Annotated in this window: 42 protein-coding genes (2 of these 42 cut by a window edge); 25 read left to right on the top strand and 17 right to left on the bottom strand. The window is 73.1% G+C overall.

The features are described 5' to 3' along the window. Positions 1-730, top strand: partial view of an esterase/lipase family protein gene (locus ABD385_RS21030; protein ID WP_344578356.1) — the 3' portion only. Its footprint begins 128 nt before the window's first position; 730 of the gene's 858 nt are visible here — the last part of the coding sequence; the start codon falls outside the window, past its left edge; its stop codon occupies positions 728-730. A 64-nt stretch (positions 731-794) separates the two neighbouring features. On the opposite strand, the gene ABD385_RS21025 is transcribed toward ABD385_RS21030, so the two are convergent. Then, positions 795-2,087 carry an APC family permease gene (locus tag ABD385_RS21025; protein WP_344578354.1) on the bottom strand — a complete coding sequence of 431 codons (1,293 nt, stop codon included), beginning with the start codon at positions 2,085-2,087 and terminating at the stop codon, positions 795-797. Positions 2,088-2,167: 80 nt separating this feature from the next. On the opposite strand from ABD385_RS21025, the gene ABD385_RS21020 reads away from it, so the two are divergent. Then, entirely contained in the window at positions 2,168-2,635 is a 468-nt protein-coding gene (locus ABD385_RS21020) for an Lrp/AsnC family transcriptional regulator (protein WP_344578352.1), read from the top strand. 71 nt (positions 2,636-2,706) lie between these two features. Here ABD385_RS21020 and ABD385_RS21015 read toward each other — a convergent pair whose 3' ends face one another. Beyond that, a complete protein-coding gene (locus ABD385_RS21015) occupies positions 2,707-3,702 on the bottom strand; it encodes a lytic polysaccharide monooxygenase auxiliary activity family 9 protein (protein WP_344578351.1) in 996 nt (331 codons plus the stop codon). Between the two features lie 629 nt (positions 3,703-4,331). Between ABD385_RS21015 and ABD385_RS21010 the strand changes: the two genes are divergently transcribed. Beyond that, positions 4,332-5,414, top strand: a complete 1,083-nt coding sequence (locus tag ABD385_RS21010) for a zinc-dependent alcohol dehydrogenase family protein (RefSeq protein WP_344578349.1) — start codon at positions 4,332-4,334, stop codon at positions 5,412-5,414. A 97-nt stretch (positions 5,415-5,511) separates the two neighbouring features. Here the strand turns inward: ABD385_RS21010 and ABD385_RS21005 are convergent, their stop codons facing one another. After that, the gene (locus ABD385_RS21005; RefSeq protein WP_344578346.1) at positions 5,512-8,013 is read right to left on the bottom strand and encodes a SpoIIE family protein phosphatase; all 2,502 of its coding nucleotides are present in this window, start codon (positions 8,011-8,013) and stop codon (positions 5,512-5,514) included. Positions 8,014-8,201: 188 nt separating this feature from the next. Between ABD385_RS21005 and ABD385_RS21000 the strand changes: the two genes are divergently transcribed. After that, positions 8,202-9,383 carry a methyltransferase domain-containing protein gene (locus tag ABD385_RS21000; RefSeq protein ID WP_344578344.1) on the top strand — a complete coding sequence of 394 codons (1,182 nt, stop codon included), beginning with the start codon at positions 8,202-8,204 and terminating at the stop codon, positions 9,381-9,383. 34 nt (positions 9,384-9,417) lie between these two features. On the opposite strand, the gene ABD385_RS20995 is transcribed toward ABD385_RS21000, so the two are convergent. After that, on the bottom strand, positions 9,418-10,347 hold the full coding sequence (locus tag ABD385_RS20995; protein WP_344578343.1) for a GNAT family N-acetyltransferase: 930 nt from the start codon (positions 10,345-10,347) through the stop codon (positions 9,418-9,420). A 271-nt stretch (positions 10,348-10,618) separates the two neighbouring features. Between ABD385_RS20995 and asnB the strand changes: the two genes are divergently transcribed. From asnB to ABD385_RS20970, 5 genes are all read left to right on the top strand, one after another. Then, a complete protein-coding gene (asnB, locus tag ABD385_RS20990; RefSeq protein ID WP_344578340.1) occupies positions 10,619-12,469 on the top strand; it encodes an asparagine synthase (glutamine-hydrolyzing) in 1,851 nt (616 codons plus the stop codon). A gap of 140 nt (positions 12,470-12,609) precedes the next feature. Continuing rightward, positions 12,610-12,999, top strand: a complete 390-nt coding sequence (locus ABD385_RS20985; protein ID WP_344578339.1) for a GntR family transcriptional regulator — start codon at positions 12,610-12,612, stop codon at positions 12,997-12,999. A 90-nt stretch (positions 13,000-13,089) separates the two neighbouring features. Then, positions 13,090-13,881 carry a dimethylargininase gene (gene ddaH, locus ABD385_RS20980; RefSeq protein WP_344578335.1) on the top strand — a complete coding sequence of 264 codons (792 nt, stop codon included), beginning with the start codon at positions 13,090-13,092 and terminating at the stop codon, positions 13,879-13,881. A 41-nt stretch (positions 13,882-13,922) separates the two neighbouring features. Then, positions 13,923-14,888 (top strand): pirin family protein, encoded by a 966-nt coding sequence (locus ABD385_RS20975; protein ID WP_344578334.1) that lies wholly within the window; start codon positions 13,923-13,925, stop codon positions 14,886-14,888. Positions 14,889-15,409: 521 nt separating this feature from the next. Beyond that, positions 15,410-16,117, top strand: a complete 708-nt coding sequence (locus tag ABD385_RS20970; protein ID WP_344578333.1) for a YoaK family protein — start codon at positions 15,410-15,412, stop codon at positions 16,115-16,117. Positions 16,118-16,188: 71 nt separating this feature from the next. Here ABD385_RS20970 and ABD385_RS20965 read toward each other — a convergent pair whose 3' ends face one another. Then, a complete protein-coding gene (locus ABD385_RS20965; protein WP_344578332.1) occupies positions 16,189-17,427 on the bottom strand; it encodes a S8 family peptidase in 1,239 nt (412 codons plus the stop codon). A gap of 313 nt (positions 17,428-17,740) precedes the next feature. Between ABD385_RS20965 and ABD385_RS20960 the strand changes: the two genes are divergently transcribed. Beyond that, on the top strand, positions 17,741-18,547 hold the full coding sequence (locus ABD385_RS20960) for an SGNH/GDSL hydrolase family protein (protein ID WP_344578331.1): 807 nt from the start codon (positions 17,741-17,743) through the stop codon (positions 18,545-18,547). 239 nt (positions 18,548-18,786) lie between these two features. Continuing rightward, complete coding sequence (locus ABD385_RS20955; RefSeq protein WP_344578324.1) at positions 18,787-19,050, top strand: hypothetical protein; 264 nt, start codon at positions 18,787-18,789, stop codon at positions 19,048-19,050. A gap of 156 nt (positions 19,051-19,206) precedes the next feature. Here the strand turns inward: ABD385_RS20955 and ABD385_RS20950 are convergent, their stop codons facing one another. Beyond that, positions 19,207-20,475: a type ISP restriction/modification enzyme gene (locus ABD385_RS20950; RefSeq protein WP_344578321.1), complete on the bottom strand. Its 1,269-nt coding sequence runs from the start codon at positions 20,473-20,475 to the stop codon at positions 19,207-19,209. Positions 20,476-20,637: 162 nt separating this feature from the next. Here ABD385_RS20950 and ABD385_RS20945 point away from each other — a divergent pair, with 162 nt between their 5' ends. Further along, entirely contained in the window at positions 20,638-22,023 is a 1,386-nt protein-coding gene (locus tag ABD385_RS20945) for an MFS transporter (protein WP_344578318.1), read from the top strand. Positions 22,024-22,063: 40 nt separating this feature from the next. Here the strand turns inward: ABD385_RS20945 and ABD385_RS20940 are convergent, their stop codons facing one another. Both ABD385_RS20940 and hmgA read right to left on the bottom strand, forming a co-directional pair. Beyond that, positions 22,064-22,813, bottom strand: coding sequence for a GntR family transcriptional regulator (locus ABD385_RS20940; protein ID WP_344578311.1), 750 nt, complete (start codon positions 22,811-22,813; stop codon positions 22,064-22,066). 34 nt (positions 22,814-22,847) lie between these two features. Continuing rightward, on the bottom strand, positions 22,848-24,197 hold the full coding sequence (hmgA, locus tag ABD385_RS20935) for a homogentisate 1,2-dioxygenase (protein ID WP_344578522.1): 1,350 nt from the start codon (positions 24,195-24,197) through the stop codon (positions 22,848-22,850). Positions 24,198-24,508: 311 nt separating this feature from the next. On the opposite strand from hmgA, the gene ABD385_RS20930 reads away from it, so the two are divergent. From ABD385_RS20930 to ABD385_RS20920, 3 genes are all read left to right on the top strand, one after another. Then, positions 24,509-25,153: a TetR/AcrR family transcriptional regulator gene (locus ABD385_RS20930; RefSeq protein ID WP_344578520.1), complete on the top strand. Its 645-nt coding sequence runs from the start codon at positions 24,509-24,511 to the stop codon at positions 25,151-25,153. 173 nt (positions 25,154-25,326) lie between these two features. Further along, positions 25,327-26,703, top strand: coding sequence for an aldehyde dehydrogenase family protein (locus ABD385_RS20925; RefSeq protein ID WP_425585447.1), 1,377 nt, complete (start codon positions 25,327-25,329; stop codon positions 26,701-26,703). A gap of 64 nt (positions 26,704-26,767) precedes the next feature. Then, a complete protein-coding gene (locus ABD385_RS20920) occupies positions 26,768-27,868 on the top strand; it encodes a Zn-dependent alcohol dehydrogenase (protein ID WP_344578307.1) in 1,101 nt (366 codons plus the stop codon). A gap of 34 nt (positions 27,869-27,902) precedes the next feature. Here the strand turns inward: ABD385_RS20920 and ABD385_RS20915 are convergent, their stop codons facing one another. Together ABD385_RS20915 and ABD385_RS20910 are read right to left on the bottom strand one after the other, a co-directional pair. Further along, positions 27,903-28,895, bottom strand: a complete 993-nt coding sequence (locus ABD385_RS20915; protein ID WP_344578304.1) for an urea transporter — start codon at positions 28,893-28,895, stop codon at positions 27,903-27,905. A 53-nt stretch (positions 28,896-28,948) separates the two neighbouring features. Then, positions 28,949-29,611, bottom strand: coding sequence for a TetR/AcrR family transcriptional regulator (locus tag ABD385_RS20910; RefSeq protein ID WP_344578301.1), 663 nt, complete (start codon positions 29,609-29,611; stop codon positions 28,949-28,951). Positions 29,612-29,699: 88 nt separating this feature from the next. On the opposite strand from ABD385_RS20910, the gene ABD385_RS20905 reads away from it, so the two are divergent. Next, the gene (locus tag ABD385_RS20905; protein WP_344578298.1) at positions 29,700-30,851 is read left to right on the top strand and encodes an acyl-CoA dehydrogenase family protein; all 1,152 of its coding nucleotides are present in this window, start codon (positions 29,700-29,702) and stop codon (positions 30,849-30,851) included. Positions 30,852-30,982: 131 nt separating this feature from the next. Then, positions 30,983-31,606, top strand: coding sequence for a TetR/AcrR family transcriptional regulator (locus ABD385_RS20900; RefSeq protein WP_344578294.1), 624 nt, complete (start codon positions 30,983-30,985; stop codon positions 31,604-31,606). Positions 31,607-31,634: 28 nt separating this feature from the next. Here the strand turns inward: ABD385_RS20900 and ABD385_RS20895 are convergent, their stop codons facing one another. Beyond that, a complete protein-coding gene (locus ABD385_RS20895; protein WP_344578292.1) occupies positions 31,635-32,096 on the bottom strand; it encodes a MaoC family dehydratase in 462 nt (153 codons plus the stop codon). Between the two features lie 124 nt (positions 32,097-32,220). Here ABD385_RS20895 and soxR point away from each other — a divergent pair, with 124 nt between their 5' ends. Next, a complete protein-coding gene (gene soxR, locus ABD385_RS20890) occupies positions 32,221-32,790 on the top strand; it encodes a redox-sensitive transcriptional activator SoxR (RefSeq protein WP_344578290.1) in 570 nt (189 codons plus the stop codon). Between the two features lie 39 nt (positions 32,791-32,829). Here the strand turns inward: soxR and ABD385_RS20885 are convergent, their stop codons facing one another. The 3 genes from ABD385_RS20885 to ABD385_RS20875 form a co-directional block, all read right to left on the bottom strand. Further along, positions 32,830-34,272 (bottom strand): amidase, encoded by a 1,443-nt coding sequence (locus ABD385_RS20885; protein WP_344578288.1) that lies wholly within the window; start codon positions 34,270-34,272, stop codon positions 32,830-32,832. A gap of 723 nt (positions 34,273-34,995) precedes the next feature. Next, positions 34,996-35,724, bottom strand: coding sequence for a 3-keto-5-aminohexanoate cleavage protein (locus ABD385_RS20880; RefSeq protein WP_344578519.1), 729 nt, complete (start codon positions 35,722-35,724; stop codon positions 34,996-34,998). Positions 35,725-35,804: 80 nt separating this feature from the next. Further along, on the bottom strand, positions 35,805-36,419 hold the full coding sequence (locus ABD385_RS20875) for a hypothetical protein (protein WP_344578287.1): 615 nt from the start codon (positions 36,417-36,419) through the stop codon (positions 35,805-35,807). Positions 36,420-36,668: 249 nt separating this feature from the next. On the opposite strand from ABD385_RS20875, the gene ABD385_RS20870 reads away from it, so the two are divergent. After that, positions 36,669-39,491: a penicillin acylase family protein gene (locus ABD385_RS20870; RefSeq protein WP_344578285.1), complete on the top strand. Its 2,823-nt coding sequence runs from the start codon at positions 36,669-36,671 to the stop codon at positions 39,489-39,491. 121 nt (positions 39,492-39,612) lie between these two features. Here the strand turns inward: ABD385_RS20870 and ABD385_RS20865 are convergent, their stop codons facing one another. After that, complete coding sequence (locus ABD385_RS20865; protein WP_344578283.1) at positions 39,613-40,188, bottom strand: hypothetical protein; 576 nt, start codon at positions 40,186-40,188, stop codon at positions 39,613-39,615. A 195-nt stretch (positions 40,189-40,383) separates the two neighbouring features. Here ABD385_RS20865 and ABD385_RS20860 point away from each other — a divergent pair, with 195 nt between their 5' ends. After that, positions 40,384-41,427 (top strand): LysR family transcriptional regulator, encoded by a 1,044-nt coding sequence (locus ABD385_RS20860; protein ID WP_344578280.1) that lies wholly within the window; start codon positions 40,384-40,386, stop codon positions 41,425-41,427. 19 nt (positions 41,428-41,446) lie between these two features. Here the strand turns inward: ABD385_RS20860 and ABD385_RS20855 are convergent, their stop codons facing one another. Continuing rightward, positions 41,447-42,778 (bottom strand): MFS transporter, encoded by a 1,332-nt coding sequence (locus ABD385_RS20855; RefSeq protein ID WP_425585444.1) that lies wholly within the window; start codon positions 42,776-42,778, stop codon positions 41,447-41,449. Positions 42,779-43,125: 347 nt separating this feature from the next. Between ABD385_RS20855 and ABD385_RS20850 the strand changes: the two genes are divergently transcribed. The 3 genes from ABD385_RS20850 (at position 43,126) to ABD385_RS20840 (ending at position 54,819) form a co-directional block, all read left to right on the top strand. Continuing rightward, positions 43,126-47,430 carry a LamG-like jellyroll fold domain-containing protein gene (locus ABD385_RS20850; RefSeq protein ID WP_344578278.1) on the top strand — a complete coding sequence of 1,435 codons (4,305 nt, stop codon included), beginning with the start codon at positions 43,126-43,128 and terminating at the stop codon, positions 47,428-47,430. Between the two features lie 115 nt (positions 47,431-47,545). Beyond that, a complete protein-coding gene (locus ABD385_RS20845; RefSeq protein WP_344578276.1) occupies positions 47,546-54,400 on the top strand; it encodes a polymorphic toxin-type HINT domain-containing protein in 6,855 nt (2,284 codons plus the stop codon). An 11-nt stretch (positions 54,401-54,411) separates the two neighbouring features. Then, entirely contained in the window at positions 54,412-54,819 is a 408-nt protein-coding gene (locus ABD385_RS20840; RefSeq protein WP_344578274.1) for a hypothetical protein, read from the top strand. A gap of 195 nt (positions 54,820-55,014) precedes the next feature. Here the strand turns inward: ABD385_RS20840 and ABD385_RS20835 are convergent, their stop codons facing one another. Next, complete coding sequence (locus ABD385_RS20835) at positions 55,015-56,289, bottom strand: exo-beta-N-acetylmuramidase NamZ family protein (protein ID WP_344578271.1); 1,275 nt, start codon at positions 56,287-56,289, stop codon at positions 55,015-55,017. A 192-nt stretch (positions 56,290-56,481) separates the two neighbouring features. On the opposite strand from ABD385_RS20835, the gene ABD385_RS20830 reads away from it, so the two are divergent. Continuing rightward, positions 56,482-57,255: an SDR family oxidoreductase gene (locus ABD385_RS20830; protein ID WP_344578268.1), complete on the top strand. Its 774-nt coding sequence runs from the start codon at positions 56,482-56,484 to the stop codon at positions 57,253-57,255. After that, a protein-coding gene (locus ABD385_RS20825) for a class I adenylate-forming enzyme family protein (RefSeq protein ID WP_344578266.1) crosses the window boundary here: on the top strand, positions 57,252-57,671 show its 5' portion. The gene runs 1,233 nt beyond the window's last position; the window shows 420 of its 1,653 coding nt (coding positions 1-420); its start codon is at positions 57,252-57,254; its stop codon lies off the right edge, out of view. Before ABD385_RS20830 ends, ABD385_RS20825 begins: the two co-directional genes overlap by 4 nt.

The following is a 57,671-nucleotide window of genomic DNA, read 5'->3' as shown; positions in this document are numbered from 1 at the left end:
GCCCTCCAGCGCCCACCCCCGTCCCGTCGTCCTCGTCCACGGCACCTTCGGCAACGCGGTCGACAACTGGCTCGGCCTCGCCCCCTACTTGGTCGCCCGCGGCTACTGCGTCTTCTCCCTGGACTACGGCCAACTGCCCGGCGTCCCGCTCTTCCACGGGCTCGGCCCGATCGACGCCTCGGCAGGCCAACTCGCCACGTACGTCGACCGGGTGCGGGCCGCGACCGGCGCGGGCAAGGTGGACCTCGTCGGGCACTCGCAGGGCGGCATGATGCCCCGGGTCTACCTGAAGTTCCACGGCGGCGCGGACAAGGTGCACACGCTGGTGGGGCTGGCCCCCGACAACCACGGCACCACCCTCGACGGCCTGACCAAGCTGCTGGACCTCTTCCCCGGCGCCAAGCAGTACCTCGACGAGTTCACCCCGGGCCTGACCGACCAGGTCACCGGGTCCGCCGTCCTGAACCGCCTCAACGCCGGCGGCGACACCCTCCCCGGCATCCACTACACCGTCATCGCCACCAAGTACGACGAGGTCGTGACGCCCTACACCTCGGGCTTCCTCAAGGGTTCCGACGTGCACAACGTCGTGCTCCAGGACCTGTGCGCCCTCGACCTCTCCGAGCACGTGGCCATCGGGACGGTCGACCGGATCGCCTTCCACGAGACCGCCAACGCGCTCGACCCGGCACACGCCACCCCGACCACCTGCGCCTCGGCCGCGAGTTGAGCGCCGGCCCGGCCCGCGGTCGGCGCGCGGGCCGGGCCGCGGGCCGGGTGTCTGCCCGGGCGGTTCAGTGGGGGCCCCGGCCCGTCCGGCGCAGCGTCAGGAAGGCGCCGGACGCGCCCGCCAGCACCACCGGGATCAGCAGCAGCCACCCGGAGAAGGCGAGCACCGCGGCCGTGAGCACGGAACTGGCCAGCCCGCCGTACCAGAGCGGGGTGCGCCGGGGCAGCAGCACCGACGCGGCGACCAGCCCCGCCAGCGTCACCGCGGCCAGGCAGGTGGCGGTGGCCCGCATCAGCAGGTCCAGGTCGACGGCGCCGATCCCGGCCGGCACCGCGAGCACCGCCGCCACCCCGCCCAGCACCGCCAGCGACCGGCGCGGCACCTCGCCCGGCGCGCCGCCCTTCGCCATCCAGCGGGGTGCGGCGCCGTCCCGGCCGAGCGCCGCGCCGAGCCGGGAGGCCCCGGCCAGATAGGAGTTGACCGCCCCGAAGGTCAGGAACAGCGCCGCCGCGGCCGCCACCGGGCGGGCGGCGGTGCCCACGCTCTGGGCGAGCAGCGCGGTCAGCGGGGTGTCGGTCTTTGCGGCGGCCGGACCCAGCGCCCCGACGGTGGTGACCGCCAGCCCCAGGTACAGCACGGTGATCACGGCGAGCGTGCGGCGGGTCACCCGCGGCAGGTCCCGGGCCGGATCGGCGAACTCGCCCGAGAGGTGGCTGGCCGCCTCCCAGCCGGCGAACGCGAAGAACAGCACCGACGCCGCCGACCCCACCGACGTCCACCCCCCGGGCAGGAACGGGGTGAAGTGGCCGGCGGACACCCGGGGCGCGGCGGCCAGCACCGTGCACAGCAGCACCGCCGCCAGCAGCCCGCCGAGCAGCAGTTGCACCCGGCCGGACATCCGCAGCCCGACCGCGTTGGAGACCAGCGCCCCCACCAGCACCGCCGCGCCGACCGCGGCCGCACCGGTCGGGCCCCAGCCGGCCGCGTCGGCCACGTACTTCCCGCCGATCCAGGCGGCCGAGACCACCCCCAGCGGCACCGCCCCGTAGAACCACCACCCGACCATCGCCGCGGCGCGCGGTCCGATCGCCCGATGGACGTACGTGGCGACGCCCCCGCCGTCGGGGAACCGCGCGCCCAGCGCCGCGAACGACGCGGCCACCGGGACGCACATGGCGAGCAGGACGACCCAGGCCAGCAGGGAGGCCGGACCGGCCGCGGCGGCGGCCAGCGACGGCAGCGTCAGCACGCCGGGCCCCAGCACGGCACCGGCGCACAGCGCGGTACCGCTGCCGATACCCAGCCGCCGTACATCCGGCCGTGGAGAAGCAGTAAGAGATGTTTCTTGTACGGACACAGCCGCAGACGCTAATAGGAACTTTGATCATAATGCGGTTGCGTCGAACTAAATTCGGTGTCGGTCGCGATCATGGGCGCATGGACGACATTGATTCGGCGATTGTCCGGGAACTCCAGCGCGATGCACGGCAGACCAACCGCGAACTGGCCGGCAAACTGAACATCGCCCCCTCGACCTGCCTGGAGCGGGTCCGTGCCCTGCGCGCCCGCGGGGTGATCACCGGCTACCGCGCGACGGTCGACCTGCGCGCCCTCAACCGCCCCGTGCAGGCGCTGCTGACGGTCCGGATCCGGCCGATGAACCGCGAGGTGATCGAGCGGTTCAAGGCGTTCTTGACCTCGCTGCCCGAGGTGCTCAACGTCTACGTCGTGGCGGGCGGCGACGACTTCCTGGTGCACGTCGCGGTCCCGGACGTGGACCGGCTGCACGCCCTGCTGATGGACCGGATCTTCAAGCGCCGGGAAGTCGTCGACTGTCGCAGTTCGGTGATCTACCAGCACGTCGCCAACGACGTCGTCGAGCCGCTGCCGCCCGAGCGGTCCTGAGGGGACGAAGGACGCACCCGGGCGCCCGCCGCGGACGGCCCGACCCGTGGCGGGCCGGGCCGGCGCGCTTCCTACCGGCGGACGGCCCGGCGGCGGGCCGTCGTGAACAGCACGGCGGCGCCCACCGCGAGCACCGCGGCGCCCCCGATCGCCAGCGCGGCGGTGCTGCCGTCGCCGCCCGTCTCGGCCAGGTGCCTGCCGTCGACCGGCTTCGCCGCACCGTCCGGGTGCGCACCGCCCGCCGCGGAACCGGCGTCCGCCGCGGGAGCCGGGCCGTCGGCCGGTGCCGCGCCGGACGGCTGCCGGTGGCCGTCGCCCATGGCGTGGTCGTGCCGGCCCATGTCCATCGAGGACTTGTCGGCGCCCGCCGCGATCTGACGGTCGGTCGGCGCGGACGCGCTCGGCGCCGGCGTCGACGGGCCGCCGCCGCCGTCCTTGCCGAAGACCACGTCGGAGCAGGTGTAGAAGGCTTCCGGGCTGTCCGAGCGCTGCCAGATGCTGTAGACGAGGTGCCGGCCGGACCGGGCGGGCACCGTGCCGTCGAAGACGTAACTGCCGTCGGTCAGCGTCGGGTCGGTGACCTTGGCGAACGGCTGCGCCTCCAGGTCCGACCACTTCAGCGGCTTCGTCGGGTCGTAGCCGTCCTTGGTGAGGTACAGCTCGAACGTGCCCTTGTGCGGGGCGGTCGCCTTGTAGTGGAAGGTGTGCTTGCCGGCCTTCATCGGGGTGGACGGCCAGTCGGCGCGCGGCAGGTCCAGCCCCTTGTACTCGTCGTTGCCGGCGCTGCACAGCTTCCCGTCCGGGATGCGCTCCTTCGACTTGCCGCCGGCGGCGCCGTCCCGTACGCCGTTCCAGTCGTACAGCGCCTGCGCGCCGCCGACCTGCACGGCGGCCTTGCAGGCGGCGGACTGCGGACTCTCGGGGCCCTCCGCGTAGCAGGCGGAGACCCGGCTGACCGGGTCCGACATCGACCCGTGCGCGGCGGCCGGGGTCGCGGTGAGCACGGTGAGCGCCACGGGGGCGAGGCCGAACAGGGCGATCCCGGCGGCCTTGCGGCGAACGGTCATCGTGGGGGTCTCCTTCATCGGGTGCGTCGGGTGCGTCGGGTGCGTCGGGTGCGTCGGGTGCGTCGGGTGCGTCGGGTGCGTCGGGTGCGGCCGCGCGGCACCGGCCGGCGCCCGGCGGGGGCTCGGTCGGGACGGGGGTGCCGCGCGGACGGGTGCACCGGCGGTGGGGGGTCGGTCCGTGGCCGGCACCGGTGCCGCCCCCCGGAGAACGGCACCGGCACGTCCACGAACCCGCCGTGCGCCACCGAAGCTAGCCGCCCTGAACAGCGGATTTGAGGCCCGAAGGGCGATCCGGCGGATCCTTATGGTCGCGTTAAGGAAGGGCTAAGCGGGAGCACAGGAAACGCCGCGCGGGGGCCGGCAGTTGAGGCGTCGGCGGGCCGTGGGCGTGGGGGGAAGTCCACCCTCCCAGGGCCCGGGGCGACCACGCCGGGCGAGGCGCCGCGCGGAGCGCCCGGCGCGGCGGCGCACGACATGACAGTGCCTGCGAACGAGCGCAAGCTGGGAGGAGTGCGGGGGCGCCCGGCGGGCGAGCCCTGCGCGCGGCGTCGGGCCCGCCGGAGGTTGCGACGTTCCACCCCGGAACGTCCCAACGAGTGCGCCGGGTGCGGGGAGACAAGGGGTCACTCATGCCGCGATCCATGCGCGCGCTCGTAGCCGGCGGGGTCGGCGAGCCGCTCGACGTCCTGCGGCTGGAGTCCCGGCCCGTTCCCACGGCAGCGGCCGGCCAGGTGCTGATCCGCGTGACGGCGGCCCCGATCCACGCCAGCGATCTGCACGTGCTGCGCGGTCGCTACGGCTTCACCCCCGAATTCCCCACCGTCGGGGGGCACATGGAGTGCGTGGGCCGCATCGAGGCCCTGGGACCGGACGTCGGAGGGTGGCAGGTCGGCCAGCGCGTGGTGGCCGTCGCCGTCCCGGCCGTCCCCGGGCCGCGGACGCCCGGGACCTGGCAGGAGTACCGCGTCGCCGAGGTGCACAGGCTCGTGGCGGTCCCCGACCGGCTGGACGACTCCCGCGCCTGTCAACTCGCCGTCAACCCGTTGACCGCGCTGCTCCTGGTCACCCGCGAACTCGACGCCCGGCCGGGGGAGTGGCTGGTGCAGACGGCGGCGGGCTCCACCGTCGGCCGGCTCGTCATCCAGCTGGCCAGGCACCTGGGCGTGCGCACGATCGACGTGGTGCGGCGGCGCGACGCCGTCGAGGAGATCACGGCGCTCGGTGGCGACGCGGTCGTGTGCACCGAGGACGAGGACCTGGTGCGGCGGGTGGCGGAGATCGCCGGACCGGCCGGCGTGCGCAAGGCCGTCGACTGCGTCGCGGGCCAGGTGGGTGCCCAGGTGTCCCGGGCACTGGCTCCGGGCGGCGAGGTCGTGGTCTACGGCGCGCTCGCCACCCACCGACAGACCGACCCGGCGGCGCTGACGATTCCGCTGCCGGTGCGCTCGCTCATCTACGAGACCAAAGTGGTCCGTGGCTTCTGGCTGAACCGCTGGTTCGGCACGACCTCGCCCACGGATGCGCTGCGCGCACTGTCCGAGGTCCGCGACCTCGTCGCCGACGAGGTGCTGAGCATCCCCCCGGGCCGGCCGTTCCCCCTCGAACGCTTCCCCGAGGCCCTCGCGTGCGCCGAGGCGCCCGCGCACGGCGCCAAACCGTTCCTCGTCCTCGACGACGGCCGGGACCGGAGCGGGGCGCGGGGCGACGCGTAGGACGCCGCCCCGCCCGTGCGACTCCCTGCCGGGCGCCCCGCCCGTGCGCCGGCCGACCGGTGCCCACCACCTCCACCGGTGCGCCGGGCGGTGCCGGTCACGGGCCCGCCGGGTCGTCGAAGGCGTCGACGAGCGCGTCGAGCGTCTTCGCGGCCGGGCTCTCGGTGACCGCGTCCAGGGGGAGTTCGGCCCAGATGAACTTGCCCTGCGGGGTGTAGCGGGTGCCCCACCGCCGGGCGTACCGGGCGATCAGGAACAGCCCGCGGCCGCCCTCGTCGGTGGTCCGGGCGTGCCGCAGGTGCGGTGCGGTGCTGCTGCCGTCGGACACCTCGCAGATCAACGCCTCCGCGCGGATCATCCGCAGCCCGATCGGGCCGGAGGCGTGCCGGATGGCGTTGGTGACCAGTTCGCTGACGATCAGTTCGGCGGAGAACTCCAGTTCCGCCAGGCCCCACCGGGCCAGCTGGTCGGCGGCGGACCGGCGGGCCGCGCCGACCGCCGAGGGGTCCGCTGCGACGTCCCAGGCGGCCAGCTGCTCCTGCGGCACGGCCCGGGTGCGGGCCAGCAGCAGGGCCACGTCGTCCACCGGCCGGGTGCCGGGCAGGCTGCTGACGACCCGTTCGCACAGCTCCTCCAGCGGGGCCTGGGGTTCGGCCAGCGCGGTCCGCAGCCGGGTGATCCCGCCGTCCAGGTCGAGTGCCTTCCCCAGGAGCAGCCCGTTGGTGTACAGCGCCAGCAAACTGCCTTCGGGCAGCGGCAGTTCGACGGATTCGAAGGGCATCCCGCCCAGCCCCAGCGGCGGCCCGGTGGGCAGCTCCAGCAGTTGGCAGCCGCCGGCGGGGCTGACCAACAGGGGCGTGGGGTGCCCGGCCCGGGCCAGGGTGCAGCTGCAGGCGACCGGGTCGTAGACCGCGTACAGGCAGGTCGCCCCGATCACCCCGTCGTCGCTGTGTGCGTCGTGCGCGACGCGGTTCACCATGTCGTCCAGGTGGGCCAGCACCTCCTCGGGGGCCAGGTCGAGGCCGGCCAGCGCCTGCACGGCGGCCCGCAGTCGGCCCATCGTGGCGGCGGCGTGCACCCCGTGCCCGACCACGTCGCCGACCACCAGCGCCACCCGCGCCCCGGACAGCGGGATCACGTCGAACCAGTCCCCGCCCACCCCGGACTGCGAATCGGCCGGCAGGTAGCGGTAGGCCGCGTCCACCGCGCTCTGCTCGGGCAGGTCGCGCGGCAGCAGGCTGCGTTGCAGGGTGAGCGCCGCGGAGTGCTCCCGGGTGTACCGGCGGGCGTTGTCGATCGAGATCGCCGCGCGGGTGACGAACTCCTCGGCCAGGACCAGGTCGTCGGGCTGGAACGGGCCGGTGGGCCGCCAGCGGGCGAAGGTGGCCGCGCCCAGGAAGCTCCCCCGGGCCCGCAGCGGCACCACCATCAGCGAGTGGAAGCCCAGTGCGCGCAGCCGCCCGGCCCGCACCGGGTCGTCGGCCGCCCAGTCGGCGCGGTCCAGGTCCAGTTCCGGCAGCAGCACCGACTCGCCCCCGGTCAGGCTCAGCACCACCGGCGCCGACGGCGGGTACGCGGTCCGCGCCCCGACCGCGATCACCGCCTCCGGGCACCCCGCCCGCACGGACTGCTGCCCGGCCCGGCGCACGCTGAGCAACGCGGCGGGCTCGACCGGGCCGGCCGCCGGCTCCTCGCCGGTGAGCATCGCGTCGAGCAGGTCGACGGTGACGAAGTCGGCGAGGTCCGGCACCGCGACGTCGGCCAGCTCCTGGGCGGTCTGCCAGACGTCCAGGGAGCCGCCGATCCGCTCGCCGGCGCGGTTGAGCAGCGCCATCCGCTGGCGGGCGCGGTAGCTCTCGGTGACGTCGAGGACCATGTAGCAGATGCCGAGGACCTGGCCGGACTCGTCCTCCAGGCGGAAGAAGGACGTGGAGTAGGCGTGTTCGTGCTGCGGGTCGGACTCCGGGCGTCCGAGGTACTCGTAGCCCATGGACGGCACGCCGGTCCGCAGCACCCGCCGCATCTCCGCCTCGACGGACTCCACCGCCAGGTACGGCAGGACGTCGCTCAGCCGCTTGCCCAGCCGCTCGGCGCGCGGGGTGCCGCCCATCCGTTCCAGGGCGTCGTTGAGCCAGACGTAGCGGAGTTCCGGGTCGAGCATGGCCACCCCGATCGGGGACAGCCGCAGGATCCCGTTCAGCAGCGAGCGGCTCGCCCCCGACCAGGGCGTCCACGCCACCTCGGCGGCCAGCACCAGCCGCGCGGCCGGGTCCGGGCCGGCCAGTACCGGCAGCACCCGCACGTCCAGGTCGAGCCGGTGTCCGGCGCGGTCGCGCACCGCGACCAGTCCGCTCCAGCCGCCCTCCGCCGCGAGCCGGTGCCGCCAGGCCCGCTCCCCGGGCACCGCCCGGGCGTCCGCCGCGGCGAACAGCTCCGCCAGCGGCCGACCCAGCGCCCGGGCCGACACGTGACCGAGCAACCGCTCGGCGCCCCCGGTCCAGCCCCGCACCACCCCCGCCCGATCGGCCAGCACCACGGCGGTCCGGGTGAGGTCGAAGGCACCGTCGCCAGGAAGGCGGCTGCTCGGGGAGGCGCTCATACAAGACCGATCCACTGCCGGCTCCACACCCTGCGAAGGCCCGGTCCACCGGGCCGCCACCGCGTACCACCAGCGCCTCCCACGGTACTCCGGGAACCCGCCGGGGCGCTTGTGCAGCCGGCCCCCGCACCGCCCGGTCGCCGCCGCCGGCGCGGCCCGTTGTCAGTGCCCGCTGGCACCCTCGGACCATGAGCGCCCCCACCCCCGCCGACCCGGCGCCACCGCCGCCCGTTCCGTCCGCCGCCTACTGGGAGGCCGCCGCCGCGACCTACGACACCGAGCCCGACCACGGCCTGCGGGACCCGGCCGTCCGTGCCGCCTGGGCCGCCCGGCTGCGCAGCTGGCTGCCCGCCGAACCCTCCGAGGTCCTCGACCTCGGGTGCGGCACCGGCAGCCTGGCCCTGCTCGCCGCCGAGCAGGGCCACCGGGTCACCGGGGTCGACCGCTCGCCGGCCATGCTCGCCCGCGCCCGGACGAAGCTCGCCGGCCGATCCGCCCGGTTCGTCGTCGGCGACGCCGGCCGACCCCCTTTCGGTCGGCGGCGGTTCGACGTGGTCCTGGTGCGGCACGTGCTGTGGGCGCTTTCGGACCCGGCGGCCGTCCTCCGGCGCTGGGCGGGGCTGCTGGCCCCCGGCGGCCGCCTGGTGCTCGTCGAGGGCCGCTGGGGCGAGTCCGCCCCCGTGGGCCTCTCCGTCGCCGAACTCACCGCGCTGACCGGCCCGTTGGCGGCCCGCACCGAGCTCGACCCGCTGTCCGCCGACCCGACGCTGTGGGGCCGGGAGGTGCGCGACGAGCGGTACGCGATGGTCGTGCGGGTGGCGGCGGGGCGGGCCGCGCCCCGGCCGCGCCACACCGAAATCGTCGACGTCCACCTGGTGCTCCGCCGCGGCGACGAGGTGCTGTTGGCCCGCCGCGCGGGGACCGGCTACGCGGACGGCCTGCTCAACTGTCCCTCCGGGCACGCCGAGGACGGCGAGGACGTCCGCGCCGCGCTCCTGCGCGAGGCCGCGGAGGAGCTGGGGCTGCGCCTGGCGCCAGAGGACGTGCGGGTGGCGCTGGTGATGCAGCACTGCGCGCCGCCGCCCGCGCGGCCCCGGATCGGCTGGTTCTTCGAGGCGGCGTACGGGGCGGGCGGCGAACCGCACAACCGCGAACCGGACAAGTGCGCGGGGCTGGCGTGGTACCCGCTCGACGCCCTGCCGGACGACATGGTCGCCTACTGCCGCGCCGGGTTGGAGGGGCTGCGCGCGGGCCACCGCTTCCTGCTCCACTGGCACCGGCCCGGCGACGCCGTCGCCCACGACCCGGCCGGCCCGGGCCGCGCGGTCGCCCTGGACGGCGGGGGCGGCGGGGGCGGCGCCGCGCCGTGAGGGCCGCCCCCGCCCGGTGCGTTTCCGCCCCGGCTCACCCCCGCCCCCACTCCCGCACGTGCCGCACCTCTCCGCCGCACCGCCGGTAGCCGAACGCGCGGTTGATGGCCAGCATGGCGGCGTTGGTGACGTCGTTGCCGGTGAGGGCCTCGGTGCAGCCGGCGTCCCGGGCGCGGCGCAGGGCGTCGGTCGTGGCGAGCCTGGCCAGGCCCCGGCCGCGGAAGGCGCGGCGGCAGCCGGTCATGAGGGTCGCGTAGCGGCCCCGGTCGTCGGTGGCGGCCACGGTGTACGCGGCGACCGCGCCGTCGACGGTGACCACCGTGGTCAGGCCCAGGTCGACGTCGGGATGCTCCCAGGTGGTGCGCAGCCAGTCCGGGTAGCTGACGGCGTCGGCGGCGACGTCGGCCGGTTGGTCCGCGGCGGCCTCCGCGTCCGCCGCGTACACGGGGCGCGGATCGGCCCCGAAGTCCGCGCCGGTGCACAGGCCGACGCCCGGCGGGAGGGCGGCGGGCAGCGGCGGGAGCGCGGCCTGCGCGAGGGCGAGCCGGAGGAAGTCGGCGCGGCGGGTGGGGCGGTAGCCGTGCCGCGCGGCGAAGGCCAGCGAACGGGGTTCGTCCACGGTCCGGGCGTGGCCGCGGCGCATGCCGAGCGCGCTCAGGTGCGCCTCGCCGGCGGCCAGCAGCGCGCTGCCCGCGCCGCGCCCCCGGTGGTCGGGGTGGACGAGGGCGGTGACCAGTCCCTGCCCCGGCAGGCCGGCCTGGTGCAGCAGCCCGGCGTTGAGCTGGCCGACCACCCGGCCGTCGCGTACGGCGACCAGCGCGCGCAGCCGTTGCGCAGGGGGCGCCGCGGCGACCTGCCAGGCGACGCCCTGCGGGGTCGCGAGCAGGAACGGCACGGCGGCCCGGCGCAGGTCGGCGACGGCCTTGGCGTCGGCGGGGCGGAAGTCGCGCACGGTGAGCGTCATGGTCGCGCACGGTACGCCGGTGCGGCCCGCTGCACCGCGCCATTTTCCGGGCCGCGACGGCGGGTCGGGGCGGGCCCGCCGGCTGCCCCGACCGGGCGTCGCACGGGTGCCGGGCCGGCGCCGGTCCGGTGAACGGTGGCGGCGTGGCTCATTCCGGACGGTCGCCCCGACGTATAGGTGGCCACTGCAACTACCCGGGCGTACGGTGATCGCGCAGGCCGCCGCCGGGAACGCGCGCGGCCCGGCGTACCCCGAAGGAGGAGCCGCCAGCATGTGCGGAATCACCGGATGGATCTCCTACGACAACGACCTCACCACCCAACGCCCCACCCTTGAGGCGATGACCCGGACCATGGCCTGCCGCGGCCCCGACGCCGGCGGCATATGGCTCGGCCCGCACGCCGCGTTGGGGCACCGCCGGCTCGCCGTCATCGACATCGACGGCGGCAAGCAACCGATGAGCGTCGCACACGACGGCCGCACCCTGATCGTCACGACCTACAGCGGCGAGGTCTACAACTACCGGGAACTGCGCGCCGAGTTGACGCAACTGGGCCACGCCTTCCGGACGAACAGCGACACCGAGGTCGTGCTGCACGCCTACCTGGAGTGGGGCGAGGCGTTCGTCGAGCGCCTCAACGGCATGTACGCCTTCGCGCTCTGGGACCCGCGCACCGAGCACCTCCTGCTGGTCCGCGACCGGATGGGCATCAAGCCGCTCTTCTACTACCCGACCCGCGACGGCGTCCTCTTCGGCTCGGAGCCCAAGGCGGTGCACGCCCACCCGGACGTCCGCCCGGCCGTCGACGCCGAGGGCCTCGCCGAACTGATCACCTTCACCAAGACGCCCGGCCACGCCGTCTACAAGGGCCTGCACGAGGTCCGCCCCGGGCACGTGGTCCGCGTCGACCGCAACGGCGTCCACGTCAGCCGCTACTGGGCCCTCGAAGCCCGCGAGCACACCGACGACCTGGACACCACCGTCGCCCGCGTCCGGGAGCTGCTCGACGACATCGTCGCCCGCCAGCTGATCGCCGACGTGCCGCTGTGCACCCTGCTCTCCGGCGGCCTGGACTCCTCCGCGATCACCGCGCTCTCCGCCAAGGCGCTGGCCGCCCAGGGCAGCGGCCCGGTCCGCTCGTTCGCCGTCGACTTCACCGGCTACACCGAGAACTTCACCCCCGACGACCTGCGCGGCACCCCCGACGGCCCGTACGCGCACGCCCTGGCCGAACACGTCGGCTCCGACCACCACGACATCGTGCTGGACACCGCCGCCCTGATGGACCCCGGCCACCGCGCCGCGGTGCTGGCCGCCCGCGACCTGCCCAACGGGTTCGGCGACGGCGACACCTCGCTCTACCTGCTGTTCAAGGCGGTCCGCGAGCAGTCCACGGTCGCCCTGTCCGGCGAGTCGGCGGACGAGGTCTTCGGCGGCTACCGCTGGTTCCACGACCCGGAGTCGGTCTACGCCGACACCTTCCCCTGGGTCGCCGCCGGCCTGTCCGGCCGGTTCTCCGGCGGCAACTCGGTCCGCGAGGCGCTCCTGGACCGCGCCCTGCTCAAGCGGCTGGACCTGCCCGGCTACGAGCAGCAGCGCTACCGCGAGGCGCTCGCCGAAGTCCCCTACCTGGACGGCGACACCGGCCACCAGCGCCGGATGCGCGAGGTCAGCTACCTGCACCTGACCCGCTTCGTGCAGATCCTCCTGGACCGCAAGGACCGCGCCAGCATGGCCGTCGGCCTGGAGGTCCGGGTGCCGTTCTGCGACCACCGCCTGGTCGACTACGTCTTCAACACCCCGTGGGCGATGAAGACGTTCGACGGCCGGGAGAAGTCGCTGCTGCGCGCCGCCACCCGCGACGTGCTGCCCGACCTGGTCGCCGACCGCGTCAAGAGCCCCTACCCGAGCACCCAGGATCCGGGCTACAACGAGGCGCTGCGCAGCGAGCTCAAGGAGCTGGCCGCGGACCGCGACGCCCCCGTCCGCCCGCTGCTGGACTCCGAGGTGCTCGCCGCGGCCACCGCCGCCGGCGCCGACCACGACGTCCGCCCCGCTGCCGAACTCGTCCTTGGCATGGACGCCTGGCTGCGCACCACCGGAACCACCCTGGAGCTGTAGGCCGCCGCGGCCCCCTCTCCGGGCACGGTGGCCGCTCCTGACGCACAATGGATGCGACAAAACCGCGCACCCCGCGCCGGCGGACGCGCGCACCCCGCGCACCCGCCGCCCGCGTCACCACCAGCACCAGGAGCGCCACCGTGTCCCCGCAGTCCCTGACGATCACCATCGACCCGGCGGCGGCCGAGGCCCCGTTCGAACAGGTCCGCACGCAGATCGCCGACCAGGCCCGCACCGGCACCCTGCCGGTCGGCCACAAACTCCCCACCGTCCGCGGCCTCGCCGAGGACCTGGGCCTGGCCGCCAACACCGTCGCCAAGGCGTACCGGGCCCTGGAGACCGACGGGGTGATCGAGACCCGCGGCCGCAACGGCAGCTTCGTCGCCGCGGCCGGCGACGCCGCCGACAAGGAGGCCGCCGCGGCCGCCGCGGCCTACGCCCACCGCGCCCAGCGGCTCGGCCTGGACCGCACCGCCGCGCTCGCCGCCGTCACCGACGCACTGCGCGCCACCTACGACAGCGGAGCCTGAGGAAGCCCGCGGCACCGCGCACCAACCGGCCCGCGACCGGGGCCCACCCGGCAGCCCGGTCCGTGCCCCGCCCCAGCACCGGAGGAGACCATGCCCAGCCGGCTCGCCCTCGTCCGACGCCCCGGCCCCCGCCTCGCCGAGGGCCTGGTCACCCACCTCGACCGGCAACCCGTGGACCCCGCGCTGGCCCTGCACCAGTGGGAGACCTACGTCCAGGTGCTGCGCGACCACGGCTGGCGGACCACCGAGGTGGCGCCCGCCGACGACTGCCCCGACGCGGTCTTCGTCGAGGACACCATGGTCGTCTTCCGCAACGTCGCCCTGCTCGCCCGCTCCGGCGCCGAGTCCCGCCGCCCCGAGCTCCCGGCCGCCCGCGAGGCCGCCGCGGCGCTGGGCTGCTCCCTCAACGCCGTCCGCGCCCCCGGCACGCTCGACGGCGGCGATGTCCTCAAGGTCGGGGACACCGTGTACGTCGGCCGCGGCTGCCGCACCAACGCCGAGGGCGTGCGCCAACTGCGCGCCGCCTTCGAGCCGCTGGGCGCCCGGGTGGTCGCGGTGCCGCACCGGCGGGTGCTGCACCTGAAGTCGGCGGTCACCGCCCTGCCCGACGGCACCGTCATCGGCTACCTGCCGTTCGTCGAGGACCCCTCGGTCTTCCCGCAGTTCCGGCCGGTCCTGGAGGAGGCGGGCGCGCACGTGGTCCTCCTGGGCGGCGACGCGCTCCTGATGGCCGCCTCCGCACCCCGCACCGCCCGGCTGTTCACCCGGCTCGGCTACCGCCCGGTGCCGGTCGACATCAGCGAGTTCGAGAAGCGCGAGGGCTGCGTCACCTGTCTGTCGGTGCGCCTGCGCGACCTGGTGGAGGATCCGGGACGGAGGTGACGCGACGTCACCCCGACGACGGGCCGGGGCATCCTTGCCCCATGAGCAACCTCGACCTCCGCCCCACCCCCACCCGCTGCGGCGGCAACCGCCACACCGGCCCGGTCCGCGAACTCCAGCCCGGCAAGCAGGTCCCGCTCGGCGAGAGCACCCTGGTCCGCCGCCTCCTGCCCAACCTGGGCCGCCGCATGGTCGGCGCCTGGTGCTTCGTGGACCACTACGGCCCCGACGACATCGCGGACGAGCCCGGCATGCAGGTCCCGCCGCACCCGCACATCGGCCTCCAGACCGTCAGCTGGCTGCGCGCAGGCGAGGTCCTGCACCGGGACAGCCTGGGCTCCCTCCAGACGGTGCGCCCCGGCGAACTGGGCCTGATGACCGCGGGCCGCGCCATCGCCCACTCCGAGGAGTCGCCGCGCCACCACCCCGACGTCCTGCACGGCGCCCAGCTCTGGGTGGCGCTGCCCGACGCGCACCGGGCCACCGCCCCCGCCTTCGAGCACCACGCGGACCTGCCCGTCGTCACCGGCGGCGGCGGGCTGCGCGCCACCGTCTTCATGGGCGAACTGGCCGGTGCGGCCTCGCCGGGCACCACCTACACCCCCCTGGTCGGCGCCGACCTCGCCCTCGCCGCCGGCACCGACGCCCGGCTGCCCCTCGACCCGGACTTCGAGTACGCCGCACTGACCATCGCGGGCGCCCCCGAGGTCGACGGCGTCCCGCTGACGCCCGGTTCGCTGCTCTACCTCGGGTGCGGCCGCACCGACCTCCCGGTGCGCGCCGCCGAAGCCGGCGACCTGCTGCTCCTCGGCGGCGAACCCTTCGAGGAGGAGATCGTCATGTGGTGGAACTTCGTCGGGCGCACCGGCGACGAGATCGCCGCCGCCCGTGCGGCGTGGAACGCCGGCGGCGAGGGCTTCGGCACCGTCCGCGGCTACGCCGGTGACCGGCTGCTCGCCCCGGAACTCCCGCCGGTCCCGCTCAAGCCGCGCGGCCGGGCCCGCTGACCCGGCCGGGCACCGGCGGCCCGGACGCCCTGTAACGCCGTTACTGACGCCACGTCCCGAGGTCGTGTCCCCAGAGATCGCGCCGCGGCCGCGGGCACGTTGGGGGCGTGCCCCGAGGGCGTGCCGCGTGCCCGGGGAGCGGGCCGGGCCCCGAGCGGTCCGTGGACGGTCGGCGTGCGGTCCGTGCGCCGCGGACGCGCCCTGTCCGCGCCGGTCGGGGCCTGCCTAGGGTGGTCCGCCGTGCGACGTCGTGGTGGGGAACGTCAGGGGCGTGCCGGGCCGGAGCGGGCGGCCGACGGGCGCCCGCAGGGGCACCGGGGGACGGCCTTCGGGGTGGCGGTGGTGGTCGGGGTGGCGGCGTTGGCGCTGCTGTTGGTGATGTGCGGGGCGGGCGGCGCGCACGGGGTGCCGCCGCCCCGGCCGGGGCGCCCACTGACGGCGCAATGGCCCGGCGTCGCCCCCACCGGTGCGGAGACTGGCCGGACGCCGACCCGAGGTGCCCGGTGGAAGGAGCCGCATCCGTGGAGCCGCCGACCGGAGCCGCCCTGACGGTGGTCATGGTGTGCCTGACCGTGGTGACCGGAGTGCTCGACGCCGCCAGCTTCCTGACCCTCGGTCACGTCTTCACCGCCACCCAGACCGGCAACCTGCTCTTCCTCGGCTTCGGCATCGCCCGACAGGGCGGGCTGCCGGTGGCCGCCACGGTGATCTCGCTGGGCGCGTTCCTGGCCGGGGCGGTGGCCGGGGCGCGGGTGGAGTCCGCCCTGGCCCGGCGCCGGCGCCCGTGGTTCCCGGTCGCCCTGCTTCTTGAGGCGGCGCTGCTGGTCGGTGCGGCGGTGGCCAGTTGGGGCACCGGTGCGGCCCGGGGGCTGACGGACGAGCAGCGCTACCTGGCCATCGCCCTGATGGCGGCGGCGATGGGCATGCGCAACGTCACCGCGCTGCGGGTGGGCGCCGCGGACCTCAGCACGACGGTGGAGACCCGCGCGATGACGGCCCTGGTGAGCGGCTCGGTGTTGGGCGGCGATCGTCGGCTGGGCTACGGCAGCCACGCCGTGCCCCGCCGGCTGACGTCGGTGGGCGCGATGCTGCTGGGCGGGCTGCTGGGGGCGTGGCTGATCGGGCTGGGCACCCGCACCTCGCTGGTGGTGCTGCTGGCGGCGGTGACCGTGGCGGCCACCGCCCTCCTCGTCCCGGGGCTCGCGCACGGGCGCAGCGCCGACGGCTGACCGGTCAGCCGTCGACGCTGCGCCCCTTGGGACGGGGCGCGCGCAGGGCACCCCGCGCGCGCCGCGGTGCCTTACGGGACGAGCTTCAGCAGCTTGTTGGGCGAGCCGCTGCCGGGGCCGGTCACGACCCCGGAGGTGGCGCCGTTCACCAGGGCCGTGGCGACCTGGGCCGGCGTGGCCGTCGGGTGCCCGGCGAGGTAGACCGCGGCGGCGCCCGCGACGTGCGGGGTGGCCATCGAGGTCCCGGAGATGGTGTTGGTGGCGGTGTCGCTGGTGTTCCAGGCGCTGGTGATGCTGCTGCCGGGCGCGAACAGGTCGACCCGGGAGCCGTAGTTGGAGTACGAGGCGCGGGCGTCGGTCGAGGTCGTCGCGCCGACGGTGAGGGCCTCGGGGACCCGCGCGGGGGAGTAGTTCTGCGCGTTGTCCCCCGAATTGCCGGCGGCGACCGCGTAGGTCACGCCGCTCTTGATGGAGTTCTGCACCGCGGCGTCCAGCGCGGCGTCCGGGCCGCCGCCGAGCGACACGTTCGCCGCCGACGGGCCCTTGTGGTTCTTGGTGACCCAGTCGATGCCGGCGACGACCTGGGCGGTGGTGCCGGAGCCGGAGTTGTTCAGCACCCGCACGGCGACGATCTTCGCCTTCTTGGCCACGCCGTACGAGGTGCCGGCGATGTTGGCCGCGACGTGGGTGCCGTGGCCGTTGCCGTCCTGCGCGACGTTGTCGTTGTCGATCGCGTCGTAGCCGTTCGACGCCCGGCCGCCGAACTCCTGGTGGGAGATCCGGACGCCGGTGTCGATGACGTACACGGTGGCGCCGGCGCCACCGGTGGCGGGGTAGGCGTACTTCTTGTCCAGCGGCAGCTTCGCCTGGTCGATCCGGTCCAGCCCCCAGGACGGCGGGTTGTCCTGGGTGTCCAGGGCGTGCACGGTGCGGTCCTGGTAGACGCGGTCGACGGCGGGGTCGGCCGCCAGCCGTCTGGCCTGGGCCTCGGACAGGGTGACGGCGTAGCCGTTGAGCGCGGCGGTGTAGGTGCGCTGGACGGTGCCGCCGTAGGCGGATATCACGCCGCGGCCGTCCGCCGAGGCGGCCTTCAGGCCCGCGGTCGGCTTGAGCGTGACGAGGTAGCTGCCGTGCACGGCGTCCGCGGCGCCGGCGCCGACGACGGTGCCCTGGGCGGGCGCCGCCTGGGCGGGCAGCACCAGGGCGCCGAGCGTGGCGGCGGCCGTGGCGGTGGTGACCGCCGCGGCGATCCGGAGGGTGCGGGAGCGCCGGCGGTCGGCGCGGGGGGTGGTGGAACGCATCACTGCCATCGCGAGGGAGTCCTCCTCATCGGTGGCGCGCCGTGGTGCGCGCGCAGGTGGGGCGTACGGGGTCGTACGCAATCGGTCGATCTGGGAAAGTCCGTGACCGACCGTCAAAAGGTTCGATGAGTCGCACCCAGGTATCAAGAGTCCCAACGGGATGTCATATGCACGTCATGGAAAGGCAATGGCGCCGCAGTGATGAACCTGACACATCGGCAGATTGTTCGTGAACTCTGTACGACTTTTGGCATGGACACTGCCGGCGACGCGGGACTCTTGGTACGACGGATCACGCAGAGATCCTGCTATGGGAGGTTCCATGAGAGTGTCCCGTTTCGCGGCATTGACATCCGCCTTCTTCGTTGCTTCGTCGCTCGCGCTGACCGGCGCCGGCGCGGCCGAGGCAGCCCAACTCACCGCCACCGGGGGCTATGTGGCCCTCGGTGACTCCTACTCGGCCGGCGTCGGCTCCGGCAGCTACGACAGCGGCAGCGGCGCGTGCAAGCGCAGCACCAAGGCCTACCCGGCCCTCTGGGCGGCCGCGCACTCCCCCTCGTCGTTCTCGTTCGCCGCATGTTCGGGAGCCCGAACGGGTGATGTCGTCAGCGGCCAGCTTGGGGCGCTCGGCTCCGCCACGAGCCTGGTCAGCATCACCATCGGCGGCAACGACGCCGGATTCGCCGACACCATGACGACCTGTGCCCTCCAGGGCGAGAGCGCCTGCCTCGCCCGGATCGACCAGGCCCGCGCCTACATCAAGAACACCCTCCCCGGCAAGCTCGACACCGTGTACGCGGCCATCACCAACAAGGCCCCGTCCGCCCACGTCGTCGCCCTGGGGTACCCGCACTTCTACAAGCTCAACGGCGTCTGCGTCGGCGGCCTCACCGAGAAGTCCCGGACCGCCGTCAACGCCGCGGCCGACGACATCAACGGCGTCATCGCCAAGCGGGCCGCCGACCACGGCTTCGCCTTCGCCGATGTCAACTCGACCTTCGCCGGCCACGAGCTGTGCTCCGGCAGCCCGTGGTTGCACAGCGTGACCTATCCCGTCGACGAGTCCTACCACCCCACCGCCGCCGGCCAAGCCGGCGGCTACCTCCCGGTGTTCGGCTCCGCTGCGTGACCTTCCGTGCACAGGGCGCGGAGGAGGGGCTCCCCGCCTCCGCGCCACGCCCCGTCGGGCACCCCGTGCGCTCCCTCAACTCGCCCTGGCACGCGTGCTGTACGTGACATTCCGTATGGTGTTCGTCAACGTCAAGGCATGGCAGGTGAATCCGTTGACCGGTCTGCACGCGTGTCCTCCAAGAGAGATAGGGTTACCCTGCCCGTTGGCCGGGTGCCCTCGTACGGGTGGGGAGAGTCATGGAACAGATAACAATGCGCAGCAGGGCGAGAGTCCCTGCCATCACGTGCGGGAGCAGCGCGACCAGTGCGCGGCTCGACCGCCATCTCGCGGTGCTCGGCGGTCCCGCCATCCCGCAGCGTGAGGCGGAGGGCGCCACGTCACTGATGCAGGAGCTCACCGCGCGTGACCACACGCGCACGGTCAAGAGCCGCGGCCACCGCGTGTCGCTGTTCGCGCCGTTGCGCAGGTTGCGCCGTTCGCTCTTCGGCGGCCACGGCTGAGCCGCCCCTGAAGCGGCACCACCGGCTCAGGCGACCCACCGTCCCGGCCCGGCGCAACGCCGCCGCCCGGTGCCTGTTTCTCACCACCCGTCACCCCATGGCGGGTGGTTCTTTGTGTACCCGCGCGCGGGCGGGGCCGCGCGGCGCGGCGACGGCTCACCACAGGGCGAACTGACCCTCCGGCCCTTCCTCTTGGTGGTCCAGCACGGACGCCGGCCGGGTCGTCGCGGCCGGCACCGGCAGCACCCCGGCGGCCCGCAGCTCCGCCACCCCGAACCGCGGCCCCGCCGCCACCGCCCGCCCCAACTCGGCCACCCGCGGCGCCAGTTCGCCCCACAGCGCCAGGACGGTGACCAGCTCCAGCAGCTCCGAGGTCCACTCCTGCGGCCAGGCGGCGGGGCGCAGCGCCGCCAGGGAACCGGGCTCGGGGGGCTCGCCGCCCGCGGTCGCACTCCCAGTGCGTTGCGCGAACCACTGCTCCAGCACCCGTACGCCCCCGGCGTGGAACTCCCAGGCACCCGCCGGCACCGGTGAGATCCGGCCGTCGCCCAGCAGCAGCGCCTCGTCGTCGGGGTCGTAGTCGAGGGTCCGCGGCAGCCCGCGGGTCGGCAGGGCGGCCCGTACGTAGGGCCGCCGGCCGCCCGGGAGCCGTGGCCGCCCGGCCGACCCGTCGGCGCCGCCGTGGTGCGCGCCCCAGGTGCCCAGCCAGAGCAGCCGGGTGCCGAGCGCCACCCCGCGGTCCCAGAGGTCCGGGTCGGCGGTGAGCGGCACCGCGGTGCCGTCGGGGGAGTGCGCGGCGGTGGCGGTGATCCAGGCGAGCAGGTCGGTCGGCCGCACCGGGCGGTCCAGGCGGTGGGCGAGGAGCGCGACCAGACCGGGGGCGAGGTTGGGCTCGACGCCGCCGGGCCGGCGGTAGAGCGGGTGGATCCGGCCGGGCCGCCCGGCGGGGGAACGGCCGTCCGGCAGGAGCGCCGAGCAGACCACGGCGGGGCCCGCGGCCTGCGGGACGTGCCCCAACTCCACCAGGAACAGCTGGTGTTCGTCGGCCACCCGCCACAGCTCCGGGCGGGCCGCGTCGAGCAGGCGGTGGTCGGGCAGCAGCCACTGCCGGTCGAACGGGCCGTGCAGGATCCGCACCGGCTCCGGGCAGCGGCCGACCGCCCGGGCCAGCCGGGCGGTCCCGGTGTCCTGCCCGGGCAGCTGGCCGACCGCGGAGTGCAGGGTGCGCGCCCGGGACGGCCGGAACAGCCGCTCGCGGACGGCAGGGTCCGCGGCGTCGGCGAGCGCCTGCCAACGGGCCCGCAGGGTGGCCGGATCCGGTCCCATCACCCAGGAACGGCCCGGGCGCAGCGGCGCCACGGACCACGGCATCAGGTCGGACAGCCGTGGCGCGGCCGCCCCTGGCGCGCCCTGCTTCGCCGTCACGCGGAGCCCCTCCCGGACCGTTGGTTGCCCCCGGCATGGTAGCGGCGGGTGCGGCTCCCGTTCACGGCGCCCGCGCCGCTGCCGGCCGGCGCAGGCGCCCTTCCGTCTGCTGATCTTGGCGGAGTACCGTCCTGGCCGTACGTCTGCCGAGGGAGGGCCGCGATGACGGAGACTTCCCCCGCGCCGGAACGGCGCGGGACCGCCAACGGGACGCGGGTCGCCGCACGGTTGGACCGGCTGCCGCCGTCCCGGTGGCACCGCAAGGTCACCCTCCTCGTCGGGATCGGGGCCTTCTTCGACCTCTACGAGATCTTCCTGGGCGGGGTGCTCGCCGCGGTCCTCGCCGAGCAGTGGGGCCTGGGGCCCACCGCGAAGTCGGCGGTGATCGCCGCCGGGTTCCTGGGGATGTTCGTCGGCGCCAACGTGCTGTCGGTGCTCGCCGACCGGCTCGGGCGGCGCCGGATGTTCCTGGTCAACCTGGGCGGTTACGCGGGCTTCTCGCTGGCCGCTGCGGCCGCGCCGGACCTGGGCTGGCTGCTGGCGCTGCGCTTCCTGGCCGGTCTCGGCCTCGGTGCCGAACTCGTCCTGGTGGATACCTACTTGGCGGAGTTCCTGCCGCGGGCGGTCCGCGGCCGCTACCTCGCCCACGCGTACACCCTCGGGTTCGTCGGCGTCCCGGTGGCGGCGCTGCTCGGCGCCCGTCTGGTGGCCGGGCACCCGGTGCTGGGCGTGGACGGCTGGCGCTGGCTGCTGGTCGTGGGCGCGCTGGGGGCCGCCTTCATCCAGCTGATGCGCCGGCAACTGCCCGAGTCGCCACGGTGGTTGAGCGTGCACGGGCGCGGCGCGGAGGCCGACCGCATCGTCACGGACATCGAGCGGCGGGTGGTGGCGGAGACCGGAAACAGCCTGCCGTCCGTCCCGGACACCACCGACGTCCCGGAACGCCGGGTGCCGTTGGGGGCGATGTTCCGCGGCGAGCAGCGGCGCCGGACCGTGATGTGGTGGATCTTCCAGGTGCTCCAGACCGTGGGCTACTACGGCTTCGGCTCGTTGGCGCCCGTGGTGCTCACCGCCAAGGGGTACACCGTCACCGACTCGCTGCTGTACGCGGCGCTGAGCTACTGCGGCTATCCGCTCGGCTCCGCGCTGTCCGTCCCGCTGATCGACCGGATCGAGCGCCGGACGCTGATCGTCGCCGCCGCGCTCGGCATCGCCGGCTGCGGGCTGGCCTTCGGCTTCGCCACCGCCACCTGGGCGATCGTCACCTTCGGGGTCCTGCTGACGGTGTGCAGCAACGTCTTCTCCAACGCCTTCCACGTCTACCAGACCGAGATCTTCCCGACCGGTCTGCGCAGCAGCGCGATCGGCATCGCCTACTCGCTGTCCCGGCTCACGTCGGTCGTGCTGCCGTTCGTCGCGCTCGGCGTGCTGACCGACCTCGGTGCTCCGGCGGTCTTCGCCGGTTCCGCGGCGCTGATGGTGCTGCTCTGCCTGGACGTGGTGCTGCTGGGGCCGCGCAGCACGGGGCGGAGCCTGGAGCGGATCTGACGTCCCGCGCCCGCCCGGAGGCGGTTCGGCGCCGCCGCGCTCAGTGCGCGTCCAGCGTCACCGTGAAGGAGAACCGGTCGCCGCGGTAGTGGATCTGGGCGACGTCCAGCACCCGCCCGGAGGCGTCGTGGGTGATGCCGGTGTAGTGCAGGATCGGGCTGAGCAGCGGCACGTTGAGCAGCCGGGCGGTCTCGGGGTCGGCCAGCCGCGCCTCGACGGTGTCGGTGATCCGGCCGATGCGGATGCCCACCGCGTCCCGCAGCACCTTCGTCATCGGCCACCGCTCCAGGTCCGCGAGGTCGACCCGGGCGGCGACGTCGGGGCGCACGAAGTTGCGCGCGTGATTGGTCGGTTCCCCCGTCGCCTCGTCGCTGCGCAGTCGCCGAAATCCGGCCACCTCCGCCAGATCCGGAAAGTACTCGGACAGTTCGGTGGGAACCGGTACCGGCCCGTGCTCCAGTACGACGGTGCTCATCCCGGACTGCTGGGCCACGATCGCGTCCACCGAGCCGAGCAGCCGCACCGGTGCGGCCCGCCGCGCGTGCGGCTCGATGAACGTGCCCCGCCGTCGGTGCCGGCTGATCAGGCCCTCCTCCTCCAGCTCCTTGAGGGCCTGACGCATCGTCAGCACGCTGACGCCGTAGTGCGCGGCGAGCGCGTCCTCCGTGGGCAGCCGCAGCGGCGCCTCGGGGGAGCGGCCCAGTATGGAGGCGCGCAGGGACTGCGAGACCTGGTACCACAGCGGCAGCTTGCGGTTCAGGGCGAGCGAGTCGGGAGCGAAGGTCGTCAAGGGCGTTCCCCGGTCTGCGGTGCTGGTCTGGGTGTCACGGGCGGAAGTGGCGCTGGAGACCCTGCCACACGTCGTCGTAGCCGCGCTGGCGGTGCCCGGCGTCCCGGGCCTGCTCGGTGAGGGTCAGCGGCCATCGGGTCTCGAACATGAAGGCCAGCCCGTCGTCGATCTTCTGCGGGGCCAGTTCGGCGGCGCTGGCCCGGTCGAAGGTCTCCCGGTCCGGGCCGTGCGCCGACATCATGTTGTGCAGCGAGCCGCCGCCCGGCACGAAGCCGGCGGCCTTCGCGTCGTAGGCGCCCTCGATGAGGCCCATGTACTCGGTCATCACGTTGCGGTGGAAGTACGGCGGCCGGAAGGTGTCCTCGCCGACCAGCCAGCGCGGGGCGAAGACCACGAAGTCCACCCCGGCCAGCCCCGGGGTGTCCGAGGGCGAGGTCAGCACGGTGAAGATCGACGGGTCCGGGTGGTCGTAGCTGATGGAGCCGATGACGTTGAAGCGGCGCAGGTCGTAGACGTACGGGACGTGGTTGCCGTGCCAGGCGACCACGTCCAGCGGCGAGTGGTCGTAGGTCGCGGTCCACAGCTGGCCGCAGAACTTGTTGACCACCTCGACCGGGCCCTCGACGTCCTCGTAGGCGGCGGTCGGGGCCAGGAAGTCCCGGGGGTTGGCCAGCCCGTTGGCGCCGATCGGGCCGAGAGCGGGCAGTTCGAAGGGGCGGCCGTAGTTCTCGCAGACGTACCCGCGGGCCGTCGGGCGGCCTTGGCCGGGGGCGGCGGCGTCCAGCAGCTCGACCCGGAAGCGGACCCCGCGCGGGATCAGCGCCACGTGGCCCGGCTCGACGCGCAGCAGCCCGAACTCGGTGCGCAGCAACAGCCCGCCGCGCTCCGGCACGATCAGCAGCTCGCCGTCCGCGTTGCCGAACACCCGCCGCTCCATGGAGGCGTTGACGTGGTAGAGGTGCACCGCCATGCCGGTGCGCTGGGTGGCGTCGCCGTTGCCGCCCAGCGTCCACAGGCCGTCGACGAAGTCGGTGGGGTCGGCGGGCTCGGGGAGCGGGTCCCAGCGCAGCCGGTTGGGGTCGGGCAGGCACTCGGTGAACGGTGCGGAGCGGATCTCGCCGCGGTTGGCGCGGGCGAACGGCGGATGCGCGGCCGACGGCCGGATGCGGTACAGCCAGGACCGGCGGTTGTGGCTCCGCGGCTCGGTGAACGCGGAGCCGCTGAGCTGCTCGGCGTAGAGCCCGAGGGGCGCCCGCTGGGGGGAGTTGCGGCCCACCGGCAGGGCGCCGGGCACCGCCTCCGAACCGTGCTCGTTGCCGAAGCCGGAGGAGTAGACGAGCCCCTCGGCCGCCTTCCTCGCCCGCTCGTTGTCCGTACCCGCCATCACACGCTCCCGCCGCTCGCCGAACAAGACGTCCACGCACTTCGAGGCACCACAGGACCCGAGGAGGGCCTCAGGCAATCCTATGGAAGACATTAGGAATGAGGCGGGGGTACGTCAACGACGTGGCGCACCTCCCGATCCGAGCCGGGCCGAAAGTCGCGGGAATCCCGGCCGCGGTGGCCGGATCGCCCCGCACGGTCATCCCCGGCCCACTCGCCGGGCAGGATGACCACGTGCAGCCTTCGACGCCCCCGCCCGCCTCGCCGCCCACCCCGCCGCCCGTCGAGCCGCCCGCCGCCGCGGCCCCGCCCCTGCTCCGCCGCGCACCCGTCCAGCGGCGCAGCGCGCAACGCCTGGCCCGGATCCTCGACGCCTGTGCCGAACTGCTCGACGAGACCGGGTACGAGGAGCTGAGCACCCGCGCGGTGGCCGGCCGCGCCGGCGTCCCGATCGGCTCCGTCTACCGCTTCTTCCCCAACAAGCGCGCCATGGCCGAGGCGCTCGCCCGGCGCAACCTCGACGCCTACGCGGACCGGATCAGCGCCCGGCTGACCGCCCCCGACCAGCCCGCGGGCTGGCGCGCCGCGATGGACGTGGTGATCGACGAGTACCTGGCCATGAAGCGGACGCTGCCGGGCTTCGCCCTGGTGGAGTTCACCGTTCCGGCGCCGCGCGAGTCCCGGCAGGCCAACTACGAGGTCGCCGACCGGCTGCTGCACCTGCTCGCCGGGCGGCTCGGCCTGGACCCCGCTGACGCCCCGCTGCGCACCGCGTTCCTGGTCGGCGTCGAGACCGCCGACGCGCTGCTCCAGCTCGCCTTCCGCACCGATCCGGCGGGCGATCCGGCGATCGTCACGGAGACCAAGGAGCTGCTGCGGGCCTATCTGGCGCGCTATCTGGACGCGGGCGGGGACGGGGCCGGGGACGGGGCCGGGAGCGGCGACGGGGAGTCGTAGGGCGGCGGGCCGGTGGCCGAGGTGCCCCGGGCGGGTACGTGGGGCGCTGGCGGCCACGAAACTACCGGCGCTAGTTTGGATGGTGTCCCCCTAGGAAGTGCCCCAGGGCGCCCCTAGGGTGCCGATCACGACCAGCCGGCCCGGGAGGACCACACGTGACGCACCACGAAGCGATGTACATCGGCGGCCGCTGGCGCCCCGCGCGGGGCAGCGGCACGATCGAGGTCGTCAATCCGGCCGACGAGCAGGTCATCGGCACCGTCCCGGCCGGCTCCGCCGAGGACGTGGACGACGCCGTGCGGGCCGCCCGCGCGGCCCTGCCCGGCTGGGCCGCCACCCCGCCCGCCGACCGCGCCGAGCGGCTGGCCGCGCTGCACGACCAACTCGTCGCCCGCGCCGAGGACATTGCGCGGACCGTCACCGCCGAACTCGGCGCACCGCTCGCCTTCAGCCGCGCCGTGCACGCCGGGGTGCCGGCCGCGGTCTGCGGCTCGTACGCCGCGCTCGCCCGCGAGCATGCCTTCGAGGAGAGGCTCGGCAGCTCCACCGTGCTGCACGAGCCGATCGGCGTGGTGGGCGCCATCACCCCGTGGAACTACCCGCTGCACCAGATCGTCGCCAAAGTGGCCCCGGCGCTGGCCGCGGGCTGCCCGGTCGTCCTCAAGCCCGCCGAGGACACCCCGCTGGTGGCCCGGCTGTTCGCCGAGTGCGTCGAGGCGGCCCGGATACCCGGCGGGGTCGTCAACGTCGTCACCGGCCTCGGCCCGGTGGCCGGGCGCGCGCTGGTCGAGCACGACGGCGTCGACCTGGTCTCCTTCACCGGTTCGACCGCGGTGGGCCGGAGTGTCGGCGCGCTCGCCGGCGGCGCGGTCAAGCGGGTCGCGCTGGAACTGGGCGGCAAGTCCGCCAACGTCATCCTGCCCGGCGCCGACCTGGGCCGGGCGGTCGCGGTCGGCGTCGCCAACGTCATGGCCAACTCCGGCCAGACGTGCAGCGCCTGGACCCGGATGCTGGTGCACCGGGACCAGTACGACGAGGCCGTCGCGCTGGCCGTCGCCGCGACCGCCAAGTACGTCCCCGGCGAACGGCTCGGCCCGCTGGTCAGCGCCCGCCAGCGGGACCGGGTGGTCGGCTACCTCGAACGCGGCGTCGCGGAGGGCGCGAAGCCGGTGGCCGGCGGCCCGGCGACGCCCGCCGGACCGGGCTTCTACGTGCACCCCACCGTCTTCGCCGAGGTCACCCCGGAGATGACCATCGCCCAGGAGGAGATCTTCGGCCCGGTCCTGACGGTCCTGCGCTACGAGGACGAGGACGACGCGGTGCGGATCGCCAACGGCACCGTCTACGGCCTGGCCGGCGCGGTCTGGGCCGGCGACGACGCCACCGCGGTGGCGTTCGCCCGCCGCCTGGACACCGGGCAGGTCGACATCAACGGCGGCCGGTTCAACCCGCTCGCCCCGTTCGGCGGCTACAAGCAGTCCGGGGTCGGCCGGGAGCTGGGGCCGCACGGCCTGGCCGAGTACCTCCAGACCAAGTCCCTCCAGTTCTGAGCCCGCCGCCCGCCGCCCGCCGCCCCGCCGAGCCCGTCGTTCCGCCCCGCCCCGAGGAGACCCCGTGGTCCGCGCCGCCGTCCTGCCCGCTGTGCACGCCCCGCTGAAGATCACCGACATCGACCTGCCCGCACCCGGCCCCGGCCAGGTCCGGGTCCGGCTCGCCGCCGCCGGCGTCTGCCACTCCGACCTGTCGCTGTCCAACGGGACGCTGCGCCAACCCGTCCCGGCCGTGCTGGGACACGAGGGCGCGGGCACGGTCACCGCGGTCGGCCCGGACGTGACCGGCCCGGCGGTCGGTGACCAGGTGGTGCTCAACTGGGCGCCGTCCTGCGGCGACTGCCACTTCTGCCACCTGGCCGAGCCCTGGCTGTGCGTCGCCGCGGACCGGGCGGCCGGCGCCCCGTACGCCACCCTCGAGGCCGACGGCAGCCCGCTCTACCCGGGCCTGGGCACCGCCGCGTTCGCCGAGGAGACCGTGGTGCCGGCGCACGCCGCGCTGCCGCTGCCGGACGGGGTGCCGCTGACCGACGCGGCCCTGCTCGGCTGTGCGGTGCTCACCGGGTGGGGCGCCGTGCACCACAGCGCCCGGGTGCGGGCGGGGGAGTCGGTGCTGGTCGTCGGCGTCGGCGGGGTGGGCCTGGCGACCTTGCAGGCGGCGCGGATCGCCGGGGCCGGCCCGATCGTGGCGGTGGACGTCTCGCCGGCGAAGGAGGAACTGGCCCGTGCGGCCGGCGCCACCGACTTCCTGGTCGCCGACGGCCCGGCGTTCTTCGCGAAGGAGGGCGCCAAGCGGGTCCGGGCGCTCACCGGCGGTTTCGGCGCCGACGTCGCGGTGGAGTGCGTGGGCCGCGCGGAGACCATCCGCGCGGCCTGGTCGGCCACCCGCCGCGGCGGCCGGACGACGGTGGTGGGCATCGGCGGCAAGGACCAGCAGGTCACCTTCTCCGCCCTGGAGCTGTTCTACTTCGGCCGGACGCTCGCCGGCTGCGTCTACGGCAACAGCGATCCGGCCCGCGACCTCCCGGTGATCGCCGAGCACGTCCGCTCCGGCGCGCTCGACCTCTCCGCACTGGTCACCGACCGGATCCCGCTGGCCGGCATCCCGGCCGCCTTCGAGGCGATGCTCGCCGGGAAGGGCGGCCGGGCGCTGGTGGTGTTCTAGGGCCGTGCGCGCCGGCCGCCCTGCCCGCCCGAGGTCAGCCGTCGGCCCGGCGCAGCCGCGGGAACGCCGGCGCGGCGACCAGGAACACCAGCGCGACCAGCACGAACGGCCAGGTGAAGGCGTGTCCGCCGGACGGCGCGAAGAGCGCGCCGAGCGCCGGGCTCAGCACCGTGGAGGTGACCGCGCCGACCAGGGCGTACCCCACGCTCCAGGCGTCGGTGATCAGGAAGACGCCGCCCAGCGCCATCGCGACCAGCACCGCGTCGTACCCCATGAGCCCCTCCCGCACCTGGTCGGCGGGGGCGCCGAGCGCCCAGGACGTCAGGATGGCGACGGCGCTGCCGGCGCAGGCCAGGGCGCCCAGCCGGCGGTCGGCGACGAAGATGCCGACGAGGAAGATCAGACCGACGTACCACTGCGGCATCAGGAAGATCTCACCGATGTTGGTGAAGAAGGCGTGCCACAGGTCGGTGAAGGTCAGGGCGGTGGGCCCGGAGGCCGTCCTGGGCAGCGCCGCGATGCCGTCCTCCAGGTGCCAGACGTGCCGGAAGCTGGGCGCGGCGACGGTCAGCGCGCTGGCCGTCAGGCAGAAGGGCAGCGTGAACGTGGGCAGGCCCCAGGTGCCCAGCACCCGGGCGGTGGCCGCCGTGACGACCGTGACCGCCGCGCTGGCGGCGACCGCGACGAGCAGGGTGGAGAGGTGGTCGGCGTCGAGGAAGACCGCGCAGGCGACGCCGACCAGGCAGGAGTTGAAGCCTTCGAGCCCGGCCTCCAGGCGGCTGCGGTCCACGCCCAGCAGGTGCGCGGTGCCGGTGCCGACGGCCGCGCCGATCAACCCGTAGAGGCCGAACTGCCAGCCCGCGACGAACAGGGCGATGGAGAAGACCACCCCGGCCAGCGCGCTGGGCAGGAAATCGACCTGCGCCTGACCGCGCAGCACCTCCGTGACCCACCGACCCCAGCGACTCGCTGACAGGTCGTAACCCTTCGCTATCGGACCTTCGTTGGCCGTACTCGACTGGCGCATTTCCGCCTCCCGCAGGACGCACATCGTCCCTGCCCACCAGGGACTGCTGCACCCTACCTGCGTGGCCTGAATTCGATGTCGGGAGGTGCCAGTTCCGGGTGATGCAGCGTCAAGCCGTCCACCAACGCCGCCAGCCCCGCCTCGAAGGCGCCCTCGTCCACCCGGCGCTGGTGCTCGGCCAACAGGTGCGCCTGCCCGAGGTGCGGGTAGTCGGCCGGGTCGTAGGCGCCGGGGTCGTCCACGAAGCCGCGGGCGAACGAGCCGAGGGCGGAGCCGGCGACGAAGTACCGCACCATCGCGCACACCTTGGTGGCCAGGGCGGGCGGCCAGCCGGCCTCGACCATGCCGCCGAACGCCGCGTCGGCCATCCTCAGCCCCGCGGGCCGGCGGCCGGGGCCCTGGGCGAGGAACGGCACGACGTGCGGATGGGCGGCCAGCGCCGCGCGGTAGGAGCGGGCCCAGTCGAGCAGGCCGGCCCGCCAGTCGACGCCGGTCGCCAGTGTCGACACATCGACCTGGGCGACGACCGTGTCGGCCACCGCGTCGAGGATCTCGTCCTTGGTCGTGAAGTGGTTGTAGAGGGAGGGGCCGCTCACGCCGAGTTCGGCCGCCAACCGTCGGGTGGAGAGCGCCGCGAGCCCCTCCGCGTCGATCAGCGCCAGCGCGGTGGTGACGATCCGTTCGCGGCTCAGCAGGGGCTTGCGGGGTCGGGCCATGCCGCACATAGTAGGGGCCGTCCGGTTAAAACTAGCACCGCTAATTAATGGTCGTCGCACTCCCATTCCCGTCGACAAGGGGCCCGAGATGAACCTGGAGCTCACGCCCGAGCAGACCGCCGTCCGCCGGCTCGCCGCGGACTTCACCGACCGCGAGATCGCCCCGCACGCCACCGCCTGGGACCGCGCCGAACAGGTCGACCCGGGCATCGTCCGCAAGCTCGGCGACCTCGGATTCCTGGGGCTGACCGTGCCCGAGGAGTATGGCGGCTCCGGCGGCGACCACCTCTCCTACGCGCTGGTCACCGAGGAGTTGGGACGCGGCGACTCCGCCGTCCGCGGCATCGTCTCGGTCTCGCTCGGGCTGGTCGCCAAGACCCTCGCCGCCTGGGGCGACGAGGAGCAGAAGCGGACCTGGCTGCCCCGGCTCACGTCCGGCACGGCGCTCGGCTGCTTCGGCCTGACCGAGCCCGGCACCGGTTCGGACGCGGCGTCGCTGACCACCCGCGCGGTCCGGGACGGCACGGACTGGGTCCTCGACGGATCCAAGATGTTCATCACCAACGGCACCTGGGCCGACCTGGTCCTGCTCTTCGCCCGGACCGGCGGCGCCCCCGGCCACAAGGGGATCAGCGCCTTCCTGGTGCCCGCCGACACCCCGGGCCTGACCCGCCGCGCGATCCACGGCAAGCTCGGACTGCGCGGCCAGGCCACCGCCGAACTGGTGCTCCAGGGCGTACGGGTGCCCGCCGGCGCCCTGCTGGGCCCCGAGGGCAAGGGCTTCTCGGTCGCGATGTCCGCGCTGGCCAAGGGGCGGATGTCGGTCGCCGCCGGCTGCGTCGGCATCGCCCAGGCCGCGCTGGACGCCGCGCTCGGGTACGCCGGGCAGCGCGAGCAGTTCGGCGCCCCGATCGCCGGGCGCCAGCTCGTCCAGGAACTGATCAGCGACATCGCGGTGGACGTGGACGCGGCGCGGCTGCTGACCTGGCGGGTGGCCGACCTGATCGACCGGGGCGAGCCGTTCACCACCGAGGCATCCCAGGCCAAGCTCTTCGCGTCCGAGGCAGCGGTGCGCGCCGCGAGCAACGCCCTCCAGGTCTTCGGCGGTTACGGCTACATCGACGAGTACCCGGTCGGCAAGCTGCTGCGCGACGCCCGGGTGATGACCCTCTACGAGGGCACCAGCCAGATCCAGAAGCTCCTCATCGGCCGCGCCCTGACCGGCGTCTCCGCCTTCTGACCCGCCGCCCGCCACCGCGCCCGCCACCGCGTCCCACCCCCGATCGGGGCCTAAGCGCTTGCTCAGTGGCGCGGTATGGTGTTCGATCCGGCAGAGGAAGGCCCCTGACGGATCGAGGAGCGGGGAGAGCGATGGGTGCGGCCGAGCGGGCGGCTAACGAGGGCGACGAGTGGTCGGCAGTGACACCGGACGCCGCGCGGCGACTGGTCAGCGCGGCCGTCCGGGCGTTCGCCGAGCGCGGCTACCACGCCACCACCACCCGCGACATCGCCGGCCGCGCCGGCATGAGCCCGGCGGCGCTCTACATCCACTACAAGACCAAGGAAGAGCTGCTCTACCGCATCAGCGGCACCGGCCACGAGGAGGCGCTGCGCATCATGGCCGCCGCCGCCGAGGCCCAGGGCAGCGCCACCGACCGGCTCCGTGACGCGGTGCGCACCTTCGCCCGCTGGCACGCCGAACACCACACCACCGCCCGGGTCATCCAGTACGAACTCCAGGCGCTCGGCGCGGAGCACTACGCCGAGATCGCCGGGCTGCGCCGCCGCACCGACCGGTTGCTCCGCCAGATCATCGAGGACGGCGCCGCCAGCGGGGAGTTCCGGGTGGACGACGTCCCCGGCACCACCCTGGCCGTGCTGTCGCTCTGCGTGGACGTCGCGCGCTGGTTCTCCGCCGACGGCCCGCGGACGCCCGACGAGGTCGGCGCGCTCTACGCCGACCTCGTCCTGCGGATGGTGGGCGGCGCCTCCTGACGGCCCGCCCACCGACTCCGCCCGGCCACTACAGGTAGAAGCGGCTGACCGACTCCGCCACGCACACCGGCTTCTCGCCGCCCTCCCGCTCGACCGTCACCACCGTCGTGAGCTGCACCCCGCCGGTCACCTCGGTGACCTCCGCGATCCGGGCGCGGGCCCGCAGCCGCGCACCGACCGGGACGGTGGCCGGGAAACGCACCTTGTTGGTGCCGTAGTTGATGCCCATCTTCACGTTGTCGACCCGCAGCAGCTGCGGGACCAGGGTCGGCAGCAGCGACAGCGTCAGGTAGCCGTGCGCGATGGTGGTGCCGAACGGTCCGGTGGCGGCCCGCTCCTCGTCGACGTGGATCCACTGGTGGTCGCCGGTGGCCTCCGCGAACAGGTCGATCCGCTTCTGGTCGACCGCCAACCAGTCGCTGGGGCCGAGCTCCTCGCCGACCGCCGCCCGCAGTTCCTCGACCGACCCGAACACCCGGGGCTCTGCCATCCTCGTCCGCCTCCTCAGCCGTGATACTAAGCGCTTGCTCAGCATGCGAGGGCGGCCGCCCGCTGTCAACGCCCCGGCCACCGACCGCACCGGGGAACCACCGCACAGGCCGTAGGGTTGACGCGTGCCCCAGCTTCCGTTCAAGGTCCACGAGCTCTCGGTCGGCCAGCTCTCCGCGCGCAGCGGAGCGGCCGTCTCCGCACTGCACTTCTACGAGACCAAGGGGCTGATCAGCAGCACCCGCACGGCCGGCAACCAGCGCCGCTACACCCGGGAGACGCTGCGCCGGGTCGCCTTCGTCCGCGCCGCGCAGCGGGTCGGCATCCCGCTCGCGGTGATCCGGGACGCCCTGGCGGAGCTGCCGGACGAGCGCACCCCCAACCGCGCCGACTGGGCCCGGCTCTCCGAGGTCTGGCGCAGCGAACTCGACGAACGGATCAACCAGCTCCTCGAACTGCGCGACCGGCTCACCGACTGCATCGGCTGCGGCTGCCTCTCGATGGAGAAGTGCGCGCTGTCCAACCCCTACGACAACCTCGGCGAACAGGGCCCCGGCGCCCGCCGGCTCCGGGTCGACCGCCGCAGCGCGGACGCGGCGCCGGCCCGAGCGGCGCAGCAGGCCGCCGGTCCCGCCGACGCTGCCGACGGGTGCACCCCGGACGTACGGGACTGCGCGTCCCGGCAGGAGCGCTGACGCACCCGGCGCCCCCTACAGGCACCGGGTGCGCGGCGTTCACCAGACGGGCGGCTTGCGGTGGGCCCAGGGGCGGGCCGCCTCCAACTGCGCGGACAGCGCGATCAAGGTGGCCTCGTCGCCGTAGCGGCCGGCCAGCATGACGCCGATCGGCAGCCCCTCGGCGTTCCAGTGCAGCGGGACGTTGACCGCGGGCTGACCCGTGACGTTGTACAAGGCGCTGAACGGCGTGAACCGGCCCACGGCGGCGAACTCGGCCTGCGGATCGGCGTCGTCGCGCAGCGCCCCGACCGGGGGCGGCGGTGCGGCCACGGTGGGGGAGAGGATCACGTCGTAGCCGCCGTCCGGCGCCATCAGGCCGTCGGCGACGCTCTGGGTGAGCACCCGGAAGGCGTACAGCGCGTCGGCGAAGTCGGTGCCGGAGACCTTCCGGCCGCGGCCCCGCAGGTACCGGGAGAGCGGCATCAGCCGTTCCTCGGCGTCCGCCGGCACGGGCCGGCTGGCGGCCATCACCGACCAGACCCGGGTGAAGTCGAGCAGGATCCGCTCGTCCACCGGCAGGGCCAGTTCCGCCACCTCGTGGCCGAGTTGACCCAGCAGCGTGACGGTCTCCGCCACCGCGGTGCGGCAGTCGGGATGCACCTCGACGTCCGGAAGCGGCGTCTCGGTCAGCACCGCGATCCGCAGCCGCCCCGGGTCCCGCCGGACCTGGTCGGCGAAGGTCTCGCCGGGCGGCAGGGCCGGCGCCGCGAACGGGTCCCCGGGCAGGGTGCCGGCCATCGCGTCCAACAGCACCGCCGCGTCCGCGACCGTACGGGCCAGCGGACCGGAGGTGCTCAGGCCCGTCACGTCGTGCAGCAGCGGGCCGGCGCTGATCCGGCCGCGGCTGGGCTTGATGCCGTAGAGCCCGCAGAGCGACGACGGGATGCGGATCGACCCGCCGCCGTCGCTGCCGTGCGCGACCGGCGCCAACCCGCCGGCCACCGCCGCGGCCGCGCCGCCGCTGGAGCCACCCGCCGACCGCGCGGTGTCCCAAGGGGTGCGGGCCGGCGGCGCGAGGGCGTTCTCGGTGTAGCAGGGCAGCCCGAACTCGGGGGTGTTGGTCTTCCCCAGCATGATCGTGCCGGCCCGGCGCAACGCGGTGACGACGTGGTCGTCGCCGTCGGGCACCTGGTCGGCCAGCGCGGCCGAACCCATCGTGCAGCGCACCCCGGCGACCCGGTTGAGGTCCTTCACCGGCACCGGGACGCCGTACAGCGCCGGGAGCGCCCGACCCTGACGGCGGGCCGCGACGACCTCGCCCTCGGCCTCCGCGGCCTGTTTGCGGGCGAGTTCGGGAGTGCGGGTGAGGAAGGCGCCCAGCGTGTCGTCCAACTGCTCGATCCGCGCGAGGTAGTGCTCGGTGAGCTCGACCGGGGACAGCTCCCCGGACCGGATCTCCGCGGCCTGTTCGAGCGCGGTCAGGTCGTGTAGTTCGGCCATGGACGTCCACCCTCTCGTCGGGCCCGTACGACCGGTGCCGCACGGGCGGGCCGAGCCGGCGCGGAGGCGCGCGCCCGCCGCACCGGCCCGAGAACAGCCGCTCCAGTGTGCCGGGCGGCCCGTATGGGCCGTAGGGGAACGGGACAGCCTGGCGGCTTGGGGTTCTTCCCACGTTGTCGGCTTTCCCGCCGTGGGGCGTCTCGCTGTTGCGCCTGCGGCGCGGGCTGGTTGTCCGCTGCGCGGGGCTGTTGGGTGCGGTGTCGGGCCTGCGGGGGTGGTGTGCAGGACTGCTGCGCTTTACGTCCTGCACACCACCCCCTCCGGCCCGCCCCCTCCCGTTGAGGGTGGGTTGAAAACCGGGTGGGTGCGGGCCGGGCCCTGGTGGGGTGGCGCTGGCCACCACTGCGCTCACTGACGCGCATGAATCCATCCACGGAGCCGCAGGAACCCACCAACACAGGCCCCCACTCACCCCCTTCCCACCCATCCACGGGAGGGGTCGGGTTGGCGGGTGGTGGGGTGCCCGGACGTAAAGCGCAGCAGTCCGGGCACCCCACCACCCGCCAACCCGGCACCGCACCCCTACAAGCCCCGCGCAGCGGCCCGCGCCGCAGGCGCAAACACAAAGCCCCACGGCGGGGAGGCCGACGACGTACGAACAAGCCCCGCGCAGCGGCACCGCGCCGCAGGCGCAAACAGCAACCCTCACGGCGGGACGGCCGACTACGTGGGAAGCCCACAAACCAACCGCACGGCGTGGGACACCAGCTGGGCGTTGCCCGTGGCGGGTGTGCCGTCGGGGAGCAGGACCGTGTCCTCGATGCCTATGCGGGTGGCCAGGCCGAGTTCGCCGGCGAGTTGGAGGACCGGCCAGGCGCCGCCGTCGTAGCCGTGCAGCAGCACCGGGCGGCCGTGTGGTGCGCGGGCCAGTTCGGTCAGCAGGGTCCGGGCTGTGGCGGGGGCGGTGGTGGGGTCGGTGTCGTCGATGACCTCGGCGAGCACCCGCAGTACCCGGGGCGCCAGGGGTGAGGCGGCGAACCGTGCGGCGGCCGCGGTGCCGGCCCAGATGCCCGCCTCGACGCCGACGCCGCGGGCCAGCAGTGCCGCGGCGACCGCGTCGGCGCCGTCCTCGTGCCAGTTGACCGAGGCGTGGTCGGGCAGGACCGTCCAGGACGCGATCCGTTCTGCCCGGCGTTCGGGGTCCGGTTCGGCCCAGGCGCCGGTCGTCACGCCCACCGGCACGTCCACCGCTTCCCGTATCGCCTCCAGGACCGGGCCGACCACCCGCGGTGAGAGGGAGTCCTGGCCGCACGGGGTCTTGGGGTGGACGTGCACGTCCTGGGCGCCGGCCGCGACCGCCTGCCGCGCGGCGTCGGCGAGCGCGGCCGGCGAGAGCGGCACGGCACCGGAATCGGCCCCGGTACGCACGCCGTTGAGACACACCTGAAGCATCTGCAGCATGCCTTCGATGATGGCAGGGGGGTCTGACAGCGGTGCGCGAACGGGGTGAGCGGTGCGGTGCGCGGCCGGCGTCAGGCCGCCGCGAAGGCGTTGGCGAGCGGCAGTCCGGCCGCGGTGTGCAGCGCCTCCGGGGCCAGCACGGCCGTCGGGGCGAGCACCCCGCAGTCGCGGCAGGCCGGTCCGGTCGCCGGGTCGCCGTCCGGGCTGGGGACCCACGCGAAGCGGGTGCAGCCGCAGACCGGGCAGTCGCGGCGCGGGCGTCCCGCCTCCATCGCCGCGATCATGCGGTGCAGCACCTCGGAGAGGCGGGCCGCCGGGTGCCGTTGCGGTGAGGCGCAGGGCACGATGTCGTAGCCGCCCCAGGTGCGGCGGTGCCATGCGTCGAGGGTGCCGGGCTGCCGGATGCCGTCGTGCTTCTCGCGGCGGCGCCGGGCGGCGAACTCCTCCTCGTAGGCGAGCCAGAGGGCGCGCGCCTCTTCCAGCTCGGCCAGCGCGGCCACCAGCCGCGCCGGATCCGGGTCACGGTCCTGGGTGGCGAACCCGGCCCTGGTGCACAGGTGGTGCCAGGTCGCGCGGTGCCCGTAAGGGGCGAAGCGCTCCAAGCACTTGCGCAGGGCGGTGCGTCGCCGAACGGTGACGAGCCGCGGGTTGCGGACCTGTTCTGCGAGGGCTCTGAAACTGGCCATGGTGCTTCCACCTCCGAGGAGGATCCCGACTGGACAGGGAATGGACGTACCCGGCCGCCGCCTGGATCCATCGAATTCTTTTGCGGTTTTGGGTGGCGATGTGCCGGGGTGTCCGGCCGTAACTCCTGCCCGCTGTGGGGGATTCGAAAAGGTGACTGTTGTTCATCTTCCGGTAACGAGTAACCGACGGTAACGTCCGGCCCACCCTTCCCCGGGCCCTCACGGGCGGGGACCCCTAGAGGAGCAGGAATGCGACGACGTACCGGAAGGCTCAGGGCTGCCGCCACCGCGGCCCTGTTCGCCTTGGGGGCCACGTTCTTGGCACCGCCCCCCACCGCGGCCGCGGCCGCACCGCAGACTTCCGAGGACTACTGCCAGGGCCAGTGCGCGGACATCCTGCCGCCGGGCGCGACGGGCAACGCCACCCTGGTGCAGATCCTCGGCAACAAGCTGTTCGGCACCCACCCGCCGCACACCACCGACCAGATCGCCCCCTACAACGCCCTGGCCGGCGGCTACCGTTCGCTCACCGACGACACCCTCACCGACTTCTTCAACGACGCCTCCTTCGGCGTCGCGAAGGACCAGGTCGCCTCGGTGAGCACCCCGCGCCCGGACGTCACCATCACCCGTGACAAGAAGACCGGCGTCCCGCACATCAAGGGCACCACCCGTTACGGCACCGAGTACGGCGCCGGCTACGCCGCGGGCCAGGACCGACTGTGGCTGATGGACCTCTTCCGGCACATCGGGCGCGGCGAGCTGACCTCGTTCGCCGGCGGCGCCCCCGCCAACCAGGGCCTGGAGCAGCAGTTCTGGCCCTCCGCCCCGTACACCGAGGCCGACCTCCAGGCGCAGGTCGACGCGATCCGCAACGACAACGGCGCGCGCGGCAAGCAGGCCATGGCGGACGCCCAGGCGTACGTGGACGGCATCAACGCCTACCGCGAACAGTCCAAGAAGGGCCGCTACTTCCCCGGCGAGTACGTCGTCACCGGCCACGTGGACGCGATCACCAACGCCGGTGAGATCCAGCCGTTCAAGCTCACCGACCTGATAGCCCTGGCCTCCGTCGTCGGCGGGCTCTTCGGCAACGGCGGCGGCGGCGAGGTCCCCTCGGCCCTCGCCCTGCTCTCCGCCCAGCAGAAGTACGGCGTGGAGAAGGGCACCGAGGTCTGGGAGTCCTTCCGCGAGCGCAACGACCCCGAGGCGGTCAAGACGCTGCACGACGGCCAGAGCTTCCCGTACGCCGTCAAGCCCGCCAAGGCCCGGGGCACCGCGCTGCCCGACCGCGGCTCGGTCACCCCCGAACCGCTGGTCTTCGACCGCAGCGGCGCCGCCGCGTCCAAGAGCGCCACCCCGCCCCGCGACCCGGTCAAGGCCCCCGAGAAGTACCGGAAGCTGGAGGGCCTCTTCAAGGACGGCGTGCTGCCCAAGGGGAGCTTCGATGCGACCCAGCACCGCGGGATGTCCAACGCCCTGCTGGTCTCCGGCAAGCACACCGCCAGCGGCCACCCGGTCGCCGTCTTCGGCCCGCAGACCGGCTACTTCGCACCCCAGCTGCTGATGCTCCAGGAGATCCAGGGCCCCGGCATCAGCGCCCGCGGCGCGTCGTTCGCCGGCGTCGGGATGTACGTCCAACTGGGCCGCGGCCAGGACTACGCCTGGAGTGCCACCTCCGCCGGTCAGGACATCACCGACACCTACGCCGTGGACCTGTGCAACGCGGACGGCTCGGAGCCCACCAAGGACTCCACCTCCTACCGCTACCACGGCCGGTGCCTGCCGATGGAGAAGCTGGAGCGCACCAACTCCTGGAAGCCCACCATCGCCGACCCCACCGCGGCCGGCTCGTACCGGATGCAGGTCTTCCGCACCAACTACGGCGTCGTCACCCACCGCGCCACCGTCGGCGGCAAGCCCGTCGCCTACACGGCGCTGCGGTCCACCTACCGCCACGAGGCCGACTCCATCATCGGCTTCCAGATGCTCAACGACCCGTCGTACGTCCGCGACGCCAAGAGCTTCGAGCAGGCCGCCGAGCACATCGGCTACGCCTTCAACTGGTTCTACGCCGACTCCCGTGACATCGCGTACTACAACAGCGGCCTCAACCCGGTCCGCAACCCCGACGTCGACCCGGCGCTGCCCGTCAAGGCCGACCCCGCCTACGAGTGGAAGGGCTTCGACCCCACCACCAACACCTCCGCCCAGACCCCGCCCGCCCAGCACCCGCAGTCGATCGACCAGGACTACTACGTCTCCTGGAACAACAAGCAGGCCAAGGACTACGACTCGGCCGGCTTCGGCAACGGCTCGGTGCACCGCGCCAACCTGCTCGACGACCGGGTGCGCGCCCTGACCGCGGACGGCGGCGTCACCCGGGCGTCCCTGACCCGGGCGATGGCCGACGCCGCCCTCACCGACCTGCGCGGCGAGGACGTGCTGCCCGACCTGCTGCGGGTCCTGGGCAGCAAGCCGGTCGCCGACCCGGCGCTGCGGACCGCGATCCAACGGCTGGACGCCTGGCGCAAGGACGGCGCCCAGCGCCGCGAGACGTCCCCCGGCTCGCACGCCTACGCGCACTCCGACGCGATCCGGCTGATGGACGCCTGGTGGCCGCGCATGGTCAAGGAGGTCTTCCGGCCCGGCCTCGGCACGGACCTCTACGACGCCCTGGGCGCCAACCTCGCCATCGACGAGTCGCCCTCGGCCGGCCACGGCCCCACCGGGGCGCACGCCGGATCGGCCTTCCAGTACGGCTGGTGGAGCTACGCCGACAAGGACCTGCGCGCGGTGCTCGGCGACAAGGTGCAGGGTCCGCTCGCCGTCCGCTACTGCGGCAACGGCGACCTCTCGGCCTGCCGGGACACGCTGTTGACCACCCTCGAACAGGCCACCGCGCAGACCGCCGCCCAGGTCTACCCGGGCGACGACAACTGCAAGGCCGGCGACCAGTGGTGCGCGGACTCGATCATCCACCGCGCGGTGGGCGGTCTGACCCACGACAAGATGACCTGGCAGAACCGCCCCACCTACCAGCAGGTGGTGGAATTCCCCGCCCATAGGTAACGGCCGGGCGGCCACCGAAAAGCGACACGAACGACACGAACGAGACGAACAGCGAGAGCGACACGGCCCCGGGGTGCGCACACCCCGGGGCCGTGTTGTCTTTCCCTTCCGTTTTCCGCCGTTAGCCGGAAACCGCGGCGGTCGGCTGCGGCGCCGGTGCGTTCCGCATGCCGTTCCTCAACCGCTTCGCGTAACGGCCGTTGGGCGGTAGCCAGGCGAGCACCACCGCCGCCACCGCGGTGGCCAGCGCGGGCAGGGTCGCCGCGGTGACCGAGGGCGGCGAGAAGTCGCTCCAGACGAGGGCGTGCACCGGCACCACCAACACCACGGAAACCGTGATCATCACCCGGGACCACACCGACGCCCGCCCCGCGTACAGCCCGAAGACCAGCAGGCACAGCCCGAGGGACGAGGCCAGCACGCCGCGCGCGAGCAGGGTGCCGAACCGGTCGCCGACCACGGCCTCCCAGGCCGGCCCGGCCATCGCCTTGAGGTCGGCCGCGGTGGTCCCGGCGGGCAGTCCGACCAGCTGCGGACTCTCCTGGGCCGCCTGCTCGACGTTCCGTTCGGCCAGTGGGCGGCCCCCGGCGACGACGGTGAGGGCGCCGGCGAAGGTGCCCAGTGCGGACGCGATCGAGCAGGCCACGGTGGCGTTGAGGGTACCGGGCCGTCGGAGGTCGGCCTGGGAATGGCTCACGAACGTAACTCCCCTTGTGAAGAACGTGGTTGTGCGGTGTGGGATTGCTCCGACCATTCCACGGGTACCGCAAACGCATCCAGTATTTTCTGGAAGAAATCCACAGATAATCCCCGGTGATCTCCGGATGACTTTTCCGGGGCGGCTATGCTGCTCATTCCTGAATTTGGGGGAAGGGAAAGCGAGTAGGGGCGCATGGTCGTGTCAGGTCCGCAGCAGAACCCGGGGCGGCAACAGCAGTACCCGACGGAGCTGCTCGACACCACGATGGACCAGCTGCGCACGCTGATCACGGTGCACGAGGCGGGCACCGCGCTGGCGGCGGCCCGCCGGTTGGGCCGGGAGCAGTCCAGCGTGCAGAAGCAGCTCGACACCATGAACCGCACCTTCGCGGCGCTGTGCGGCGAGGAGTTGGTCCTCAAGCAGGGCCGCGGTCGTGACGCGCGATTCACCGCCACCGGCGAGGCCCTGGTCGAACTCGCCCGGCGCACCCTCGGCGAGTGGTCGGCGGGCGTCCACGACGCCCGCCGCCGGCTCGGCCGCACGCTCTCCGTCGGCACCACCCGCTACACCCTCGGCTTCCTCCTGGACGCCGTGGAGTACGTCAGCGGGGACTTCGACCGCGAGGGCGTCGACCTGAAGATCACCCACGTCCGCACCGGCGACCTGTTCACCAAGCTCCGCTCCCAGGAACTCGACCTGGTCTGCGGCAGCGTCGTCGTCACCGAGGGCGAGGAGAGCGCCCAACTCGCCCCGTACGAGGTGATGGAGTGGCGGCGCAGCGGGCTGTCCCTGCTGACGAACCTGCCGCCGGAGCGGCTGCCCGGCGCCTCGTTCCGCGCCGCCGACCTGCCGCGGTTGCCGCTGGTGGTCTCCACCGGCGGGCTCATCGACCGCTTCCTGGCCGCCTGGTACGGCAGCGACTACCGCCAGAAGCTGACCGTCGCCGCCGAAATAGAGGCCGCCCACTACGGTTTCGAGCTGCTCCGCTCGGGCGTGGTCAGCGGCGCGATGCTGGTCACCCGCGGCCTGGGGGAGGCCGCATCCGACGGCCACCTGCCGGAGGCCGAGGGCCTGCGCACCCTGGAGGTCACCGGCGACGTCGGCCCCCGTACCGAAGTCCTGGTCGGCGTCTTCACCCGGCGCGGCGAACGGGCCTCCTACGGGCCGGAGCACCCGCTCAACCGCCTCTGGGAGGCGCTCTCGTGGGAGAGCGAGCGGTGGTGGCTCCGGCCCTGAACGGCCCCTACGGACCGGCTCAGTCGAGGAGTTCGCGCTCCCGGGTCTCCGGCAGCGCCAGCACGCAGGCCAGCGACACCAGCGCCATGGCGGTGACGTACCAGCCCACCGACGCCGAGCCGAACGCCGCCTGGAGCCGGGTGGCCAACAGCGGCGCCACCGCGCCGCCCAGCACCCCGCCGAGGTTGTAGGCGAGCGAGGCGCCCGAGTAGCGGACCGTCGTCCCGAACAGCTCCGGCAGGTACGCGCCCATCGGGCCGTAGACCACGCCCATGCAGAACAGCGCGCCGCCGATGCCCACGGCGATCAGCACCGGCTGCCGGGTGTCCAGCAGCGGGAAGAGCGCCAGCCCCCACACCGCCGCGAGCCCGGAGCCGCCCAGGACCAGCTTCCGGCGGCCGACGCCGTCGGACCGGGTGGCGGCCAGCCAGGTGCCCGCCGCCAGGAACAGGCAGGCGACCAGCGAGAGCCCGAGCATGGTGGTGCGGGAGATGCCCAGGGTGCCGGTGGCGTACGAGAGGCAGTAGGTCGTGGCGGTGTAGAAGAGCCCGTAGGCGATGATCATGCCGCCGGCGCCCAGCAGCAACTCCCGCGGGTGGCGCCGGAACACGTCCACGGCCGGCACCTTGCTGGCCTCCTGCGCGTCCCGCACCTTCGCGAAGACCGGCGTCTCGCTGATCTTCAACCGGACGAACAGCCCCACGCCGACCAGCAGGAACGACAACAGGAACGGCACCCGCCAGCCCCACGAGCGGAACGCCGCATCGCTCATCACCTCGGACAGCAGCCAGAACACCCCGGTCGCCGCGAAGAACCCCACGGACGGGCCGAGTTGCGGAAACGCGGCGTACAGGCCCCGCCGCCCGCGTGGCGCGTGCTCGACGGCCAGCAGTGCCGCCCCGCCCCACTCGCCGCCGAGGCCGATCCCCTGGAGGAACCGCAGCAGGATCAGCAGCAGCGGGGCCCAGATCCCCAACGTCCCGTAGCCGGGCAGCAGTCCGACGAGCGCCGTGGACAGGCCCATCAACAACAGCGAGGCGACCAGCACCGACTTGCGCCCGGCCCGGTCGCCGAAGTGCCCGAACACCACCGACCCCAACGGCCGGGCGGCGAACGCCACCGCGTAGGTGGAGAACGACGCGAGGGTGGCGTTGACCGGGTCGAGCGTCGGGAAGAACGCCTGGTTGAGCACCAGGGCGGCCGCGGTCCCGTAGATGTAGAAGTCGTAGAACTCGATGGCGGTCCCGATGAACGAGGCCACCGCCACCCGCCGCAGGCTCTCCCCGCCCGCCCCGTCCCCCTCCGGAACCGCCGCCGTCTTCGCTGCTGCTGCTCTCGCGTCACTGTGCACGAGCCGCACTCTCATGGTTGGTGTAGGGGGCAGTCAAGGAGGGGGTGGGGGGTCCCGGATGGTGAGACGTACCGGTGCCGCGTGCCGGGTGCCGCGTCCGCTGACGGCCGCGACCGTGGGGGTGTGCGCGCGGCCCGCGCTGTCGCGATTTCGCTCCGACTACGGCTTGAACGCGTACAACCCTCCACCGTAGTGACGCACCTCACGCACCTCCACAATCCGAAATGCCGCTTTCGCTATGTGGGTGGTGGGTGGTGGGGCTTTCCAGTAGGCCCGGCGCTCCCTTACGTTCCCGCACACAACTTCTTCAGAGAATTTTCATCTTGTGAGCGGGGGGTGGGGCGATCGTGTCGTCTGTTGGGGTGGGACGAAGACGTACGTACCAGTGGTTGTCGGTCGGTGCGGCCGGCTGGTTGACGGCCGGGCTGCTCTCCGGGCCGGCGGCCCCCGCCGCGCACGCCGTACCCACGGCCCGTGCGACGCAGCCCGCCGCGCCCGCCGACGCGTCCCAGGCGCCCACCGAGGACGCCGCGCTCGAACAGGCCAGGCGCACCGGCAAGGAGGTCGAAGTCGCGGCGCTGCGCGGGGAGTCGGTGGACGTCGTCGCCACCCCCGAGGGCAAGCTCCAGGCCCGCCAGTACCTCCGCCCCGTGCGTACCCGGATCGACGGTCGCTGGCAGGACGTCGACACGGACCTGGCCCGGCAGTCCGACGGGACGCTCGCACCGAAGGCCACCTCCGTCGGGTTGGCCTTCTCGGGCGGCGGCGACGGCCCCCTGGTGCGGATGCGCCGCGCGGGACGCGAACTGGCCCTCTCCTGGCCGGGGAAGCTGCCGACGCCGGTGACGGACGGCGCGTCGGCCACCTATCCGGACGTGCTGCCGGACGTGGACCTGCGGATGGGCGCGCAGGCGGACGGCTTCACCCAGCTGCTCGTCGTCAAGTCGGCGCAGGCGGCGTCCAGTCCGGAACTGGCACAGCTCAAGCTGAAGCTGGCGACCGAGGGGATGGACGTCAAGAAGACCGCGGCCGGGGGACTGTCCGCGGTCGAGCCCGGCACGGACGCGACGGTGTTCGAGGCGCCGACCCCCGTGATGTGGGATTCCAGCCCGGGCACCGGTGCCCCCGCCCCGGGCCCGGCCAAGTCCGCGCGGACCAGCCCGTCCGCCGCCGCCCCCGCAGCGGGGGACGGGGCGGCGAACGGCGAGCCGTCCGCCGGCGAGTCGGGCAGGCTCGCGCCGGTGGGGGTGGCGGTCCCGGCCGGGAAGGGCCAGGTCGTCCTCACGCCCGACGCCGACGTCCTCAAGGGCAAGGACACCGTCTACCCGGTCTTCATCGACCCGCAGTGGTCCACCCCCCGCGCGACGTCCTGGACGATGGCGACCAAGTACTGGGCCTCGTCCCCGCAGTGGAAGTTCAACGGCAACCCGGACGCCGGGCTCGGCTACTGCAACTGGAACTACTGCAGCCCCAACGACACCAAGCGGCTCTTCTACCAGCTCCCGACCTCCGCCTTCGCCGGAAAGTCGATCCTGAAGGCCGAGTTCGTGGTCCGCAACACCTGGTCCGCGTCGTGCAGCGCCCGGTCGGTCGAACTGTGGCGCACCAAGCCCATCGACACCTCGACCACGTGGAACTCGCAGAACGCCGCCGGTTTCTGGCAGAAGCACCTGCGCTCCGCCTCGTTCGCGTACGGCTACGAGGGTTGCGCGGCCAAGGACGCCGAGTTCGACGTGCAGGCCGCGGTGCAGGAGGCCGCCGACAACGGATGGCCCACGCTCACCTTCGGCCTGCGTGCCGCGGACGAGAGTGACGGCTACGGCTGGAAGCGGTTCTCCGACAAGGGGTTCCTGCGGGTGACCTACAACCGCCCGCCGCCCCAGGTCAAACCGTCCCAGCTGGTGATGGAGTACGGCGGCACCTGCCACCCGTCGGCCTCGCCGGCACGCATCCGGACCCGCGGCCTGCTCTACGCCAACAACATCACCGACCCGGACCGGGACGACGTCCGGGTGCAGTTCCAGGCCAGCTGGGACGCCGGCGACGGCAAGGGCGTCGCCCCCCACTGGCAACCGGCGCTGACCACGGCGAAGAAGTCCGGATCGGGCTTCTCCCTCGCCCTGCCCACCTCGATCCCGACGAACAAGACCGTCAGCTGGGCGGTCCGCGTCTCCGACGGCGCGCAGTACTCGCCGTGGTCGTTCACCGGAGCGGCGGAAGCCTGCTACTTCGTCTACGACACCTCCGTACCGGCCGCGCCGACCCTCACCTCCGGCGCCTATCCGGCCTCCGACCCGGAGAACCCCGACGACCCCTGGTACGACGGCGTGGGCCAGTACGGCACCTTCGTCCTGAAGTCCGCGTCCACCGACGTCACCCGCTACCGCTACGGCCTCAACAACGACCCCACCGCGCGCGACGAGGTCGCCACCTCCGCCGGGGCCGCGAAGTCCGTGAACGTCCTGCCGGGCAAGCCCGGCGTCAACTTCGTCACCGCGCAGGCCTTCGACGCGGCCGGCAACGGAAGCGAGGTCCGCACGTACCAGTACCGCGTCAAGGCGGGCCAACCCGAGCGCGCCACCTGGCAGTTCGACGACGCCGCCGGTGCCACGGAAGCCAAACCCACCACGCCGGCGCGGACCGCCGCCCTGCACGGCGGCGCCACACCGGGCACGGAAGGGGCGATGGGGTCCGCGCTGACCTTCAACGGCACCGACGGCTACGCGGTCACCGACATCCCCGTCGTCGACACCTCCCGCAGCTTCACCGTCTCCACCTGGGCCAAGCCCACCGAGGTGCCCACCCATCCGGCGATCGTCGCCACCCAACCGGGCAACAGCCGCCCCGGCTTCGAGCTGTACTACTCCGCCGACCTCCAGCGGTGGGTCTTCAACCAGTACACCGCCGACAGCCCGGACGCCGCCATCGCCCGCGCCATGGCCCCCCAACCCGGCGGCGTCACCGCCGACCAGTGGACCCACCTGGTGGGCATGTACGACGGGGCCGCCAAGGTGCTGCGGCTCTACGTCAACGGCCAACTCGCCGGCCAGGTGGCCTACGCGACCGCGTGGAACGCCCGCCGCGGCCTCCAACTGGGCGCGGGCTCCTACGACGGCAAACCGGGGGCCTTCTTCCCCGGCGCCGTGGACGAGGTGGAGATCTTCGACCGGGCGCTGAGCGGTCCGGAGGTCACGCAGCTGTACGGCAAACAGCGGCTGCGCGGACCCGGCCGACCCGCCCGCGCGGTCTTCCCCCTCGACGAGGGCGCCGACGCCCAGCAGGTCACGGGCCACGGCGACGTGCTGCCCGCGGTCTTCCACGGCGGTGCCGGAACGGGCCCGGGCGGCGTGGCGGGCCGCGCCTTGACCCTGGACGGCAAGGACGACCACGCCTCGGCCGACGCCCCGCACCTGCCCACCGACCGTCCCTACGCGGTCACCGCCTGGGCCCGCATCACCGACACCACCCGCAACCAGACCGTCGTCGCCCAGGACGGCGGCTTCCTCAGCGCCTTCTACCTCTCCTACGAGGCCCCGACCGGCCTCTGGAGCGTGCGCCTGGCCACCAAGGACGCCACCGACGGCAGCCTCACCGCACAGCGGGTCGCGTCCAAGCAGAAGGCGGCCGTGGGCGCGTGGACGCACCTGGCCGCCGTCCTCGACACGGTGCAGGGGACCGTCAGCCTGTACGTCAACGGAACCCTGCAAGGATCCGCCGCCGCACCCCAGACCTGGCCGGCGGACGGGGCGTTGCAGATCGGGCGTGCGCTGTACCGGGGGGCCTACGTCGACTACCTCGCCGGGCAGATCGACGACGTGCGGCTCTTCGACCGGCCGGTGGCGGAGGGGGAGGTGCACCAGCTCATGGAGCGGCGTCCGGTGCTCACCAGCCGTTGGCAATTCGACCAGGCCGACGCCCCCGGCACCAACTCCGTTCCGGGCGGTCCGGCCATGACGTTGGGAACCGGAGCCAAGCAGGTGCCTGGCGGTGGCTTCATGGGGGAGGGGGGCCTGGTCCTCACCGGTGCGGATCAGGACTACGCCTCCAGTGCGGTTCCCATCGACACCAGCACCAGCTTCACTGTGACGGCCTGGGTCCAGGCCGCCGCCGTGCCTTCCCGCCCGGCCGCACTGATCAGCGCGGAGGGCACCAACGTCAGCAGCTTCGGTGCAGGCTTCGATCCCTACCCCAACGGCTGGGCCGGCGAAGGCCTGTGGGAGGTGGCCGCACCCAGGTCGGACGCAGCAGGCAGTGGAATCGACCGTGCCCTGAACGCCCAGAACTTCAACAGCGTGACGGACTGGAACCATGTCGCGGTCGTCTACGACGGGTTCGCCAAACAGGCACGCATCTACGTCAACGGGCAACTCGGCGAGGTCTCCTGCCTCGACGCCGATGGCGATGGGCAACCCGATGAAGCGCCATGCACGGAGGCGGTTCCCTGGGCCGAGAACGTCATCTCTTTCCAAGCCGTGAAGTCCTTGCAGCTCGGACGAGCCAAGGGCGCCAACTCCTTCGGCGACTACTGGCCCGGCGCCATCGACGACGTCTGGACGTTCCAGGGAGCGCTGAGCGAAGAGCAGGTCGCCAGCCTTGCCGGTTCGTGGAGTGGCCTTCCGACCGAGGTGCCCGACGTGCCGGACCGAGTCTGACGCGCCGCGGTGTGCGGGGCCGGCGCTCCGCACACCGCACCCGATCTGCATTGTCCTTCAACGCCATGACCCGGGCACTCGTATGCCCGGACGGTGACCAGGGGTGGGAACGAACATGAACGGAAAGCTCTTCTTCCGCCGCAGACGCCTGCGGCGTCGACTCGCCGTGGGACTCGCCGCGGCGCTGACCGGCTCGCTGCTGACGGCACTGTCCCCGGCGGCGCAGCCGGAGGCCGCCGGAGCGTCTGCCGGCCGCCCGGATCCGGGCAGGCCCGTCCCGGGAGCCGACGGCCTGCGGGTCAAGCCCCGCAAGCTCTCCACGGGACCCAGGACCCCGCAGGAGCGGCCCAGGAGCGCCTGGCCCAAGCCCGGCACCACGACCCTGCACGTCTCGGGGCCGGACAAGGCCACGCCACCGAAGGAGTCGGCCGGCGGTGGCGCGGCCCTCCCGCTGACGCTCACCCCCGCCCCCCAGCGGCCAGCGGCCAAAGCCAAGGGCAGCGCGAGAGCCGCCGCCGCGGCCCCTGACACCGTCGACGTCCGCGTGCTGGAGCAGTCGACGGCCCGCCAGGCAGGCGTCGACGGCATGCTGTTCACCCTGCAACCCGCGGGGAAGTCCGCCGCGGCGCCTGCCCGGCCCGCTCCCGTCCAGGCGAAGCTCGACTACACCGCCTTCGCCGGCGCGTTCGGCGGTGGCTACGCCTCCCGCCTGCGCCTGGTGGAGCTCCCGGCCTGCGCGGCGACCACCCCGCAGAAGCCGGCCTGCCGCACGTCCACCCCGCTGCCGACGCAGAACGACACCGAGCAGCACAGCCTCACCGCCACCTCGGTCCCGATGCGGTCCGGGGCCCCCACCGTCCTCGCCGCCGTCGGCGACGACAAGGGCGTCAAGGGCGACTACAAGGCCACCAGCCTCGCCCCCTCCGCGACGTGGAACACCAGCCTCAACACCGGTGACTTCCACTGGTCCTACGACATGCCGGTCCCCGAAGTCCCCGGTGGCCTCAAGCCCAAGGTGGGCCTGTCGTACTCCTCCGGCGCCATCGACGGCCGTACCGGAGGCACCAACAACCAGGGCTCCTGGGCCGGGGACGGCTTCGAGATGTGGCCCGGCTTCATCGAGCGCCGCTACAAGCCCTGCTCCGACGATGGCGAGAAGCACGCCGACGGCAACAAGCCGGGCGACCTGTGCTGGGCCTACGACAACGCGTTCCTCTCGTTCAACGGCCGCGCCGGCGAACTGGTCCCCGCGGGCAAGGACCAGTGGAAGCTCCAGGCCGACGACGGAACCCGCATCAAGCGCCTGACCTCGGCCGACCGTGACAACGGCGACAACGACAACGAGTACTGGGAGCTGACCGACCCCACCGGCACCCGCTACTACTTCGGCTACCACAAGCTCCCCGGCTGGGCCACCGGCAAGGAGACCACCGACGCCACCTGGACCGCCCCGGTCTTCGGCAACAACAGCGGCGAGCCCTGCAACAAGTCCAACTTCAAGGACTCCTGGTGCCAGCAGGCCTGGCGCTGGAACCTTGACTACGTCGTCGACCCGCACGGCAGCGCGATCGCCTACTACTACGACAAGGAGACCAACACCTACGGCCGCGACCTCGACAAGGACAGCGGCACCCCCTACACCCGCGGCGGCTCCCTCAAGCGCATCGAGTACGGCCGCTCCGCCGGCGACCTGTACACGGGCAAACCACTCGCCCAGGTCACCTTCACCAGCGCCGAACGCTGCCTGCCCGAGACCGGCGTCACCTGCGCCGCGGACACCATCGACGCCAAGAGCTTCTACTGGTACGACACCCCCTGGGACCTCAACTGCAAGGCCGGCACCGCCTGCGACCAGGGCCGGTTCTCGCCCACCTTCTGGACCCGCAAGCGCCTGACCGGCGTGAGCACCGAGGTCCTCAAGGACGGCGTCCTCACTCCCGTCGACTCCTGGGCGCTGACCCACCGTTGGGGCAAGGCAGACGTCGACTACCAGCTGGAACTGGACTCCGTCCAGCACACCGGTCGCACCGCCACCACCCCGATCGCCCTGCCGAAGACCACCTTCGCCTACACCCAGCTCGCCAACCGCCTGGACAAGACCGGCGACGGCTACGCCCCCTACGTCAAGGACCGCCTCTCCAACGTCGCCGACGAATACGGCGGCCAGATCAGCGTCAACTACTCCGAACCCGCCTGTTCCTTCGCCGGCCTGCCCACCCCCGAGTCCAACACCACGCGCTGCTTCCCGCAGTTCATCGGCGGCAGTGCCAGCGACGACATGGAGCAGTCCTGGTTCAACAAGTACGTCGTCACCTCCGTCACCACCACCGACCGCACGGGCGGAGCGCCCGACCAGGTCACCCGCTACGGCTACCTCGGCGACGCCGCCTGGCACTACGACGATGACGACGGCCTGACCAAGGAGAAGTTCAAGACCTGGTCCCAGTGGCGCGGCTACGGACAGGTCCGCGTCCAGACGGGCGGCCAGGGCACCGCGGCCGACGCCATGAAGACGCAGGAGGACAGCTACTTCCTGCGCGGCATGGACGGCGACCGCAAGAGCGCGGGCGGCGGCACCAAGGCCGTCAGCGTCACCCTGCCCGACGGCGAGGGCGAGCCGCTGACCGACGACGCCTCCGCGACCGGGTTCGGGTACAAGACCGTCACCTACTCCGCGCCCGGCGGCAAGGTCCTGGCCAAGACCGTCAGCCGGCCCTGGCACCACGAGACGGCCAAGAAGGTCCGCGACTGGGGCACCGTCACCGCCAACTTCACCGGCACCGCGAGCGCCCGCGCCTTCACCTCCCTCGACGACGGCGCCGGCGCCAAGTGGCGCACCACCACGACCGCGTCCACCTACGACCCCGAGACCGGCCGGGTCACCGAGGTCAGTGACCGGGGCGACGACGCCACCACCGACGACGACCGCTGCACCCGCACCACCTACGCCACCAACACCGACAGCAACATCCTCACGCTGCCCGCCCGCGTCGAGACCGTCGCCACCGAATGCGGCACCAGCCCCGACCGCGCGAAGGACGTCCTCTCCGACGTCCGCACCGCCTACGACTCCGGCGCCTACGGGGCGGCCCCCACCAAGGGCGACCCCACCGCCGTCGCCACCCTCAAGAGCCACGACGGCACCACCGCCACCTACCTCGAATCAACGACCGCCTACGACGACTACGGCCGCCCGCAGAAGACCACCGACCTCACGGCCGACGTCACCGCCATCGGCACCAGCGCCCCCACCCGCACCCCCCGCACCGACGGCCGCACCACAACCACCACCTACACCCCGGCCACCGGCTTCCCCACCCAAACCGTCACCACGACACCCCCTGCCAACCCCCAGGACCCCACCACCGCCCAGACCACCACCACCGAACTCACCCCCCTGCGCGGCCTGCCCACCGCCACCGTCGACACCAACGGCAAACGCACCGTCATGGCGTTCGACGCCCTCGGCCGTTCGACCAAGGTGAGCCTGCCCGACCGCAGCACCGCGTCCCTCCCGACCTACCAGTTCGACTACTCCGTCGAAGAGGGCAAGCCGACCGCCGTCGCCACCCGCACCCTCAACACCACCGGCACCAGCCAGCTCGTCTCCTACACCCTGTACGACGGCTACCTGCGCACCCGCCAGACCCAGGCCCCCGGCCCCGACGGCGGACGGCTGATCAGCGACACCTTCTACGACGAACGCGGCCTGGCCACCAAGGCGTTCGCGCCGTACTACAGCACCGGCGCCCCGGCCCGCGACGTCTTCAAGCCCGCCGACGCGCTGGGCGTGGAGTCCCAGACCTGGCAGACCTACGACGGCCTCGGCCGCGAGACCGAGTCCCGCGAGGTCGCCGGCAACGGCGAGGGCGGCAAGGTCCTCGCCGTCACCCGCACCACCTACGGCGGCGACCGCACCACCGTCATCCCGCCCGAGGGCGGCACCGCCACCACGACCGTCATCGACGCCCGCGGCCAGACCACCCAACTCCTCCAACACCGCACCCGCGACGCAGGCGCCCCGGCCGACACCACCCGCTACGCCTACACCCCCGCAGGCAAGCTCGCCGACGTCACCGACCCGGCCGGCAATCACTGGAGCTACGCCTACGACCAGCGCGGCAACCAGATCCAGGCCAACGACCCCGACAAGGGCGTCACGAAGAGCACCTACGACGACCGCAGCCAACCGACCACCACCGAGGACGCCAACGGCGCCGCCCTGGCCTCCGTCTACGACGGCCTCGGCCGCAAGGTCGCACTCCACGACAGGACCGCCGACGGCCCCCTCCGCGCCGCGTGGGTCTACGACACCGTCGCCAAGTCCAAGGGCCAACTCGCCGAGTCCACCCGCTACGTCGACGGCAAGCCCTACACCACCAAGACCACCCAGTACGACACCCTCTACCGGCCGCAGCGCGTCTCCGTCGTCGTCCCCGACTCCGAGGGCAAGCTCGCCGGCACCTACGAGGCCACCACGGCCTACTACACGAACGGCCTGCCCAAGGCCCGCAGCATGTCCCAGGTGGGCACCATCCTCGGCAAGGGCTGGAACTACTCCTACGCCAACGACACCCTGCGACTGACGTCCGTCTTCGGCATCGGCATCCGTTCCGACGCCACCTACAACCTGGTCGGGCAACCCCTCACCTACCGGATCGGCACCAGCACCGGCAAACCCACCCAGGTCACCAACACCTACGAGTGGGGCACCCGCCGTCTGTCCAACTCCCGCGTCGACCGCCAGGACATCAACGGCGTCGACAAGTCCGCCACCTACGCCTACGACCCCGCCGGCAACATCACGTCCCTCTCGGACGTCTCCCGCTCCGGCATCGACACCCAGTGCTTCGCCTACGACCACCTGCGTCGCCTCACCGAAGCCTGGACCCAGTCCGACAAGACCTGCGCCACCGCCCCCGCCGGCAACCTCGTCGCCGGCCCCGCCCCGTACTGGCAGTCCTACCGCTACGACCTCGCCGGCAACCGCACCGCCCGCACCGAGCACGACCCCACCGGCGACGCCGCCAAGGACACCAAGAGCACCTACACCTACCCCAAGCCCGGCACCCCCCAGCCCCACACCCTGACCTCGGTCGACACCACCGCCCCCACCGGCACCAGCACCTCCGCCTACACCTACGACCCCACCGGAAACACCACCACCCGCACCCTGCACGGCGACAAGCAGACCCTCACCTGGGACCCCGAAGGCCACCTCACCAAGGTCACCGAACCCGCCGGCGACAAGGGCACCAAAACCACCGCCTACCTCTACGACGCCGACGGCAACCGCCTCATCACCCGCACCGACACCAAGACCACCCTCACCCTCGGCGACCACACCGAAGTCACCCTCGACAAGGGCTCCGACACCCCCAAGGGCACCCGCTACATCCCCCTCGGCGGCGGCAACCAGGCCGTCCTGACCGACGACGGCACCTACACCGTCACCCTCGCCGACCACCAGGGCACCGGCCAACTCGCCGTCAACACCACCAACGACGCCCTCACCCAACGCCGCACCCTCCCCTTCGGCGGCCCCCGCGGCCTCCAACCCGACACCTGGCCCGGCACCAAGGGCTTCGTCGGCGGCACCAACGACACCACCGACACCGGCCTCACCCACCTCGGCGCCCGCGAATACGACCCGGAAACGGGCCGCTTCCTGTCGGTCGACCCGCTCATGGACCTGGCGGACCCCCAACAGTTCAACGGCTACACCTACAGCAACAACAACCCCGCCACCTTCAGCGACCCCAGCGGCCAGATGTTCGCCGGCGACGACGGCCGCGGCTACGGCGTCGTCCAGAACAAGGACGGCGGCCAGCGTCTCTCCGGCTCCAAGAACTGGAATCCAGGGCCGGGATCCTGCATCCTTCCGAAATGCCATGCCCCCAACAATGGCCCGACTCACCTCACGATCTATCCGGGAGTTGAGGCCCCTCTCAGTTGGGATAAAGCCTTCGAGCTCGAGCGGCGTTTTATCGACGTCACTCATGAATTCGGGTTTTGGGGTAACCCGCGCTTCGAGGACGGTCCGATGGCCGGCGTGCAAATCATGCATGTCCTGAGTGAAGCCTGTTACCGGATCGAGGGTGGCTGCCCTGAAGAGGTCTATAGTTTCGAGAAGCTCCTTTCTGCTGCAGCAGTGGCCACATTGACCGAGGGTGCCATCCCTCGCAAGCTGCCTGGACGCCTCCCCGCAAAGTCAGGGTTCTGTCACAGCTTCTTGCCTGATACCGAAGTTGCCCTCGCCAACGGCAAGCGGAAACGCATCGAGGAAATCAAAACCGGCGACAGGGTCATAGCCACTGACCCTGAAACCGGCAAGACGAGCGCTCGCCCTGTAGTCGCCACCATTGTCACCAAGGACGACAAACACTTCACCGACCTGACGGTCAAAACCCCATCCGGTGACTCCAGCATCATCGCCACCGACACCCACCCCTTCTGGTCCGCCGACAAGAAGAAGTGGATCAACGCCGGCGATCTCCGTCCGGGTACGGAACTCCGCACCCCCCAGGGGGAAATGATCCAGGTCACCGCGGTTCGCCACTTCCACAAGCAGCAGCAGACCAACGACCTGACTATCTCAGGTACTCACACGTACTATGTGTTGGCGGGCGATACGCCGGTGCTCGTTCACAACAGCAACTGTGGTCCTGGGTTGTCCATCAATGAGGGGCAGTTCGGAAAGAAGTGGGGTAAGCATGCTCAGGACTATGGCCTCAACCCCGGTGATGCCTCTTCCCGTCAGTGGTTCCGTGACAAAATCACCGAGGTCCGCGGGTCGCATGACGAGGTCCGACGAGGTCCGTGGAATCCCGCGAATGGAGGTGGAGAAGATTATTTCTTCTACCGTAGAGGGAGCGATCTCCTCGTGACGAAGGGTGACGGTCAGTTCGTCACCATGTTCCCCATGGAGAAGCCAAATGTCTGGTTCCAGCAAGCAACTCCCTACTCGTGAGGATGCAAGAAATGGCCGAGCGGGAAGTGGCGAATTTGCGAGCGGGGCAACGCGTGCGAGCTGCGCTTGGTGTCAAGTACGTCGCAGGCGACTCTCAGGATTCTGCATCGGTCGAGGCCGTGGAATTCCTGACTGGCGGAGACTCCTCCATTCTCTTGTCTTGCGACACGGACTGGACGCTCAAGGTCGCTGAAGGTAGGTGGCCGGCGCTGCCCGCATGGTGTTGGCCAGTTGATTCATGGGCTTTCGTGGACATGGGTGATATCGGCAGTCCTGGTCTCGATCTAGTAATTTCGACATCAGAAATCCTTAATTCAGTAGGTGAGGTTTGCGGTGTCGTGCTGGAGTTCCCTGTGGCGTGGGTGACCATCCGATCAGGCGAAGCGCTGACATGGGATATTGCCCGTAAGGCAAACTGATGGCGTAGGCAAAATCGAACCGCCGCCAGGACGTCCTGGCGGCGGTTCGATTTTGCCTACGCTGTTGACCGTCTTGGTGGTCTCCGGGCTGCCGAGTGCGCGGGCGTCGCTGGGCTGTCCAGTGCAGTGCCGGAGGGCGTCGATGGCGCCGGGCGACATGGTTGTGGCGCCTCCGCGGATCTTTCCGCCTCGGCCTCACCCCTCCCTATACCGCAAATACCTCCCCCGAACCCCCCGAAACCCCCTCAGCCCCTCCTCCCAAGACCCGGCGATCTCGTCCACCCCTGCCCCCGCGTCGATCATCTTGCGGACCGTGTCCGTGCCCGTCAGGTGGTCGAAGTGGGCGGTGCGCCAGGTGAAGTCGGGCCAGAGGTGGCGGGCGGTGGTCAGGAGGGCGATGCCGGTGCGGACCGGGTCGAAGGTGGTGCGGTCGTGGACGTGGAGTTGGAGGCCGCCGATGGTCTTGCCCTGGAACTTGGAGAAGGTGGGGGCGAAGTACGCCTCGCGGAAGTGGACGCCGGGCAGGGCCAGTTCGGTGACGGCCTCGGCCCAGTGGCGGTCCAGGCCGTCCGCGCCGAGGAGTTCGAAGGGGCGGGTGGTGCCGCGGCCCTCGGAGAGGTTGGTGCCCTCGAAGAGGCAGGTGCCGGCGTAGGCGAGGGCGGTGTCGACGGTCGGCATGTTGGGGCTCGGCGGCACCCACGGCAGGCCGGTCGCGTCGTAGAAGTCGCTGCGGTGCCAGCCGGTCATCGTGACGGTGTCCAGTGCCACCGGCCGCCCGGCCGCCGCGGGCACGAACTCGCCGTTGAAGAGCAGGGCCAGTTCCACCACCGTCATCCCGTGCGCCTGGGCGATCGGTTCGCGGCCGACGAAGGAGGCGTAGCGGCGGTCCAGGACGGGGCCGGTCGCCCTCCGGCCGGTCAGCGGGTTGGGGCGGTCCAGCACCACGAACCGCTTGCCGGCCAGTACGGCCGCGACCATGCAGTCGTAGAGCGTCCAGATGTAGGTGTAGAAGCGGGCGCCGACGTCCTGGATGTCGAAGACGACGGTGTCCACGCCGGAGGCGGTGAAGACGTCGGCGAGTTCGCGGCCGCTCTTGTCGTAGGTGTCGTAGACGGGGAGGCCGGTGGCGGGGTCGTCGTAGCGGCCTTCGGAGCCGCCGGCCTGGGCGGTGCCGCGGAAGCCGTGCTCGGGGCCGAAGACGGCGGCGAGGCGGACCCGGGGGTCGGCGTGCATCACGTCCACGACGTGCCGCACGTCGTGGGTGACGCCGGTGGGGTTGGTGACGATGCCGACCCGGTGGCCGTCCAGGAGGCGGTAGCCGTCGGCGGCCAGGCGGTCGAAGCCGGTGCGCACCCGCCGCCGGCCGTCGCGCGGGGCCGCCTGGGCCGCGCCCGGTCCCGCGGTGACCGCCGCCGCGGCCGCCCCCGTCGCCGCCAGGTGCCCCAGCAGAACGCGTCTCGACAGAGCCATGCGCACACCTCCGTGAACAGTGGTGGACCCGATGTGTGTCGTGGGCACGCTAATGCTCCGCGGCCCGCTGCGGAACGTGCCCGGCCGTGGCGGGAAACAGAGCCTTCCGCTGGGACATACCGACTGGTTAGTCTGCCCCTGCCGGCATCCGGCGAACGGGTGGGCCGGGGCGACGACCGAGGGAGACGCAGCGTGGCAGCCGTACGGGACAAGGCCGTGGTCGTGACCGGAGCGGGCGGGGGGATCGGCGCCGCACTGGCCCGCCGGTTCGCCGCCGAGGGAGCCCGGGTCGTGGTCAACGACCTGGACGAGGCCAAGGCCCGCAAGATGGCCGAGGAGATCGGGGCGGTCGCGGTCCCCGGCGACGCGTCCGGCATCGTCGGCCCGGCCCGCGAGGCGCTCGGCTCCGCCATCGACGTCTTCTGCGCCAACGCCGGGGTCGGCACCGGCGGCGGACCCGAGGCCCCCGAGGACGACTGGGCGCTGGCCTGGGACGTCAACGTGATGGCCCACGTGCGGGCGGCCCGCGAGCTGCTGCCGGAGTGGCTGGCGCGCGGCAGCGGCCGGTTCGTCTCCACGGTGTCCGCCGCCGGCCTGCTCACCATGGTCGCCGCGGCCCCCTACAGCGTCACCAAGCACGGTGCGTACGCCTTCGCCGAGTGGCTGTCGCTGACCTATCGCCACCGCGGCATCGACGTGCACGCCATCTGCCCGCAGGGCGTGCGCACCGACATGCTGGCCGCCACCGGGGTCGCCGGCGACCTCGTCCTGACCCCGACCGCCATCGAACCGGACGCCGTCGCCGACGCGCTCTTCACCGCCATGGACGAGCGCCGCTTCCTGGTCCTGCCGCACCCGGAGGTCGCCGACTACGTCACCGCCCGGGCCGCCGACCCGGACCGCTGGCTGACCGGCATGAACCACCTCCAGCAGAAGTTGGAGGCGCGCGAGGGGGAGACCCGGTGACCACCTACCAGGACAAGCCGTGGCTGGCCCTCCTCACCGCCGCCCAACGCGGCCCCGTCCAGCCGCCGCCCTCCCCGCTGCACGCCTTCCGCACCGCGGTCCGCCGCGCCCCCGACCGCACCGCGCTCGCCTACTTCGACGGCCGGCTCTCCTACGCCGAGGCCGATGCGCTCTCCGACGGCCTCGCCGGCCACCTGGCGGCCCGTGGCTTCGGGCCCGGCGACCGGGCCGTGGTCATGCTCCAGAACACCCCGCACTTCGTGCTCGCGGTGCTCGCGGTCTGGAAGGCCGGCGGCGTGGTCGTCCCGGTCAATCCCATGTACAAGGCGGCGGAGACTCGGCACATCCTGGACGACGCCGAGGTGCGTGCCGTCCTGTGTGCGGACCGCACCTGGGCGGACCACCTGCGCGCCACC

The organism is Streptomyces lunalinharesii (assembly GCF_039532155.1).
Lineage (GTDB): Bacteria > Actinomycetota > Actinomycetes > Streptomycetales > Streptomycetaceae > Streptomyces > Streptomyces lunalinharesii.
This window is presented reverse-complemented; position numbering and strand designations above follow the sequence as displayed.

Coding starts and splice junctions, on each gene's coding strand:
- ABD385_RS21015 (WP_344578351.1), bottom strand. CDS start 3,702: ATGACCGTTCGCCGCAAGGCCGCCGGGATCGCCCTGTTCGGCCTCGCC.
- ABD385_RS20895 (WP_344578292.1), bottom strand. CDS start 32,096: ATGGCAGAGCCCCGGGTGTTCGGGTCGGTCGAGGAACTGCGGGCGGCG.
- ABD385_RS20880 (WP_344578519.1), bottom strand. CDS start 35,724: ATGCTTCAGGTGTGTCTCAACGGCGTGCGTACCGGGGCCGATTCCGGT.
- ABD385_RS20905 (WP_344578298.1), top strand. CDS start 29,700: ATGAACCTGGAGCTCACGCCCGAGCAGACCGCCGTCCGCCGGCTCGCC.
- ABD385_RS20835 (WP_344578271.1), bottom strand. CDS start 56,289: ATGGCTCTGTCGAGACGCGTTCTGCTGGGGCACCTGGCGGCGACGGGG.
- ABD385_RS20955 (WP_344578324.1), top strand. CDS start 18,787: ATGGAACAGATAACAATGCGCAGCAGGGCGAGAGTCCCTGCCATCACG.
- ABD385_RS20975 (WP_344578334.1), top strand. CDS start 13,923: ATGAGCAACCTCGACCTCCGCCCCACCCCCACCCGCTGCGGCGGCAAC.
- ABD385_RS20945 (WP_344578318.1), top strand. CDS start 20,638: ATGACGGAGACTTCCCCCGCGCCGGAACGGCGCGGGACCGCCAACGGG.
- ABD385_RS20900 (WP_344578294.1), top strand. CDS start 30,983: ATGGGTGCGGCCGAGCGGGCGGCTAACGAGGGCGACGAGTGGTCGGCA.
- ABD385_RS20965 (WP_344578332.1), bottom strand. CDS start 17,427: ATGGCAGTGATGCGTTCCACCACCCCCCGCGCCGACCGCCGGCGCTCC.
- ABD385_RS20995 (WP_344578343.1), bottom strand. CDS start 10,347: ATGACGCTCACCGTGCGCGACTTCCGCCCCGCCGACGCCAAGGCCGTC.
- ABD385_RS20840 (WP_344578274.1), top strand. CDS start 54,412: ATGGCCGAGCGGGAAGTGGCGAATTTGCGAGCGGGGCAACGCGTGCGA.
- ABD385_RS20910 (WP_344578301.1), bottom strand. CDS start 29,611: ATGGCCCGACCCCGCAAGCCCCTGCTGAGCCGCGAACGGATCGTCACC.
- ddaH (WP_344578335.1), top strand. CDS start 13,090: ATGCCCAGCCGGCTCGCCCTCGTCCGACGCCCCGGCCCCCGCCTCGCC.
- ABD385_RS20875 (WP_344578287.1), bottom strand. CDS start 36,419: ATGGCCAGTTTCAGAGCCCTCGCAGAACAGGTCCGCAACCCGCGGCTC.
- ABD385_RS21010 (WP_344578349.1), top strand. CDS start 4,332: ATGCCGCGATCCATGCGCGCGCTCGTAGCCGGCGGGGTCGGCGAGCCG.
- hmgA (WP_344578522.1), bottom strand. CDS start 24,197: ATGGCGGGTACGGACAACGAGCGGGCGAGGAAGGCGGCCGAGGGGCTC.
- ABD385_RS20885 (WP_344578288.1), bottom strand. CDS start 34,272: ATGGCCGAACTACACGACCTGACCGCGCTCGAACAGGCCGCGGAGATC.
- asnB (WP_344578340.1), top strand. CDS start 10,619: ATGTGCGGAATCACCGGATGGATCTCCTACGACAACGACCTCACCACC.
- ABD385_RS21000 (WP_344578344.1), top strand. CDS start 8,202: ATGAGCGCCCCCACCCCCGCCGACCCGGCGCCACCGCCGCCCGTTCCG.
- ABD385_RS20845 (WP_344578276.1), top strand. CDS start 47,546: ATGAACGGAAAGCTCTTCTTCCGCCGCAGACGCCTGCGGCGTCGACTC.
- ABD385_RS20960 (WP_344578331.1), top strand. CDS start 17,741: ATGAGAGTGTCCCGTTTCGCGGCATTGACATCCGCCTTCTTCGTTGCT.
- ABD385_RS21005 (WP_344578346.1), bottom strand. CDS start 8,013: ATGAGCGCCTCCCCGAGCAGCCGCCTTCCTGGCGACGGTGCCTTCGAC.
- ABD385_RS20915 (WP_344578304.1), bottom strand. CDS start 28,895: ATGCGCCAGTCGAGTACGGCCAACGAAGGTCCGATAGCGAAGGGTTAC.
- ABD385_RS21020 (WP_344578352.1), top strand. CDS start 2,168: ATGGACGACATTGATTCGGCGATTGTCCGGGAACTCCAGCGCGATGCA.
- ABD385_RS20860 (WP_344578280.1), top strand. CDS start 40,384: ATGGTCGTGTCAGGTCCGCAGCAGAACCCGGGGCGGCAACAGCAGTAC.
- ABD385_RS20870 (WP_344578285.1), top strand. CDS start 36,669: ATGCGACGACGTACCGGAAGGCTCAGGGCTGCCGCCACCGCGGCCCTG.
- ABD385_RS20925 (WP_425585447.1), top strand. CDS start 25,327: ATGTACATCGGCGGCCGCTGGCGCCCCGCGCGGGGCAGCGGCACGATC.